Source organism: Agromyces mediolanus (genome assembly GCF_014648575.1).
In the GTDB taxonomy this organism is placed as follows: domain Bacteria; phylum Actinomycetota; class Actinomycetes; order Actinomycetales; family Microbacteriaceae; genus Agromyces; species Agromyces mediolanus.
In genome coordinates, this window is the sequence record NZ_BMRJ01000002.1 from 763,860 (window position 1) to 819,370 (window position 55,511).

The 55,511-nt window shown below is 74.1% G+C and carries 52 protein-coding genes and 1 pseudogene (1 of these 53 only partly in view); 27 read left to right on the forward strand and 26 right to left on the reverse strand.

The window, feature by feature from the left end; translation table 11 throughout:
• Positions 1-479 (forward strand): amidase family protein (locus IEY71_RS13430; RefSeq protein WP_268243565.1); only part of this gene is annotated, 479 nt, incomplete at its 5' end.
• A 45-nt stretch (positions 480-524) separates the two neighbouring features.
• A complete protein-coding gene (locus IEY71_RS13435; RefSeq protein ID WP_189085817.1) occupies positions 525-920 on the forward strand; it encodes a hypothetical protein in 396 nt (131 codons plus the stop codon).
• A 9-nt stretch (positions 921-929) separates the two neighbouring features.
• Here the strand turns inward: IEY71_RS13435 and IEY71_RS13440 are convergent, their stop codons facing one another.
• Complete coding sequence (locus IEY71_RS13440) at positions 930-1,379, reverse strand: DUF805 domain-containing protein (protein ID WP_229781737.1); 450 nt, start codon at positions 1,377-1,379, stop codon at positions 930-932.
• Positions 1,380-1,529: 150 nt separating this feature from the next.
• Here IEY71_RS13440 and IEY71_RS13445 point away from each other — a divergent pair, with 150 nt between their 5' ends.
• On the forward strand, positions 1,530-1,886 hold the full coding sequence (locus tag IEY71_RS13445) for a hypothetical protein (protein WP_189085819.1): 357 nt from the start codon (positions 1,530-1,532) through the stop codon (positions 1,884-1,886).
• Positions 1,887-1,898: 12 nt separating this feature from the next.
• Here the strand turns inward: IEY71_RS13445 and IEY71_RS13450 are convergent, their stop codons facing one another.
• A complete protein-coding gene (locus IEY71_RS13450; RefSeq protein ID WP_189085820.1) occupies positions 1,899-2,609 on the reverse strand; it encodes an endonuclease/exonuclease/phosphatase family protein in 711 nt (236 codons plus the stop codon).
• A gap of 92 nt (positions 2,610-2,701) precedes the next feature.
• Here IEY71_RS13450 and IEY71_RS13455 point away from each other — a divergent pair, with 92 nt between their 5' ends.
• Both IEY71_RS13455 and IEY71_RS13460 read left to right on the forward strand, forming a co-directional pair.
• Complete coding sequence (locus IEY71_RS13455; RefSeq protein ID WP_308426152.1) at positions 2,702-3,415, forward strand: NUDIX hydrolase; 714 nt, start codon at positions 2,702-2,704, stop codon at positions 3,413-3,415.
• 20 nt (positions 3,416-3,435) lie between these two features.
• Positions 3,436-3,894, forward strand: coding sequence for a pyridoxamine 5'-phosphate oxidase family protein (locus IEY71_RS13460; RefSeq protein ID WP_189085821.1), 459 nt, complete (start codon positions 3,436-3,438; stop codon positions 3,892-3,894).
• Here IEY71_RS13460 and IEY71_RS13465 read toward each other — a convergent pair.
• The 10 genes from IEY71_RS13465 to IEY71_RS13510 form a co-directional block, all read right to left on the reverse strand.
• Complete coding sequence (locus IEY71_RS13465; protein WP_189085822.1) at positions 3,854-4,288, reverse strand: VOC family protein; 435 nt, start codon at positions 4,286-4,288, stop codon at positions 3,854-3,856. The genes IEY71_RS13460 and IEY71_RS13465 overlap by 41 nt on opposite strands.
• 140 nt (positions 4,289-4,428) lie before the next feature.
• On the reverse strand, positions 4,429-5,346 hold the full coding sequence (locus IEY71_RS13470) for an ROK family protein (RefSeq protein WP_189085823.1): 918 nt from the start codon (positions 5,344-5,346) through the stop codon (positions 4,429-4,431).
• Entirely contained in the window at positions 5,343-6,128 is a 786-nt protein-coding gene (locus tag IEY71_RS13475) for a copper homeostasis protein CutC (RefSeq protein ID WP_189085824.1), read from the reverse strand. The genes IEY71_RS13470 and IEY71_RS13475 overlap by 4 nt, the downstream gene beginning before the upstream one ends.
• Positions 6,125-7,861 (reverse strand): ABC transporter ATP-binding protein, encoded by a 1,737-nt coding sequence (locus tag IEY71_RS13480; protein WP_308426153.1) that lies wholly within the window; start codon positions 7,859-7,861, stop codon positions 6,125-6,127. Before IEY71_RS13480 ends, IEY71_RS13475 begins: the two co-directional genes overlap by 4 nt.
• Entirely contained in the window at positions 7,858-8,751 is an 894-nt protein-coding gene (locus IEY71_RS13485; RefSeq protein ID WP_189085825.1) for an ABC transporter permease, read from the reverse strand. Before IEY71_RS13485 ends, IEY71_RS13480 begins: the two co-directional genes overlap by 4 nt.
• Positions 8,748-9,755, reverse strand: coding sequence for an ABC transporter permease (locus IEY71_RS13490; protein ID WP_189085826.1), 1,008 nt, complete (start codon positions 9,753-9,755; stop codon positions 8,748-8,750). Before IEY71_RS13490 ends, IEY71_RS13485 begins: the two co-directional genes overlap by 4 nt.
• A 47-nt stretch (positions 9,756-9,802) precedes the next feature.
• Positions 9,803-11,608: a peptide ABC transporter substrate-binding protein gene (locus IEY71_RS13495; protein WP_229781739.1), complete on the reverse strand. Its 1,806-nt coding sequence runs from the start codon at positions 11,606-11,608 to the stop codon at positions 9,803-9,805.
• Between the two features lie 232 nt (positions 11,609-11,840).
• Positions 11,841-13,316: a M81 family metallopeptidase gene (locus IEY71_RS13500; protein WP_189085827.1), complete on the reverse strand. Its 1,476-nt coding sequence runs from the start codon at positions 13,314-13,316 to the stop codon at positions 11,841-11,843.
• Between the two features lie 79 nt (positions 13,317-13,395).
• A complete protein-coding gene (locus IEY71_RS13505) occupies positions 13,396-14,571 on the reverse strand; it encodes an ROK family transcriptional regulator (protein WP_189085828.1) in 1,176 nt (391 codons plus the stop codon).
• A gap of 169 nt (positions 14,572-14,740) precedes the next feature.
• Entirely contained in the window at positions 14,741-15,775 is a 1,035-nt protein-coding gene (locus IEY71_RS13510) for a LacI family DNA-binding transcriptional regulator (protein WP_189085829.1), read from the reverse strand.
• Positions 15,776-15,926: 151 nt separating this feature from the next.
• Between IEY71_RS13510 and IEY71_RS13515 the strand changes: the two genes are divergently transcribed.
• Positions 15,927-16,796 (forward strand): PfkB family carbohydrate kinase, encoded by an 870-nt coding sequence (locus IEY71_RS13515; RefSeq protein ID WP_189085830.1) that lies wholly within the window; start codon positions 15,927-15,929, stop codon positions 16,794-16,796.
• Positions 16,797-16,810: 14 nt separating this feature from the next.
• On the opposite strand, the gene IEY71_RS13520 is transcribed toward IEY71_RS13515, so the two are convergent.
• The 4 genes from IEY71_RS13520 to IEY71_RS13535 form a co-directional block, all read right to left on the reverse strand.
• Positions 16,811-17,965: an FAD-dependent oxidoreductase gene (locus IEY71_RS13520; protein ID WP_189085831.1), complete on the reverse strand. Its 1,155-nt coding sequence runs from the start codon at positions 17,963-17,965 to the stop codon at positions 16,811-16,813.
• Complete coding sequence (locus tag IEY71_RS13525) at positions 17,950-18,687, reverse strand: DUF2306 domain-containing protein (RefSeq protein WP_189085832.1); 738 nt, start codon at positions 18,685-18,687, stop codon at positions 17,950-17,952. Before IEY71_RS13525 ends, IEY71_RS13520 begins: the two co-directional genes overlap by 16 nt.
• 101 nt (positions 18,688-18,788) lie before the next feature.
• Entirely contained in the window at positions 18,789-20,537 is a 1,749-nt protein-coding gene (locus IEY71_RS13530) for an ABC transporter ATP-binding protein (protein WP_189085833.1), read from the reverse strand.
• On the reverse strand, positions 20,534-22,162 hold the full coding sequence (locus IEY71_RS13535) for an ABC transporter transmembrane domain-containing protein (RefSeq protein WP_189085834.1): 1,629 nt from the start codon (positions 22,160-22,162) through the stop codon (positions 20,534-20,536). The genes IEY71_RS13530 and IEY71_RS13535 overlap by 4 nt, the downstream gene beginning before the upstream one ends.
• A gap of 55 nt (positions 22,163-22,217) precedes the next feature.
• Here IEY71_RS13535 and IEY71_RS13540 point away from each other — a divergent pair, with 55 nt between their 5' ends.
• The 6 genes from IEY71_RS13540 to IEY71_RS13560 all read left to right on the forward strand — a co-directional run bounded on the left by IEY71_RS13540 (position 22,218) and on the right by IEY71_RS13560 (position 27,903).
• Positions 22,218-23,045, forward strand: coding sequence for a helix-turn-helix domain-containing protein (locus tag IEY71_RS13540; RefSeq protein WP_189085835.1), 828 nt, complete (start codon positions 22,218-22,220; stop codon positions 23,043-23,045).
• 78 nt (positions 23,046-23,123) lie between these two features.
• Positions 23,124-24,089: an ABC transporter substrate-binding protein gene (locus IEY71_RS13545; RefSeq protein WP_189085836.1), complete on the forward strand. Its 966-nt coding sequence runs from the start codon at positions 23,124-23,126 to the stop codon at positions 24,087-24,089.
• Positions 24,086-24,985: a siderophore-interacting protein gene (locus IEY71_RS13550; protein ID WP_189085837.1), complete on the forward strand. Its 900-nt coding sequence runs from the start codon at positions 24,086-24,088 to the stop codon at positions 24,983-24,985. Before IEY71_RS13545 ends, IEY71_RS13550 begins: the two co-directional genes overlap by 4 nt.
• 7 nt (positions 24,986-24,992) lie before the next feature.
• The gene (locus IEY71_RS18410) at positions 24,993-26,024 is read left to right on the forward strand and encodes an iron chelate uptake ABC transporter family permease subunit (protein WP_229781740.1); all 1,032 of its coding nucleotides are present in this window, start codon (positions 24,993-24,995) and stop codon (positions 26,022-26,024) included.
• Entirely contained in the window at positions 26,021-27,070 is a 1,050-nt protein-coding gene (locus tag IEY71_RS13555; RefSeq protein WP_229781741.1) for a FecCD family ABC transporter permease, read from the forward strand. Before IEY71_RS18410 ends, IEY71_RS13555 begins: the two co-directional genes overlap by 4 nt.
• Entirely contained in the window at positions 27,067-27,903 is an 837-nt protein-coding gene (locus tag IEY71_RS13560; RefSeq protein ID WP_189085838.1) for an ABC transporter ATP-binding protein, read from the forward strand. The genes IEY71_RS13555 and IEY71_RS13560 overlap by 4 nt, the downstream gene beginning before the upstream one ends.
• Here the strand turns inward: IEY71_RS13560 and IEY71_RS13565 are convergent.
• Positions 27,900-28,883: an NAD(P)/FAD-dependent oxidoreductase gene (locus tag IEY71_RS13565; RefSeq protein WP_189085839.1), complete on the reverse strand. Its 984-nt coding sequence runs from the start codon at positions 28,881-28,883 to the stop codon at positions 27,900-27,902. The genes IEY71_RS13560 and IEY71_RS13565 overlap by 4 nt on opposite strands.
• 79 nt (positions 28,884-28,962) lie before the next feature.
• Between IEY71_RS13565 and IEY71_RS13570 the strand changes: the two genes are divergently transcribed.
• Genes IEY71_RS13570 through IEY71_RS13580 form a run of 3 tightly spaced genes read left to right on the forward strand, consistent with a single transcriptional unit; the run spans position 28,963 to position 30,614 of the window.
• Complete coding sequence (locus IEY71_RS13570) at positions 28,963-29,547, forward strand: helix-turn-helix domain-containing protein (protein WP_189085840.1); 585 nt, start codon at positions 28,963-28,965, stop codon at positions 29,545-29,547.
• 45 nt (positions 29,548-29,592) lie between these two features.
• Positions 29,593-29,970 (forward strand): hypothetical protein, encoded by a 378-nt coding sequence (locus tag IEY71_RS13575; RefSeq protein WP_189085841.1) that lies wholly within the window; start codon positions 29,593-29,595, stop codon positions 29,968-29,970.
• Complete coding sequence (locus IEY71_RS13580) at positions 29,970-30,614, forward strand: GyrI-like domain-containing protein (protein WP_189085842.1); 645 nt, start codon at positions 29,970-29,972, stop codon at positions 30,612-30,614. The genes IEY71_RS13575 and IEY71_RS13580 overlap by 1 nt, the downstream gene beginning before the upstream one ends.
• 21 nt (positions 30,615-30,635) lie before the next feature.
• Here the strand turns inward: IEY71_RS13580 and IEY71_RS13585 are convergent, their stop codons facing one another.
• A complete protein-coding gene (locus tag IEY71_RS13585) occupies positions 30,636-32,081 on the reverse strand; it encodes an HNH endonuclease signature motif containing protein (protein WP_189085843.1) in 1,446 nt (481 codons plus the stop codon).
• A gap of 118 nt (positions 32,082-32,199) precedes the next feature.
• A complete protein-coding gene (locus IEY71_RS13590; protein ID WP_189085844.1) occupies positions 32,200-32,913 on the reverse strand; it encodes a MerR family transcriptional regulator in 714 nt (237 codons plus the stop codon).
• A 40-nt stretch (positions 32,914-32,953) separates the two neighbouring features.
• Between IEY71_RS13590 and IEY71_RS13595 the strand changes: the two genes are divergently transcribed.
• A complete protein-coding gene (locus tag IEY71_RS13595; RefSeq protein ID WP_229781742.1) occupies positions 32,954-33,433 on the forward strand; it encodes a DUF6194 family protein in 480 nt (159 codons plus the stop codon).
• Here IEY71_RS13595 and IEY71_RS13600 read toward each other — a convergent pair.
• On the reverse strand, positions 33,430-34,017 hold the full coding sequence (locus IEY71_RS13600) for a helix-turn-helix domain-containing protein (RefSeq protein ID WP_189085845.1): 588 nt from the start codon (positions 34,015-34,017) through the stop codon (positions 33,430-33,432). The genes IEY71_RS13595 and IEY71_RS13600 overlap by 4 nt on opposite strands.
• Positions 34,018-34,230: 213 nt before the next feature.
• On the opposite strand from IEY71_RS13600, the gene speB reads away from it, so the two are divergent.
• The 4 genes from speB to IEY71_RS13620 are packed head-to-tail and all read left to right on the forward strand — an operon-like array spanning position 34,231 to position 37,837.
• Entirely contained in the window at positions 34,231-35,211 is a 981-nt protein-coding gene (gene speB, locus IEY71_RS13605) for an agmatinase (protein WP_189085846.1), read from the forward strand.
• A gap of 37 nt (positions 35,212-35,248) precedes the next feature.
• Positions 35,249-35,650, forward strand: coding sequence for a nuclear transport factor 2 family protein (locus IEY71_RS13610; RefSeq protein ID WP_189085847.1), 402 nt, complete (start codon positions 35,249-35,251; stop codon positions 35,648-35,650).
• 47 nt (positions 35,651-35,697) lie between these two features.
• Positions 35,698-37,203, forward strand: a complete 1,506-nt coding sequence (locus IEY71_RS13615; RefSeq protein WP_189085848.1) for a purine-cytosine permease family protein — start codon at positions 35,698-35,700, stop codon at positions 37,201-37,203.
• 25 nt (positions 37,204-37,228) lie between these two features.
• Positions 37,229-37,837, forward strand: a complete 609-nt coding sequence (locus IEY71_RS13620) for a cyclase family protein (RefSeq protein ID WP_229781743.1) — start codon at positions 37,229-37,231, stop codon at positions 37,835-37,837.
• 232 nt (positions 37,838-38,069) lie between these two features.
• On the opposite strand, the pseudogene IEY71_RS13625 reads toward IEY71_RS13620, so the two are convergent.
• Together IEY71_RS13625 and sigJ are read right to left on the reverse strand one after the other, a co-directional pair.
• Positions 38,070-39,728, reverse strand: a pseudogene (locus tag IEY71_RS13625) (ATP-binding cassette domain-containing protein); the annotation flags it as partial.
• Positions 39,729-39,990: 262 nt separating this feature from the next.
• Positions 39,991-40,914 carry an RNA polymerase sigma factor SigJ gene (sigJ, locus tag IEY71_RS13630; protein WP_189085850.1) on the reverse strand — a complete coding sequence of 308 codons (924 nt, stop codon included), beginning with the start codon at positions 40,912-40,914 and terminating at the stop codon, positions 39,991-39,993.
• A gap of 117 nt (positions 40,915-41,031) precedes the next feature.
• Here sigJ and IEY71_RS13635 point away from each other — a divergent pair, with 117 nt between their 5' ends.
• The 3 genes from IEY71_RS13635 to IEY71_RS13645 all read left to right on the forward strand — a co-directional run bounded on the left by IEY71_RS13635 (position 41,032) and on the right by IEY71_RS13645 (position 45,922).
• Positions 41,032-41,772, forward strand: a complete 741-nt coding sequence (locus tag IEY71_RS13635) for an SDR family oxidoreductase (protein ID WP_189085851.1) — start codon at positions 41,032-41,034, stop codon at positions 41,770-41,772.
• 190 nt (positions 41,773-41,962) lie between these two features.
• Complete coding sequence (locus IEY71_RS13640) at positions 41,963-44,605, forward strand: purple acid phosphatase family protein (RefSeq protein WP_189085852.1); 2,643 nt, start codon at positions 41,963-41,965, stop codon at positions 44,603-44,605.
• 105 nt (positions 44,606-44,710) lie between these two features.
• Positions 44,711-45,922 carry an amidohydrolase gene (locus IEY71_RS13645; RefSeq protein WP_189085853.1) on the forward strand — a complete coding sequence of 404 codons (1,212 nt, stop codon included), beginning with the start codon at positions 44,711-44,713 and terminating at the stop codon, positions 45,920-45,922.
• On the opposite strand, the gene IEY71_RS13650 is transcribed toward IEY71_RS13645, so the two are convergent.
• Entirely contained in the window at positions 45,894-46,784 is an 891-nt protein-coding gene (locus tag IEY71_RS13650; protein WP_189085854.1) for a 3-methyladenine DNA glycosylase, read from the reverse strand. The genes IEY71_RS13645 and IEY71_RS13650 overlap by 29 nt on opposite strands.
• Positions 46,781-47,788: a helix-turn-helix transcriptional regulator gene (locus tag IEY71_RS13655; protein ID WP_189085855.1), complete on the reverse strand. Its 1,008-nt coding sequence runs from the start codon at positions 47,786-47,788 to the stop codon at positions 46,781-46,783. Before IEY71_RS13655 ends, IEY71_RS13650 begins: the two co-directional genes overlap by 4 nt.
• Before the next feature lie 57 nt (positions 47,789-47,845).
• On the opposite strand from IEY71_RS13655, the gene IEY71_RS13660 reads away from it, so the two are divergent.
• From IEY71_RS13660 to IEY71_RS13670, 3 genes are all read left to right on the forward strand, one after another.
• Positions 47,846-48,991, forward strand: coding sequence for an epoxide hydrolase family protein (locus IEY71_RS13660; RefSeq protein ID WP_189085856.1), 1,146 nt, complete (start codon positions 47,846-47,848; stop codon positions 48,989-48,991).
• 74 nt (positions 48,992-49,065) lie between these two features.
• Positions 49,066-50,595, forward strand: a complete 1,530-nt coding sequence (locus tag IEY71_RS13665; protein ID WP_189085857.1) for an ATP-dependent DNA ligase — start codon at positions 49,066-49,068, stop codon at positions 50,593-50,595.
• An 83-nt stretch (positions 50,596-50,678) separates the two neighbouring features.
• Positions 50,679-53,873, forward strand: a complete 3,195-nt coding sequence (locus tag IEY71_RS13670) for an InlB B-repeat-containing protein (protein ID WP_189085858.1) — start codon at positions 50,679-50,681, stop codon at positions 53,871-53,873.
• A gap of 33 nt (positions 53,874-53,906) precedes the next feature.
• Here IEY71_RS13670 and IEY71_RS13675 read toward each other — a convergent pair whose 3' ends face one another.
• Complete coding sequence (locus tag IEY71_RS13675) at positions 53,907-54,518, reverse strand: dihydrofolate reductase family protein (RefSeq protein WP_189085859.1); 612 nt, start codon at positions 54,516-54,518, stop codon at positions 53,907-53,909.
• A gap of 136 nt (positions 54,519-54,654) precedes the next feature.
• On the opposite strand from IEY71_RS13675, the gene IEY71_RS13680 reads away from it, so the two are divergent.
• Complete coding sequence (locus IEY71_RS13680) at positions 54,655-55,446, forward strand: siderophore-interacting protein (RefSeq protein WP_189085860.1); 792 nt, start codon at positions 54,655-54,657, stop codon at positions 55,444-55,446.
• Here IEY71_RS13680 and IEY71_RS13685 read toward each other — a convergent pair.
• On the reverse strand, positions 55,428-55,511 hold the 3' portion of the coding sequence (locus IEY71_RS13685; protein WP_229781745.1) for an EI24 domain-containing protein. It continues 669 nt past the right edge of the window; the window shows 84 of its 753 coding nt (coding positions 670-753); the start codon falls outside the window, past its right edge — the gene reads right to left on this strand; it ends in the stop codon at positions 55,428-55,430. The two genes, IEY71_RS13680 and IEY71_RS13685, sit on opposite strands and share 19 nt — an antisense overlap.

Below are 55,511 nucleotides of genomic sequence, written 5' to 3' on the forward strand. Positions count from 1 at the left end.
CCGCCTGGCCGCACTTCGGCGCGGTGATGGGGCCGTTCATCGAGCAGATCGTCGAGGGCGACGCCGAGCGCGCCGCGCAGCTCATGCCGTACACGCGGGCGTTCGCCGCGCAGGCGGCGGCCGGTGGCGGCTACGTCGAGGGGCTCGTCGCGGAGTCCGCGTTCTACCGCCCCTTCGCCGAGCTCATGACGGACTTCGACGTGCTGCTCTGCCCGACCGTCGCCTCCACGGGCCTCGCCGCCGAGGAGCCGTGCACCGACAGCACCGCGATCTTCTCCCAGCTCATGACGCTGCCGTTCAACGTGATCGGCCGGGTGCCGGTGCTCGCACTGCCGTCGGGCATCGCGCCGAACGGCGTGCCGACGGGCGTGCAGCTCGTCGGGCGCACGTACGACGACGCAGCGGTGTTCCGGGTCGGCGCGGCGCTCGAGCAGGAGCTCGGGCTCTGGACGGATGCCTCGTGGTGGCCCGCGCTCTGAGCCGGGCCGAGGCGGGCTGAACCACGCCGGGTGCAGAATCGGAGTATGACCGTGCGCCTGATCGTCGACGTCGCGAACGTCATGGGCTCGCGCCCCGACGGCTGGTGGCGCGACCGGCGCGGCGCGGCGACCCGGCTACTCGCCGGGCTGCCCGCGCTCGCCGGGGCCGAGGTCGAGGGGCCGGACGAGTCGGGAGCACTGCTGCGCCTCGACGCGATCACCGCCGTCGTCGAGGGGGCGGCGCGCGGTGCGGCGGAGCCCGGAGGCATCCTCGTCGTGGCCGCGCCGGCCGACGGCGACTCGACCATCGTCGAGCTCGTCGCGGCCGAGGCATCCCTCCGCCCGCTCGTCGTCACCGCCGACCGGGGCCTGCGGGCGCGGCTCGACCCGGCCGCGCTCGTCGCGGGGCCGGGCTGGCTGAACCGCCTGCTCGGGCGCTGAGCGTCGCGCTCAGCGGTCGAAGCGGGCGCCGGCGGGGTCGCTCGGCAGCAGGAAGAACACGAGCAGGATGATCCCGCCGACGATCGGGATGAGGCCGATGAACCACCACGGACCCGGACGGTTCGAGTCGTGCAGCCGGCGCCAGCTGAGGGCGATCCACGGGATGAGCGTCGCGAGGCCCCAGAGCCCGAGCACCGAGGCGAAGAACACGTAGCCGCCGCTCGGCGGGGTCATCGTGTTCGTCGCCGCGTCGTACATCCAGCCGCCCGACAGCGACATGGCGAGCGAGAGCGCGCCGCTCACGATCGCACTGGCCAGGTACCACCACCAGAGCTCGCTGCGGCTCGCGCGGCCCGAGAACGTGGCGTACTTCTTGAAGAAGCGGGAGATCGCCTGCCCGAAGGTCGCCCCGTACAGCGGGCGGTCGAGGGCGGCGTCGGTCGTCGCAGTGGTCGTCATCATCGTGCTCCTCGTAGGGGTGGAACCGGATGCGCCGCGGCAGTGCTGCCCGCGAACGGCGTCAGCGTAGCGCCGCGCCGCCCGGGCGGCATGCCCCCGTGCGAGGGTCGCCCCAGGTGGTGCGCAGGCCCCGGCCGTAGGCTTCCGGGGATGAGCTCCCGACACGACGGCCCCCCGATGGACCCGCTGACGAACGTGCTGCTCACGGTGTTCGTGCTCATCCTCATGTTCGTCGTCGCCGGTGCGGCGCTCATCGCGGGCGCCCACATCGGCGTGGACGGGATGAACTGCACGGGCGAGGCCTGCGCCGTCGTCAAGCGCTCCGGCAGCTGGTTCGCGATGCTCACCACCGCCATCGCCCTCATCGTCGGCATGGTCGTCTCGATCGTGCGGCTCGCGCGCCGCGGCCGGAGCCGACGGCCGCTCGTGACGGCGATGGGCGTCATGGTCGGGGCGGTGCTGCTCGGCGCGCTCGCGGGTGCCGTGGGCAGTGCGATCGACGGGTGATCGGGCCCCGACTCAGATGACGACGTCGATGTCGGCCGGCACCTCGGCGGCCGTGCCCGTGTAGTGTGCGTCGACGAGGATCGGCAGGTGATCCGACTCGCCGCGCGGCAGCGTCTCGATGCTGCGCAGCACGAGCCCCGCCGAGGTCGCGAAGTCGAAGTGCCCGCGGAAATAGCGGTAGCGCGTGTACGTGTGCCGGTCGCTGAGGGTCAGCTCGTAGCCCGCCTCGCGGACCTTCTCGGCCAGGTTGTCCTTGAACACCGGGTAGTTGTAGTCGCCGACCATGAGCGCGGGGAGGTTCGGCCCGAGCAGCTGCAGCTCGCCGAGCGCGGCGTTGATCTGCGCTCGCCGCAGCGAGTTCAGCGCGGTGAGCGGGGCCGCGTGGAACGAGGCGATCGTGAGCTCGCGGTCGTGCTCGAGGTCGTCGAAGCGCACGGCGAGCAGGCGCTCGTGCGCGGGCCGCAGCACCCGGTCGTGCAACGACTTCTTCAGCGCGAAGGCGCGCACGTCGCGGGGGAGCAGCCGGTCGGGCCGGTAGTACATCGCGAGCCCGAGACGGTTGCCGGTGGTCGAGTGGGCGAGCTGCATCCGCCCGATGTCCTCGGCGAGGCCCGCGGTGTCCACCTCTTGCAGGCAGATGGCGTCGGGCGAGTAGCGCTCATCGAGCGCCGCGAGCTCGGAGATCGCGCGGTGCTTCCGCAGGTTGTAGCTGATGATCAGCATTCTCCACAGCGTACGCGCGGTTCCGTGGGTGGCGGCTGAGGGTTGCGCGGCGGTCGGGTGAACGGTATCCGTCGCTTCGCTACGCTGGGGCCGTGGATGCCCGTGCCGAACTGCTCGCGCTCTGCGAGCGCGGGCTCGACTGGTTCCCGGGCCCGGATGCGCCGACCACCCGCATCCCCGGCCTCGCGATGCCCGACCCCTCGGAGCTGCGTCCCGCCGCCGTGCTCGTGCTCTTCGGCGTGCTCGACCGGGTGCCGGCCAGGCCCGCGGATGCCGCCGCCACCGTCGTGCCGCGGGACCTCGACGTGCTGCTACTGCGCCGGGCGGCGACGCTCGGCACGCACGCCGGGCAGATCGCCTTCCCGGGCGGGCGGCTCGAGGCATCCGACGGCGGAGCGGTGGATGCCGCGCTCCGCGAAGCCCGAGAGGAGACCGGAGTCGAGACGGGCGGTGTCGAGCCGCTCGGCGAGCTGCCGCCCATGCCGGTGCCGCTCAGCCGGCACCTCGTGACGCCCGTGCCGGCCTGGTGGACGCACGAGTCGCGCGTCGCCGCGGTCGACCACGACGAGTCGGTCGACGTGTTCCGGGTGCCGGTCGCGGAGCTGCTCGCGCCCGCGAATCGCGCGATGACGGTGCTGCGCCGCGACGGCTTCGTGCACCGCGCCCCCGCGTTCACGGTGGGCGAGCGGCTGGTGTGGGGCGTGACGGCGCTCATCCTCTCGCGCATGTTCGACGAGCTCGGCTGGGCCGAGCCCTGGGACGCCGGCCGCGAGGTCGTGCCGCCTGCGCGCGAGCTGTCGCGCTGAGACGCCGATACGCTGGCGCGATGGAGCTGACCGAACTGATCGCGTACGTGCGGGCGCAGCGTGCGGGCGTCGTCTCGACGCTCGGAGCGGATGCCTCCCCGCAGGCCGCCTACCTCGCGATCACCGCGAGCGACCGCGGCGAGCTGCTCTTCGACGCGAAGCCGGACTCGCGGAAGATCGCGAACCTGCGCCGCGACGGGCGCGTCGCCGTCGTCATCGGCGGCGCCGACGGCACCACCCTGCAGGCCGAGGGGCGCGCCGACTTCCCCGCTGGCGTGGAGCTCGAGCGCTGCACCGCGGAGTACCTCGAAGCCTTCCCCGAATTCGCGGGCTCATTCGAGGCGGGCGCCGTCGTGCTCGTGCGCATCGTGCTGGACTGGGCCAGGCACGGCGACTTCCGCGGGGAGACGCCCGTCATGCGCGAGGTCGCGCTCGCCGCTACGCCTCGTCGGGCCCGTCCAGCTCCTGGAACAGCGTGAGCTGCAGCCCGGCCGGGCCGTTCAGCCGCGAGTTCATCGAGCGCCACGGCGTCTCGCGCGCCTCCGCCACGAGCTCGGCGCCACCGGCGACCGCCTCGTCGGTCGCGGCGACCGAGTCGTCGACCTCGAGGGCGACCCGCAGGGCGGCGCTCGGCTTGCCCTCGGCCTCGACCCGGTCGATGAAGCGCACCTGGGCGGCGTTCGACAGCTCGAGCGTGGCCCGACCGGCATCCAGGATCACGACCCTGGCGTCGCCCTCGGCCTCGTACGACTCCTGCACCGGCATCCCGAGCACATCGCGGTAGAACGCGAGCGTCGCCTCGAAGTCCTCGCCCTCCGGCACGGATGCCACGAGCCGAAGCTGCCTGACCCGACCCTCGCCCTGCGCTGCCATGTGCTGCCTCCCCGTCGATGCCGTCGCGCCCTCGCGGCGCCCCGTGCCTGGTGGCAACGCCGACGTGGCGCAAACCATTCCGGCGGAAGGGCGAAGACGACGCCGGGCGTGTGTGGGCATCCGGCGCCGCCTCCGCCGGCTCAGGCGGCGACGACGCGCGCGGCGAGCGCGCGGGCCTCGGCCGCGGTCCCGACGGCGCCGGCCCAGCGGCCGAGCTCGGCGGGAACGATCGGGGGCACCCGGTGGAACGTCGCCTGCTCAGCGACGTAGCCCGCCGCGAGCTCGACCAGCCGGTGCGGCGCGCTCGCGAGCCCGCCGCCGACTACGACGACGCCGGGGTCGACGAGGGCGAGCAGGGTGAGCACGGCGTCGGCGAGGTGCTGCGCGGCGGTCCGCACGATCGGCACGGCCCGGGGGTCGTCCTCGTCGTACGCGGCCAGCAGCTCGCGGGCCGAGCCCTCGCCGCCGGCGGCGTTCCATGCGCGGCGGAGCGCCGGGGCGCCCAGCAGCGTCTCGAGGCATCCACGCTGCCCGCAGGAGCAGAGCCGCCCGCCGGGCTCGACGACGACGTGCCCGAGCTCGCCGGCCGAGCCGTGCGCGCCGTCGGCGATCACGCCGTCGACCAGGTGCGAGCCCGCGATGCCGGTGCCGAGGGCGAGGGTGAACACGTCGCGCTCGCCGGCGCCCGCGCCCCAGCGGGCCTCGGCGACGGCGGCCGCACGGCCGTCGTTCAGGATCGACACGGGCACGCCGAGGAGCGCCGAGAGCTCGGGGCCGAGGGCACGGCCGTCGAGCGCGGGCACGTTCGAGGAGCGGATGACGGTGCCCGATGCCTCGTCGACGAGGCCGGGGATCGCGACCGCGACGGCCGCGAGCCGGTGCCCGGCGGAGACGGTGCGGGCGAGCTCGGCGAGCGTCGCCGGCAGCTCCTCGGCGAGGGCGGGGGCGACGCCCTCGGCGATGGCGTCGGGCATCCCGTCCGCCTGGCCCGCCGAGGCAAGCCGGTACTTCACACTCGAGCCGCCGACATCCAGCCCGAGCACGGTGGAGCCGATCATCGAGCGGCACCGCCAGGGGTCGAGGGTGAAGAAGCCGACGTCGCCGCCGCGCGCGCCGCCTCGGCGATCTCGTGGGCGATCTCGGCATCCGCGACCTCGTAGTCGCCGACCCCACTGCCCGCCGAGCCCATGCTCACGCCGCCGGCGTCGCCGGCGACCGTGCGCTTCGCCGAGAAGTGCAGATCGCGCACGCCGGAGGCGAGGATGCCGGGCGCATCCGCCGCGGTCACGCCGCCGCCCGCCATCACGACGATCCGGCCGTCGGCGCGCTCGACGAAGGCGCGCAGCGTCTCGCGCCCGGCGAGCGCGGTCGGCGCCGCGCCGGAGGTGAGCACCCGGTCGAGGCCGAGTTCGATCAGGGCGTCGAGCGCCTGGAGCGGATCGGCGGAGACGTCGATCGCGCGGTGCGCCGCGACGCCGGCCGGGCCCGCGGCATCCCGCAGCCGGCGCATGCCGTCGAGGTCGAAGCGGCCCGCCTCGTCGAGGCAGCCGATGACGACGCCCGCCGCGCCCGCCGCCACCGCGGCGCGCACATCGGACTCCATGACGGCGAACTCGTCGGCCGTGTAGTGGAAGCCGCCGCCCCGCGGGCGGATGAGCACGTGCACGCCGACGGCGTCGCCGGCAGCCTGCACGGCCGCCTCGATCGTGCCGAGGGACGGGGTCAGGCCGCCGAGCGCGAGCGCCTGGCAGAGCTCGACCCGCGCGGCGCCGATCGACGCCGCGACGCGGACCGCCGCGGCATCCTGGGCGATGAGCTCGAGCGTGACCGGGGCGCTCACGCGGCGCTCCTCGCGGCGAGCCGGGCGACGCGGCGCTCGCGCTGCGCCACCGGGTCGGGCACCGGCACCGAGGCCAGCAGGCGCTGCGAGTACGGGTGCTGCGGGCGCAGCAGCACGTCGTCGGTCGCGCCGAGCTCGACGATGCGGCCCTCGTGCATGACCGCGACGCGGTGCGAGAACTCGTGCACGACGGCGAGGTCGTGGCTGATGAAGAGGCAGGCGAAGTCCATGCGCTCCTGCAGCTCGCGCAGCACCCGCAGCACGGCGGCCTGCACCGAGACGTCGAGCGCCGAGGTCGGCTCGTCGGCGATGATGAGCTCCGGCTCGAGCGCGATCGCACGGGCCAGGCCGATGCGCTGACGCTGACCGCCCGACAGCTCGTGCGGGAAACGGCTCGCGTAGGAGGCGGGCAGCTCGACCGCCTCGAGCAGCTCGCGCACGCGCGCCGCCCGGTCGCGCCCCGACATGGGCCGCACGGCGCGGTGCACGACGAGCGGCTCGGCGATGGCCTCGCCGACCGTGGTGCGCGGGTCGAGGCTCGAGCCCGGGTCCTGGAAGATCGCGCCGACGCGGCCGCGGAGCCGTCGCTCGGCGCGTCCCCGCAGGCCGCCGCGTCCCAGCTTCTCGCCGAACAGGCGCAGCTCGCCACCCGAGGTCGGTGCGAGGCCGAGGGCGACCTTGCCGAGCGTCGACTTGCCCGAACCGGACTCGCCGACGAGGCCGAGGATCTCGCCCGCCGCGATGTCGATCGACACCTGGTCGAGGGCGGTGAAGCTCTTGCCCGCCTTGCGGTAGGTGACGCTCGACTCGCGGAGCGAGAGCACCGGCACCGGCAGCGCGACGCCGCCGGGACCCGTGCTGTCGGGCTCGCCGGCGGGCGGCACCGTCTCGCCGCCCTCCGGCAGCCGCGGCACGGCGTCGAGGAGGCGCTTCGTGTAGTCGGCGTTCGGCTCGCGCAGCACCTGCATCGCGGTGCCGTGCTCGACCATCTCGCCGCGGTACATCACGGCGACCCGGTCGGCGATGTCGGCGACGACGCCCATGTTGTGGGTGACGAGCAGGAACGAGGTGCCGCTCGAGTGCGCGAGCTCGCGGATGAGGTCGAGGATCTCGGCCTGCACCGTGACGTCGAGCGCCGTCGTCGGCTCGTCGGCGATGATGAGCTTCGGCTCGCAGGCGAGCGCGATCGCGATGACGACGCGCTGGCGCTGACCGCCGGACATCTCGTGCGCGTAGCCGGCGGCGCGGCGCTCGGGCTCGGGGATGCCGACCCGGGCGAGCAGCTCGACCGCGCGGCGGGCCGCCTCCTGCTTCGTGCCGACGCCGTGGTTCAGCAGCGCTTCGGCGATCTGGTCGCCGATGCGCATCGAGGGGTTCAGCGCCGTCATCGGCTCCTGGAAGACCATCGAGATCTCCTTGCCGCGCACGCCGTTCAGCTCGGCCTCGGTGAGCGAGGTGAGCTCGCGGCTGTCGAGCTCGATCGAGCCCGTGCGCTTCGCCGTCGCCGGCAGCAGGGAGAGCACCGCCATCGCGGTCACCGACTTGCCGGAGCCCGACTCGCCGACGAGGGCGAGCACCTCGCCGCGGCGCACGTCGAGGTCGATGCCGCGCACGGCCTCGACGGGCCCGTCGTCGGTGCGGAAGGTGACGGCGAGGTCGCGGATGCGGAGCATGGGCGTCTCGGCGTCATCCGTGCCCTGGACCGGGGTGGCCGTGCGGTCGGTGGCGCTCAACGGTCGCGTCCCTTCACGTCGAAGAAGTCGCGCAGGCCGTCGCCGATGCTGTTGAAGGCGCAGACGGTCAGCACGATGCAGAGGCCGGCGGGGAAGATCAGCCACCACGCGCCGGCGTAGGTGTACGTCATCCCGCCCGTGAGCATCGCGCCCCAGTCGGTCGCGGGCTTCTGCAGCCCCATGCCGAGGAACGAGACGTACGCGACGAGGAGGATGGCGTCGGCGACCTGGAAGGTCGCGTTCACGACGATCGTGCCGACCGTGTTCGGCACGATGTGCTTCACCACGGCGCGGCCGTGGGTGCCGCCCATCGCGCGGATCGCGAGCACGTACTCGCGGGACTTCAGCGAGATCGACTCGGCGCGGACGAGCCGGGCGGGCACGAGCCAGGACACCAGGCCGATCACGACGATCATGAGCGGCACGCTCGGCCGCATGATCGCCGAGAGGATGAGCAGCAGGAAGGTCGCCGGGATGGCGATGCCCGCGTCGACGATGCGCATCATCACGGCGTCGACGGTGCCGCCGACGTAGCCGGCGATGGCGCCCCAGAGGGTGCCGATCACGGTCGCGAGGATGCCGGCGGCGAGGCCGATCAGGATCGACACCTGCCCGCCGATCATGAGCCGGCCGAGCACGTCGTAGCCGACGTCGTCGGTGCCGAGCGGGTGGCCGGGCGTGCCGGGCGGCAGCATCGTGCTCTTCAGGTCGGTGTGCACCTGATCGGTCGGGTGCAGGATCGGCCCGAGGAAGCAGAACAGCAGGAACAGCACGATCGTGACGACGCCGAAGAGGGCGAGCTTGTTCTGCAGGAAGCGGCGGAGCCCGCGGCGGAACGGCGAGCGGGCGGCCGGCTGCGTCGCCGGCTGGGCTGCGGTGGCGGTCGTCATGCGAGCTCTCCTCGGGTGCGCGGGTTGAGCAGGGCCTGCACGAGGTCGGCGAGGATCGAGCCGACGACGGTGGCGACCGCGATCACGAGCACGCAGCCGAGCAGCACCGGGTAGTCGCCGGTCTGCGCGCTGGTCCAGAAGAGCAGGCCCATGCCGGGGTAGTTGAAGAGCGACTCGACGACGATCATGCCGCCGAACATCACGGGCAGGTAGTAGCCGAGCATCGCGATCACGGGCGTCAGCGAGTTGCGCACGACGTGCCGGCGGATGACGACCGGCATCGGGGTGCCCTTCGCGCGGGCGGTGCGGACGTAGTCCTCGGAGAGGTTGTCGATCGTCGCCGAGCGCATGTAGCGGGAGATGGTCGCGATGATGCCGAGCGCGGCGGTCGCGACGGGGAGCACGAGGCCGGCGGGCTTCGCGAGCACCTGGGCGACGGTGTCGCCCTGCGGGGCGAGGGCCGGCACGAGGTGCAGCCACTGGGCGAAGACGATGACGAGCACGAGGCCGAGGAAGAACGACGGCGTCGAGTAGATGATGAAGTTCATCGTGGTGAAGACGTAGTCGCCGGTCTTGCCGCGACGGACCGCCTGGTAGATGCCCATCGGGATCGCCACGATGAGGGCGACGACCATCGAGATGAGGGCGAGCACCAGCGTCTTCGGCAGACGCTGGCCGATCGCGTCGGCGACCGGGCGGTTCAGTTTGAACGAATCGCCCAGGTCGCCGACGGCGATCTGCGAGAGGAACGTGAAGTACTGCTGCCAGAGCGGGCGGTCGAAGCCGTTCGCGCGGTTGAACGCGTCGATCTGCTCCTGCGTCGCCTGCATGCCGAGGATGCCCTGGGCGGGCCCCTGCGGCATGGCCAGGTGGAGCAGCGCGAACACGATCAGGGTGACGATCAGGATCACGATCACCCCCTGAACGAGTCGCCGGCCGAGGAACCGGAGGATCCCGGCCCCGCCCGACGCGGTTCGGACCGCGGTCCGCGCTGCTTCCACCATCACTGCTGCCTTACTTCACTTCGCCGTTCGTGCCGGGACGGGCCCGGTCACTCGCTCCAGGACCAGCGCTGCGGGAAGAACGACGCGCCCGGGTCCTGGTGCCCGACGTCGAGGCCGTCCTTGATGACCGAGACCTGGTAGACCGGGTTCGGCATCCACATGACCGGGAGGTCCTGCGCGAGCAGGGCCGAGTACTTCTGGGCGATCTCGCTGTCGGTCGAGGCGGTCATCTGGGTGATGAGCTCCTCGGCCTCCGGGTTGTCGTACTGGCCCGCGTTCCACTTGGTGTCCTTCGCGAAGACGCGCTCACCGGTCGGGTAGGCCGGGAAGTACCACGAGCCCGCCGTGCCGAAGAAGACGAGCTGCCACGAGCACGTGGTCGAGCCCTCGGTCTTGCAGGACTGCGCCTCGGTGAGCACCGAGTCGAGCGGCTTCGAGTCGATCGTCATGGCGACGCCGATCTTGCCGAGCGAGGACTGGATCTCGCTCATCATGTTGTCGGTCTCCTGCGAGCCGTTCTGCGTGGTGACGACGATCTCGAGCTTCTTGCCCGCCTCGATGCCCTCGCCGCACTGATCGGCGCCGGTGCCCGGGTTGGTGCACTCGAGGGTGCCGCCGGAGCCGGCGGTCCAGCCGTGGTCGGCGAGGAGCTTCGCCGCCGCGTCGAGGTCGAAGGGGTAGGGGTTGTCCTTCTGCTCGCTCGAGAGGTAGGCGCTGTCCTGCGTCTGCGGGACGGGGCCGTAGTCGGGCGTCGCCGCGCCGTGCCAGATGACGTCGGAGATGGTCTCCTGGTCGACCGCGTGCTGCAGCGCCTGGCGGATGTAGAGCTGGTCGAAGATCGGACCCATCTCGGGGTTCGCGAAGTTGTACGGCATGTACGTGATCGACCAGCCGGCCCACGGCTCGACGCGGTAGCCGAGGTCGGTGAACTGCGACTCGCTCGTGAGCTGGGCGCTCGTGATGTAGCCGTAGTCGACCTCGCCCGAGCGGACGACGTTCATCTCGGCATCCGCCGAGGTGAAGGGCAGGAAGGTGACGTTCGGGATGGACGGCGTGTCCTCACCCGTGTACTTCGTGTTCGCGGTCAGCTCGACCTGGCCGGAGTCCGACCAGCTCTTCACGACGTACGGGCCCGAGACGGTCTGCCAGAGCTCGTTCGTGGCGTACGTCTTCATATCCTTCGCCTCGGAGAAGAGGTAGTCGAAGACCTGGACGGCGGATGCCTCGTCGCGGTCGAAGTCGCCGATCTCGCCGTCGGCGCTCGTCTTGTCCCAGGCGTGCTGCGGCATGGGGTAGACGAGGCTCAGCTGGTTGGCGAGCAGGAACTCCTCGTTGTAGACCTGGCTGAAGGTCAGCGTGAAGGTCTTCTCGTCGACGATCTCGAAGTTCGTGATGTTGTCGGGGATCAGGCCGGCCGAGTAGCCGCCGGTCTTCTCGGCGTTGAAGCGCACGAGGTTGTACCAGAACTCGACGTCGCGCGAGGAGACGGGCTCGCCGTCGGACCAGTCGAGGTCGGCGAGGGTGATCGTCACCGAGAGGTGGTCGTCGGAGAACTCGTACGCCTTGGCGGCGGAGGCCTTCTGGTCCCACTCCATGGTGCCGCTGGTGCCGTTGTACTCGAACAGGCGCGGCCACATCGTCGCCTTGATGGCGCTGTTGTGGGTGGCCATCGTGTCGGGGCTCGAGATCGGCAGGATCCAGTTCGGGCCCGTGCCGGCCGGCAGCGCGTAGCTGACGGAGTCCTTGCCGCTCGACGCCTCGTCGCCCTGCGCGGTGCAGCCGGTGACCACGAGGACCGCGGCCGCGGCGAGCCCGAGGGGGGCGAGCAGGCGCCGCATCACAGTCGTACGCATCAAACCTCCTTGTTTATTCGTCGAGGGATGGAATTCGTGCAGAATCTCGACGCAGATTCATCCTGCACGAAGGAACAACGCCAACAATCACGAACTTGTTACGTTTACGTAACTAAGTTTTCATGAAATTGGAGAAAGTGGAGCGCAGGGGTCGGCGGGCTGCGAGGCGCGCCTTCGCGCGCTCGCGCCCTCGCGGCCCCGCGGCCTGGCGGACTGCCGGCCGCGCTCCCCGCTAGCCGAACAGCCGCGCGGTGAGCGCCGGTTCCGTCTCGAAGGAGTCGAAGGGGAACATCGGTCGCTGGATGCGGTGGTGCGCGAGGCGTTCGAGGTCCTGGTCGACGCCGCCCGGCGTGAGCGCGAGCGTCCAGCCGCGCTGCGCGTCGTAGAGCGTCGGCTCGAGGTAGCCGATCTTCGTCACGACGATCTGCGCCGCGAAGGGGTCGAGCCCGATCGAGGTGAAGTCGGCGATGTCGTGGTACGCCTTGCGGTACTCGGTGATGATCGCGTGCAGCCCGCCGACGCGGATCACGGCGACGCCGCCCGCGTCGGGGTCGCCCTCGTGCAGCGAGTGCAGCACGCCCGTGATCGTGACCGGGCCGTGCGGGCCGTGGTCGACGCGCGCGCCGGCCGTGACGGTGACGGTCTCGCCGACGGTCTTGCCCCGCAGCTCGGCGAGCGCCTCGTGGTCGAAGATCGAGCCGACGAGCACGGTGGGCGCGCCCTCGGCGGTGAGCCGCTCGTCCTGCAGCAGCTGCGCGAGCGTCCAGGTCACGTCGCCGGTGCCGCCGGCGCCCGGGTTGTCGCCCGAGTCGCTGATGAAGTAGGGGGTGTCGCTCGCGGCGAGGCCCGCGTCGACGCCCTCGGCGAGGGTTCCGGGCGGACCGACGAACTCGAACTCGTCGCGCACGTCCCAGAAGGCGCGGCCGAGCTCCTCGGCCGCCGCGGTGATCGCGGCGTCGTCGTCGCCGGTGACCACGACGACGCCGTGGCAGCGAGGCTCGTCGGCCCAGGCGTAGCCGATCCAGATGGCGGCGTCGATGACGCCGGGGCGCTGCTCGACCTCGTCGATTCGGGCATAGAGGCTCTTCGCGGGCTCGACGCGGGTCGAGGTCTTCTCGCCGGGCAGCAGGATCGGCACGGTGACGTGCGCGCGCCGCGGGGTGCGGCCGTCGCGCAGGGTCTCGACGAGGTTGCGGATGGCCCGGTCGCGGGTCTCCCAGGTGTCCTCGTGCGGGGCGAGCCGGTAGCACGTGATGAGGTCGACCTGCGAGACGAGCGCGTCGGAGACGTTGCCGTGCAGGTCCATCGAGGCGGAGACCATGACGTCGGCGCCGATGACCTCGCGGATCGCGGTGATCAGGTCGCCCTCGGCGTCGTCGAGGCCGTCGACGCTCATCGCGCCGTGGATGTCGAAGAACAGCCCGTCGAGGCCGCCGTCGGCCATGAGCGCGCGGAGCCCGTCGAGGATGCGGCCCTTGATGTCGTCGTACACCTCGCGGAGCACCGCGCCGCCCGGGATCGAGCGGGCGTAGTAGACGGGCAGCCACTCCGCGGCATCCGTCAGCGTGCCGTCGCGGAGCGAGGTGTAGCGCTGCACCAGCTCCTCGCCCTCGGCGCGCTGGAAGTCGCGCGCCCCGGCGCGGTGGGGGGAGAAGGTGCTGGACTCGATCGCCATGCCGGCGATCGCGATGCGAGGACGCTGGGTCATGCGGCCAGCTTAGAACACCGGTCGAGTGAACCCGGATTCAGTCTCACAAAAGTTAGGTTACTTCCTTCGATTCGTGGATTTACTGGCGGGATGCCCCGGCGATCGCACCGTCGATCCGCCCCGGCTCCAGCAGGCGGGCGAGCAGCGAGCTGCCCACCCCGCGCGCGCCGGCGAGCGGGCCGGCCGCGCTGACGCCGATCTCGAGCAGATCGGTCGACATCGGCAGGCAGAGCGTGTAGATCGCCTGACGGACGCCCGCGACGAAGGCGTCGGCCGTCGAGAGCTGCCCGCCGAGGGCGAGCAGCTGCGGGTTGTAGAAGTTGATGATCGTGGCGAGCACCTCGCCGGTGCGCTGCCCCGCCTCGCGGAGGAGCGCGGTCGCGCGGGGGTGCGCGTCCTGGGCGAGCCGGAGCACCGCGTCGAGGTCCTCGACCGCTTCGCCGGTGCCGCGCAGGGCGTCGACGATCGCCGTGCCGCTCGCGACGACGTCGAGGCAGCCGACGCGTCCGCACGAGCAGACGACGGGCGGGGCCCCCGCGAGCGCGACGTGGCTGATGTCGCCCGCGACACCGCGGTAGCCGCGGTACAGCTCGCCGCCCGCGATGATGCCGCAGCCGATGCCGCTGCCCGCCTTTACGAAGACGAGCTCGTTCACGGTCTGGCCGCGCTCGACGAACTCGCCGACGGCCATGGCGTTCGCGTCGTTGTCGACGTGCGTGGGGAGTCCGGTGATGCGGCCGAGCATCTCGCCGACGACGAGGCCGTTCCAGCCCGGCATCCGCATCGGGGCGAGCAGGCGCCCGTCGCGCGAGTCGACCGGTCCGGGGAGGCTCATCGCGATGCCCTCGATCGCGGGCGTGGGCGAGAGCCCGGCGGCGAGTGTCTGCGCCGCGGCCCAGACCGCCTCGATCACGGTCGCCGGTTCGTCGCGCAGCGTGATGGGCTCGATCGCGTCGGCGACGATCTCGCCGCGGCGGTTCATCAGCACGAGGGTGACGTGCCGCTCGCCGAGGTCGGCGGCGGCGATGACGGAGCCGCCCTCGCGGATCGCGAGCAGCCGCGGGCGGCGGCCGCCGGTCGACTCGCCGCGGCCGGCCTCCTCGAGGTAGCCGTGCTCGATCAGCTCGTCGACGCGCATCGCGACGGTCGAGGCGCTGAGGCCGGTCAGGCGGGCGAGTTCGGCGCGCGAGTCCGCGCGGCCCGTGTGGATGAGCCGGAAGAGTTCCCCCGCCGTCGCGCTGCTCGTCGTGGCCACGCTGCACCTCTCTCCGAGACGATTGGTCCGAGAATCGATGCTGTTCCCCCGAAGTCGAACAGAAGTCTCGCCTCGGCGCTTACTCTAACCACCCGCCGGGCCGGCGCGGGCGATGGGACGGCGGATGACCCGCGCCGGGCGTGGCGCCGATCCGGCCGGCGAACCCGGCTCAGCCGGGGTGCGGCCCGCAGGACTCCCGCTCGACGAGCTCGTGCGGCACGAGCACGTGGCGGGGCGCTGCGCCGTCGAGCAGCAGTTCGAGCGCGGCGTCGGCGATCGTGCCGAGCGGCTGGCGGATGACGGACAGCGGCGGAGAGGTGAACTCGGCCTCGCTCGTGCCGTCGAAGGAGAGCACCGCGAGCTCGTCCGGGACTCGGACGCGGCGCTCGGCGAACGCCCGGAGCGCGCCGATCGCCTGCACGTCGGCGCTCACGAAGACCGCGGTGGGCGCGCCGCCGCGGTCGAGCAGCTCCAGTGCGGCCCGGTAGCCGCCCTCGCGGCGGTACTCGGCGGTCGCGACGAGCGAATCCAGCCCGGCCGCGCCGACCGCCGGCGCGACGAGGGCGGTCCACGCGCGCCGCCGGGCGCGCGCGGCGGGGGAGTCCTCGGGGCCGGCGATGAGCGCGATCCGCTCGTGGCCGTGCCGCTGCAGGTGCCGGATGCCGGCCCGCGCGGCGGCTTCGTCGTCGATGCCGACGCTCGGCGGCTCGCCGGCCGGACCGAGGGCGCCGGATGCCCCGCTGCGGTCGAGCGTCACGACCGGCACCCCGGCCGCCTGGAGCGGCGCGAGCGTGCCGGGGGTGCCGCCGATGACGAGCACGCCGTCGGGCTGGCGTTCGGCGAGGGCGGCGAGCTGCGCGCGCTCGCGCTCGGGGTCGTACTCGGTGTCGCCGTACGTGACGGCGTAGCCGCGGGCGAACGCCGCCGTCTGCACCGCCTTCGCGAGCTCGGCGAAGAAGGGATTGCCGATGTCGGGCACGAGCAGCGCGAGCGTGCGGGTGCTGCGCAGCCGCAGCGCCCTCGCCGTGGCGTTCGGCCGGTAGTCGAGCTCGGCGATCGCGGCGAGCACGCGGGCGCGGGTCGCCTCGGCGACGGGCCGCGGGCCGTCGTTCAGCACGTAGCTGACGACGGCGCTGCTGACGCCCGCGAGCCGCGCGACGTCGTTGCGCGTCGCGGCGCGAGGGGCGTCGCCGGGTGCGGGCATCGCGCCTCCTCGGCTCGGTTTCCGGGCCGCGGGCCGGGTGCCCGGCGGCTTGCGTCCCGGTCATGCTATCCCTACGATCGAGGCGGATCTACTCGTGTAGATCCGCCGCTTCCCACCCCAGCCCCACCGGGCCGCAGAGAAGGAGTGCCCCATGGACACGGACGTCCTCGTGGTCGGATCCGTCAACGAAGACCGCATGATCGCCGTGCGCCGGCACGTGCGTCCGGGCGAGACGATCCTCGCCGAGGGCGTGCAGGTCTCCGGCGGCGGCAAGGGCGCGAACCAGGCCGCCGCGGTCGCCCGCGCCGGCGCCCGGGTCGCGTTCGTCGGCGCGGTCGGCGACGACGAGTCGGGCCGCAGCCTGCGCGCCGAGCTCACCGCGCTCGGCATCGACGTGGCCGAGCTCCGCACCGTGCCCGGCGTCACCACGGGCACCGCCTTCATCCAGGTCTCGGAGGACGGCGAGAACGCGATCATCGTCGACGCCGGAGCGAACTCCCACGTGCGCGTCGAGCTCGCCGCCGACACCCGCGCCGCGGTCGTGCTCGCGCAGGCCGAGATCCCGCCCGCCGTCGTCGCCGCCGCGGCCGAGCTCGCCGGTGCGATCGGCGCGCGCTTCGCCTTCAACGCCGCGCCCGCGCCCGCCTCGCTCGACGAGGTGCCGCGCGGCGCCGACCCGCTCATCGTCAACGAGCACGAGGCCGCCGAGCTGCTCGGCGCCGCAGCGGCCACCGGGACCCCGGCCGAGGCGGCGCTGGCCCTGCGCGAGGCCGCCGGCGCGCGCTCGGTGGTCGTCACGCTCGGCGCGGAGGGATGCCTCGTCGCCGACGAGTCGGGCGTCGACGCCGTGCCCGCGGTGCGCGTCGAGCGCGTGGTCGACACGACCGGCGCCGGCGACGCCTTCGCGGGCGCCCTCGCCGCGGCGCTCGCGCTCGGGGCGTCCCTCCGTGACGCGGCCGCGGCCGCGGCCGCTGCGGGTGCCGCCGCCGTCGGCTGGGAGGGCGCGCGCCCGCCGGTGTGATCAGCGCGGGGTGATCAGGACGCCGTGCCGAGCGAGGTGGGGGACTCGAGGCCCGAGGCATCCGCCCCGCTGAAGCGGTCGAGCCGGAACGGCTCCAGATCGAGCTCGGGCGCCCGCCCCTCGGCGAGATCCGCGAGCACGAGGCCCATGAGCGCCGAGAACTTGAAGCCCTCGCCCGAGTCGCCGCAGGCCAGCACGACCCCGGTTCGCGGCGAGCCGATGACGAAACGCCCGTCGGGCGAATCCGTCCAGCTGCACACCTTCGCGTCGACGACCCGCGCGCCGCGCATGCCGAGCGCCTCGCGGGCGTAGCCGAGCAGGAACGCCGTGCGCGCGGCATCCGGCTCGCGGTCCTCGTCCTCGCCCCACACGACGTCGCGGAGCGGCGCGTCGAGGCCCAGCTTGTAGCCGGTGCCCGGGGTGGTCATCGCGTAGAGCGTCGGCCGATCCCCGGCGGCGATGTCGATGAGGTCGGGCAGCCCGTCGTCCGGCACCGCGGGGTCGACGACATGCACGACCTGCTCGAGGTGCGGGCGCAGGGGCACGTCGAGGCCGAGTTCCGCGACGAGCGCCGGAGCGCCCGGTCCGGGAGCGACGACGACGAGCTCCGCCTCGAGCGCGCGCCCGTCGGCGAGGCGCACCCGCTGCCCGCCGCCCGGCGTCTCGTCGAGGCCGACGACGTGGGCGAGCACGAGCTCGCCGCCCGCCCGCTCGAAGCGGCGGCGCTGCGCGCCGAGGGACGCCTCGGCGAGCACCGGCCCCGCCTCGGCGGTCCAGAGCGCGTCGCGGCCGTCCGGCACGAGTCCGGGGAAGCGCTCGCCGACCCGCGCCGACGGCAGCCGCTCGAAGGCGACGTGCTGCGCCGCGAGCGCGAGCTCGAAGGCGTCGAGCGCGGCCGCCTCGTCGCGCCAGAGCAGACCGCGACGGAGGAACACCGGCTCGCCCGCGATCGCGGAGAGGCGCTCCATGGCCGCGAGGCTCGCCGCCGTCATCCGGATCTTCGCGGGATCGGGGTCGGCGAGCCGCCAGATCCGCGTCGGGCCGTGCGAGGACGAGAACGGGTTGCCCGGCCCGTAGCGGTCGACGAGCGTCACCCGGTGGCCGCGCTCGGCGAGCTCAGCCGCGGCCGGCAGCCCCCAGGCGCCGGCGCCGATCACGATGAGATCCATGCCTCCATCTTCTCGAGGGGCGCGGCCGCCCGCGCGAAGCGCAGCCCGGGCAAGCCGCGGCGGGCGATGAGCCACTCCGCGACGACGAGGTTGGGCAGCCAGCACAAGAACGGCACCGCCGCGTAGGCGTTCTGGAACGCGGCGTCGAAGTCGAAGGCGCCGCTCGTGAACGGCAGCTGCGCGACGATCAACAGCGGCAGCCAGAGCCGCAGCGTCACGGCGGCGTAGCTCAGCGCGAAGCAGCGCATCATCCACGCCCGGTGGGTGGGGACGTCGCCGCGGCGGATGGCCCGGTAGCCGAGCACGGCCGTGGCCAGCCAGAGCACCGCGAGGGCGCCGAAGCCGAACAGCCCGACGAGCCCGGCCGAGTTCACGGGCGCGAGCAGCAGTCCGGCGACGCCGCCGACCGCGACGCCGCCGAGGGCGAGCCGGCCGATCCAGCCGTGCAGCTGCGGCATCCGCTCGCGAAGCCCGCGCCAGAACTGCAGCGGGCCGAGCGCGAGGGCGACACCGCCGCCCACGATGTGCGCGAAGAAGACGGCCTGCACGAGCGGCGGCTGCCCGGCGTAGTGCCCGGCGAGCCCGCCCGCCGGGGACTCGGCGAGCGAGGCGAGTGACGCCGTGAGGTACGGCGTCACGGCGAAGGCCACGATGCCGAGCGAGGAGAGCAGCACCCAGAGCCAGGCGATCCGGGTGGCGGGGCGGGCGGGTTCAGCGGTCATGGCTCGAACGCTAGGGGCGCGGGGAGACCGCCCGGCATCCGGAGAACCCCCGGAAGCGCCGCGGATTCCCCGCGCCGTACGTGGTTGCGCGGACGCAACAGCTAGTCGGAACGCCCGTCCGACCATGCCGCCCAGAGCCGGCCGTACGCGCCCCCGGCCGCGACGAGCTCCTCGTGCCGGCCCTGCTCCACGACGCCGCCCGCGTCGAGCACGATGACGCGGTCGGCGCGGGCCGCCTGGTCGAGGCGGTGCGCGATCGTCATCGTCGTGCGGCCGGCGGCGACGCGGGCGATCGCCCGATCGAGCACGTGGTCGCCGTCGCCGCCCGCGGCGGCCGTCGCCTCGTCGAGCACGAGCACCGCCGGGTCGTGCAGCAGCAGCCGGGCGAGGGCGAGCTGCTGCGACTCGACGATCGTCAGCCGGTGCCCACCGGAGCCGACGACGGTGCCGAGCCCCTCCGGCAGCCGGTCCACCCAGCCGAGCGCCCCCACCACGTCGAGCGCGGCGCGCAGCTCCTCGTCGCCCGCACCGGGGCGGGCGAGCCGGAGGTCGTCCGCGAGCGGACCGGCGAAGACGTGCGGCTCCTGGCCGGCGAGCCCGATGCGCGGCATCCGCGTCCCCGCCGTCGCCGCGCCCGCGTCGATCCCGCCGACGAGCACCCGGCCGCGCTCCGGCTCGAGGGAACCGAGCACGAGCGCGGCGACCGTGCTCTTGCCCGCGCCGCTCGCGCCCACCAGGGCGACCGTCTCGCCCGGGGCGACGTCGAAGCTCACCCCGTCGAGGGCGGTGACGCCGTCGTACGCGAAGCCCACGTGATCGAACTCGAGGCTCGCAGCACCCCCGCGTGCGGACGCCGGCCGGCGGCCGCGCTCCGGCAGCTCGAGCACGCCCACGAGGCGCGCGAGCCCCGCCGCCGCCTTCTGCAGCTCGTCGATGCTGCCGAGCACCTGCCCGACCGGGCCGAACAGGGCGTGGAAGTAGAGGGCCGCCGTCGTCGCGGCGCCCACCGTCGCGAGATCCGCGCCGACGAGCAGGAAGCCCGCCCCGAGCACCGCCGCGAGCCCGAGGAACTCGGCGAGGTTCAGCTGGTTCCAGAAACCGACGCTCACCCGCGCGGCCCGACGCTCGAGCTCGACCGAGTGCAGCGCCGCCTCGTCGACGACGCCCTCGCGCTCGGCGGAGACGCCGTAGGCGCGCACGGTCTCGGCCGCGTCGACCGATTCGAGGATGCGCTGCGCCCGCTCGCCCTCGGCGGCGCGCGCCGCGCGATACACGGGCCGGGCGCGCTTCAGGTAGGCGCGCAGCGCGAGGAGCTGCACGGGCACGGCCGCGAGGGCCGCGACGGCGAAGCGCCAGTCGAGGGCGCCGAGCCCCACCAGCGTCACGACCACGGTGAACCCCGCGGAGGCGAAGGCCGGGACGACGTTCGTCACGACGTCGCCCACGATGCGCGTGTCGGTCGAGGCGCGCGACACGAGGTCGCCGCGGCCGGCCCGCTCCACCACGGTCGCGGGCAGGCGGATGAGCCGGGTGACGACGAGCCCGCGCAGCTCGGCCAGCACGCGCTCGCCGAGGCGCGCGACGAGCGCCCGGCCGAGCCCCGTGAGGACGGCGTTCGCGAGGCCGACGCCGGCGATCACGAGCACGAGGGGGAGGAGCGTGCCCGGGTCGCCGCCGAGCACCGCGTCGACGATCCCGCCGAGCGCGGCGGGCAGGGCGAGGCCGGCGAGGGCGGCGAGCAGCAGCACGGCGGCGGCGAGGGTGAGGGCGCCGGCCCGGCCGCGAAGCAGCCGGCGCAGCTCGCGGCGGGTCTCGCGAGGGCCGGCGACGGGCAGCGGGGTCGTGCTCACGCGGTCACCAGCCGATCGGCGAGGCGCTCGAGCGCGGGGCTCGCGGACACGAGCACGGTGGTGCGCCCGGACCTCGCGGCGGGCAGCCGCTCGGCGATGCGGGCCTCGGTGACGGCGTCGACGGCGCTCGTCGGATCGTGCAGCACGAGCACCGCGGCGTCCCGGCCGAGCGCCCTGGCCAGCGCGACGCGCTGCCGCTGCCCGCCCGACAGGCTGTAGCCGCGCTCGCCGACCGGCCGCTCGAGTCCGCCCGCTCCCGAGACGACGTCGTCGAGCGCGGCGGCGCGTACGAGTTCGTCGAGGCGTGCGTCGTCGAGCGTCGAGTGCAGCTCCAGGTTGTCGCGCAGCGTGCCGGCGAACAGGGTCGCCTCGTGCGGCGGCGCGAGCACCGGCACGGCGGATGCCTCGAGCGGCACCCCGTCGACGAGCACCCGGCCGGAGCTGGGGGTGCGGGCGCCGGCGAGCACCTCGACGAGCTCGCGGGCCGCGAGGTGGTCGGCGACCCGGATCGCGGTGACCGAGCCCGCCGGGACGACCGCGGAGAGCGCGGGGAGGTGCGGCGTCGCGAGGCCGTCGAGCACGAGCTCGGCGCCGTGGGAGGTCGCCGGCGGGGTCGGGGCGGCGGTCGGTGTTGGCGAGGCATCCACCGCCGCCTCCGCGGCGAGCACACCGTCGACGCGCTTCGCCGACGCGCGGACCGTCGCGAGCTCGGCCGCGACGAAGGCGAGCCCGCCGATCGGCCAGGTGACGAACTGGGCGAGCCCGAGCACGGCGATGAGTTCGCCGATGCTGATGGTGCCCGCCAGCGCTTCCGCTCCCGCGGCCCAGGCGATCGCCGCGAGCAGCAGCGCGGAGCCGGTGAGGCTCGCCGCCGTGTACGCCGCCTTCGCCGAGACAGCGCGCGTCGCGGCGTCGAGCGAGCGCCGGTTCACGCGCTCGAAGCGATCCACCGCGGCCTGCTCGGCGCCCAGGCCGGCGATGGTGCGGAGGCCCGTGAGCAGGTCGCTGGCCGTCGCGCTCGCCGCGGCGACCGCGGCCTGCTCGCTCGCCATCCGGCGCTCGAGCGGCGCAGTGACGACGTGCATGACCGTGACGAGCACGGGGGCGGCCACGAGCACCAGGATGCCGAGCGGCACCGAGATCGCGAGGAGCGCGATCGCGGCGGTGAGCACGGCGGCGAGCTGCGCGCCGCCGCTGCCGAGCACCCAGACGATGCCGGCCGTGCGGTCGACGTCGGTGCCGGCGATGCTGAGCAGTTCGCCGGGGCTCCGCGGCGCGGCGAAGCCGCGGCGGGAGAGCAGGCGCGAGACGAGGCCGAGCCGCACGTCGCGGCCGGCGAACTCGCTCGCGCGCACGGAGGCGAGCTCGCCGAGCCGCCAGGACAGCAGCAGGCCGACGAAGACGACGCCGAGGGCGGTGAGCGTCCAGGCGAGGGCGACGGGGTCGTTCGGGGCGATGGCGCGGTCGATGACGAGGCCGATCACGACGGGCACGAGGGCCTCGGCGATCTGGTGGCCGACGAGCCCGGCGATGGAGCCGGCGACCAGGAGTCGGCGGCGGCGGAACACGGTGGCGATCGCCCGCTCGCTGCGTGGCGGCCGCCTGGCGGGGGTCGTCGCAGGCACGATCGACAGCTTAGGATAGCCTCACCTGATCAGTTCAGCGACAAGGAGCCGAAGAATGTCGCCTGCCCGCCAGGCTCTCCCCGCACAGGTGCTGGACGTGCCCGTCCGGGTCGACGGGATCATGACGAGTTCCTTCGTCGTGCGTCGCGACGAGGAGTGGGGCTGGCACCGGCACGACCGGCACGAGCTGCTGTGGGGCTCGCGCGGCTCGCTCGTCGTCGAGACGCCGAGCGGGGTGCACGCGGTGCCGTGGACGGTCGGGCTGTGGATCCCCGCCGGGCTGCCGCACCGGGTGACCGCGGGGTCCGGCACCGAGTTCGCGTGCAGCTACCTGCCGACGAGCCTGCCGGCGCCCCGCTCGGATGCGGGCGCCGTCGCCGTGCCCGTCGTCGTGCGCGCGCTCTTCGAGGAGCTCGAGACGAAGCCGCTCGACCCCGAGACGCGGGCGCTCGGCGAGCAGCTGCTCGTGCGCCTCCTCGAGCGCGCCGACCTCACCCGGCTCGACCTGCCGATGCCCGACGACGACCGCACGCGCCGGGTCGCCGACGCGGTGCTCGCGGATCCGGCCGACGGCCGCACGCTCGACGAGTGGGGCGCCTTCGTCGGCGCGAGCGAGCGCAACCTCTCCCGGCTGTTCCGTCAGGAGACGGGCTTCACCTTCGCCGACTGGCGCACCAAGGCGAGGATGCGCGTGGCGGTGGAGCTGCTCGCCGCCGACCAGCCGGTGGGCATCGTCGGGCGGCGGGTCGGCTATCGCACGGCGAGCGCGTTCGTGCAGGCGTTCCGGCGGGAGTTCGGCACGACGCCGGGGGCGTTCGCCGGGGCATCGGGTCAAGCTGTCGCGTTCGCCGCATCGGATGGCGGTCGCGCGACATCCGCGTGATGCAGGATCGAAGTCGGCGCTCTTAGGTAAGCCTAAGCTAAGCCGGACGCCGTCACCCCCGCATCCAGTGAAGGTCACATGAAGATCGCATCCACGCGCGCACTCCGCGCCGCCGCCGCCGTCGCGGCCACCCTGCTCCTCGCCTCCTGCGCCGCATCCTCCGCGGCCGACGACGCCGCCGGCGACACGATCACCGTCGACACCGAGTACGGCGAGGTCACGCTCCCCGCCGAGCCGAAGGCCGCCCTCGGCTTCTACACGACCGACGTGGACATGCTCATCACCCTCGGCATCCCGCTCGCGAAGGAGCAGCCGATCCGCGACGACTTCGACCGCTTCCCGACGTTCTTCCCGCAGGAGGAGCTCGAGGGCATCGGCACCTTCCACAACTACCCCGAGTTCAACCTCGAGAAGATCCTCGAGGTGGGCCCCGATCTGATCCTGAACGGCATCGGCTACGAGACCGATCTGCACGAGCAGCTCACCCCGATCGCGCCCACGTACACCTACAACGGCTTCGACGGCGGCGACTGGCGGGTGAAGTTCGCCCAGATCGCGAAGGACCTCGGCCGGGAGGCCGAGCACCAGGCCTGGGTCGACGCCTACGACGCCCGCGTCGCGGAGATCCGCGCAGAACTCGACGAGCGGGGCCTCGACCCCGTCGTCGCCGACGCCTCCTACTGGGACGAGCAGGTGCAGGTCGGCTGCTACAGCATCTCCTGCCTCGTCTTCGCGGACCTCGGCCTCTCGATCTCGACCGTCGCCGACAGCGACGGCGACGGGAAGCCCGACAGCGAGGGCCGCGCGCTCAGCCACGAGCAGCTCGGCGAGCTCGCCGACGTCGACGTGATCTTCACCGGCGTCGCGGAGGACGGCACGGGCCTCATCACCGACGAGACCGCGCTGAAGTCGAACGCGCTGTGGACCTCGCTGCCCGCCGTCGCGAACGGCCAGGTGTTCCCCTACAACTACGAGATGAGCTACGGCTCGCCGAGCGGGCAGACCGCCCTGCTCGAGGTCATCGCGAAGGCGCTGCTCGGATGAGCCGCCCGGAGGTCAACCTCGTGCACCGGGTCGAGGTCGCCGAAGTACGCCGCCTCACGCCCGGCATGATCCGGATCGTGTTCACCGGCCCCGGCCTCGAGGGCTTCGTCTCCTCGGGCGTCGGCGACGAGTACCTGCGCCTGTTCCTGCCGGCCGAGGGGCACGCCGAGCCCCAGCTGCCCGTCGCCACCGACGACGGCTACTGGGAGTTCCCCGAGGGCGTCGAGCCCTGCGAGGTGCGCACCTACACCGTGCGCGAGTGGGACGGGCCCGCCGGCCGGCTCGTCATCGACTTCGTCGTGCACGAGGGCGGCATCGCCGCCACCTGGGCGCTCGGCGCCGAGCCCGGCCACGTCGTCGGCGTGAACACGCCGCGCGGGCTGTACGCGCCCGCCGAGGGCATCGAGTGGCAGCTGCTCGTCGCGGACGCCACCGGCCTCCCTGCCGCCGTGCGGCTCGCGGAGCAGGCGCCCGCCGGCGTCCGCACGAGGCTCGTGCTCGAGGTCTCGGGCGAGCAGGACGAGCACCGCCCCGAGCTGCCCGCGAACGTCGAGCTCGCCTGGGTGCACGGCGGCAACGGGCACGCCCCGAGCCGGCTCGAGGAGATCGTGCGGGCGAGCGAACTGCCGAAGACGCCCGGCTACGTCTGGGTGGCGGGCGAGAGCGCCGTGACCCGCGCCGTGCGCAAGTACCTGCGCCACGAGCTCAAGCTGCCGCCGACCGCGTACAAGGTCGTCGGCTACTGGGTCGAGCGCGCCGAGCAGTGGCACGAGCGCTACGAGGCGCTGCCCGAGGACGTGCGGACGCGCCTCAGCGAAATGTGGGACGACGAGTCCCGCGACGAGGAGGAGCTGCAGGACGAGTACGTCGCAGTCCTCGAGTCGCACGGGCTCTGAGCCGCCGATGGTCGTGACCCAGGCGGTCCGGCGCACGCCGACCGGTTTCGCCGGGCGTCGGGCGCTCGGCTTCGCCGTCGCCTTCGGCGTGCTCGCAGGATGCGTCGCGCTCAGCCTCGCGATCGGATCGAAGGGACTGTCGATCGCCGAGGTGCTCGCCGCGATCGGGGGGTCGGCCGACGAGGCCGGGACGATCGTGCGCGAGCTGCGCCTGCCGCGCACCCTGCTCGGCATCCTCGTGGGGGCGGCACTCGGCGTCGCCGGCGCGGTGATGCAGGCGTTCACCCGCAACCCGCTCGCCGACCCCGGCCTCCTCGGCGTCAACGCCGGCGCCGCGTTCGCCGTGACGGCGGGGGCCGCGGCGTTCGGGCTCACCTCGCTCGGGGCGACGGTGTGGTTCGCCTTCGGCGGCGCGATCATCGCGACCGTCGGCGTGTACCTCATCGGCAGCGCCGGCCGGGGCGGGCCCGAGCCGTTGCGGATCACCCTCGGCGGCGTCGCGATCGGGGCGTTCCTCGCCGGGATCACGAGCGGCATCACCCTGCTCCTGCCCGAGGTCTTCGACCGCATGCGCGGCTGGAACGCCGGCAGCATCGTCGTCGCCCCACCTGAGCTGCTGGCGTGGGTGACGCCGTTCGTGCTCGCCGGACTCGTGCTCGCCGCCTGGGCCGCCGGGCCCCTCAACGCGGTCGCGCTGGGCGACGAGCTCGCCGTCGCACTCGGCTCGCGCATCGTGCGCACCAGGATCGTGTCGATCGTCGCCGTCACCCTGCTCTGCGGGGCGGCGACCGCCGCCGCCGGCCCGATCGGCTTCGTCGGGCTCATGGTGCCGCACGCGGTGCGCTGGTTCACCGGGCCCGACCAGCGCTGGATCTTCGCCGGCAGCGCCGTCGCGGCCCCCGTGCTGCTGCTCGCGAGCGACGTCGCCGGGCGCGTGGTGCTGCCGAGCGGCGAACTGCCCGTCGGCATCGTGACCGCCTTCGTGGGCGCGCCGGTGCTCATCGCGCTCGTGCGCCGTCGGCGGGTGAGCGGGCTGTGAGCGTCCAGACGCCCGCCCGCGCGGTGGTGCTCCGTTCGGCCGGCGGCGGCTTCGGCATCCGCATCGGCGTGCGCCACGCGCTCGTCGTCGCCGCGCTGCTCGCCGCGGCGCTCGCGGTCGGCGTGGTCAGCCTCGGCACCGGCGACTTCGTCGTGCCGCTCGGCGACGTCGTCGCCGCGCTGCTCGGGCAGGGCGACCGCCGCACCAACCTCGTCGTGCTCGACTGGCGGCTGCCGCGGGTGCTGCTCGCGCTCATGCTCGGCGCAGCGCTCGGCGCCGCGGGCGCGATCTTCCAGTCGATCACCCGCAACCCGCTCGGCAGCCCCGACGTCATCGGCTTCGACACCGGCGCCTACACCGGCGGCCTGCTCGTCATCATCACGAGCGGCACCGGCTACCTCGCGACCGCCTCCGGTGCGCTGCTCGGCGGCTTCGCGACGGCCGTCGTCGTGTACCTGCTCGCCTACCGGCGCGGCTTCCACGGCTTCCGCCTCATCATCGTCGGCATCGGCGTCGCGGCCATGCTCGCCTCGCTGAACACCTGGCTCATCCTCAGCGCGGAGCTGAACGTCGCGCTCGCCGCGGCCGCCTGGTCGAGCGGCTCGCTGAACGCGGTCGGCTGGGCGCAGGCGGTGCCCGCCGCCGCCGTGCTGCTCGTGCTGTGGGCCGTCGCCGCGGCGATGAGCCGCCGCCTGCACCTGCTGGAGCTCGGCGACGACGCCGCGACCGCGCTCGGCGTGCGCACCGGGCGCACCCGGCTCGTGCTCGTCGTGCTCGGCGTCGCCTTCACCGCGACCTCGGTCGCCGCCGCGGGGCCGATCGCCTTCGTCGCGCTCGCCGCCCCGCAGCTCGCGCGACGGCTCAGCCGCTCGGCGGGCGTGACGCTCGCGGGCGCCGCGGCGATGGGCGCACTGCTGCTCACCGCGAGCGACTACGCCGCGCAGCGACTGTTCGCGCCGACCCAGCTGCCCGTCGGCGTCGTCACGGTGAGCGTCGGCGGCGTCTACCTGATCTGGTTGCTCATCACGGAAGCGAGACGACGATGACCCGAACGACGACCGGGACGACGAAGGTCTCGGGTGCTGCGGATGCCTCGCCGGCCCGCCTCGCGGCCGAGGGCGTCACCCTCGCCTACGAGCGGCGGACGATCGCGGAGCGGCTCTCCCTCGACATCCCGACCGGCTCCTTCACCGTCGTCGTCGGACCGAACGCCTGCGGCAAGTCGACGCTGCTGCGGGCGCTCGCCCGGGTGCTCGCCCCCGCCGCGGGGCGCGTCGTGCTCGACGGCCGTGCCATCACCGAGTACCCGGCGAAGGAGGTCGCCCGGCGTCTGGGCCTGCTGCCGCAGAGCTCCATCGCGCCGGAGGGCATCACGGTGGCCGACCTCGTGGCGCGGGGGAGGCATCCGCATCAGGGGCTCTTCCGGCAGTGGAGCGTCGCCGACGAGGCTGCCGTCGCTGCCGCGCTCGCCGCGACCAACACCGCCGAGCTCGCGGGCCGGCCGGTCGACGAGCTGTCCGGCGGGCAGCGGCAGCGGGTCTGGGTGGCGATGGTGCTCGCGCAGGAGACGCCGCTGCTCCTGCTCGACGAGCCGACCACTTTCCTCGACATCGCGCACCAGTACGAGCTGCTCGAGCTGCTGCGCGGCCTGCACCGGGCGGGCGACCGCACGCTCGTCGCCGTGCTGCACGACCTGAATCAGGCCGCCCGCTACGCGGACCACCTCGTCGTCATGCGGGACGGCGAGGTCGTCGCGACGGGCGATCCGGGCGAGGTGCTGACGGCGGAACTCGTCGAGCGGGTGTTCGGTCTGCCGTGCACCATCGTGCCTGACCCGCACACCGGCACGCCGCTCGTGGTGCCGCGGCTGCCCGCCTAGGAGGCATCGGCGGCTGCGGCGATCGCCGCCGCGATCTCCTCCTCGACGAGCGTGGCGTTCATCGCCGCGCCCGTGAAGTTGCCGCCCGCCATCGCGAACGGCACCGAGGAGCGCGGATCGGTCACGTTGCCGGCGGCCCAGAGCCCGGGGACGTCCGTGCGCCCCATCGCGTCGACGACCACGAACGAGCCGCCCATCGGGTGCTCGGCGTGCGCGGCGCCGAGCGCGCGGAGGAGGCCGTCGAGCGGGGCGGGCACGGGCGCGACGAGGAGCGCGTCGACCGGGATCGTCTCGCCGTCGGCGAGCTCCAGCGCGGCGAGCTCGCCCTCTGCATCGGTCTCGACGCGGGCGAGCGGGCGCTCCTCGATGCGGATGCCGCGGGCGAGCAGGCCGGAACGGGTGGCGTCGTCGATCGGGCGGCCGCCGGTGAGGAAGACGACGTCGTCGGAGAGCTGGCGCATGAGCTGTGCCTGGTGCGGGTTGGGCTGCTCGCCGGCGAGCACGGCGATGCGACGGTCGCGCACCTCCCAGCCGTCGCAGTACGGGCAGACGAAGACGCCGCGGCCCCAGAGCTCGGCGAGGCCCGGGACCTCGGGGAGCTCGTCGCGCAGCCCGCTCGTGACGAGCAGACGGCGGGTGGTGACCGTCGTGCCGTCGTCGAGCTCAACGAGGAAGCCCGTCGCCTCGGCGTCGGCGTCGGCGTCCGCCTTGCGCGTCGCGCGGACGACCGCGCCGTCCCGCACCTCGACGCCGTCGTAGCGGCCGAGCTCCCGTCGCCCCTCGGCCAGCAGCTCGAGCGGGGAGGTGTGGTCGCGCCCGAGGACGCCGTGCATGTGCCCGGCGAAGCGGTTGCGGGGGCGGCCCTCGTCGACGACGAGCACTCGCCGACGGGACCGCCCGAGCATGAGGGCGGCGCTCAGGCCGGCGGGGCCGCCGCCGACGATGACGACGTCGTACTGAGGCTGGGTGCGGTTCTCCATGCATCCGATCCTGCGGCGGCTGGATGGATGCGGCAAGCTGGTTTGCCGAAGTGGCAAATGTGCGCGACGGGAGGCGACGATGACGCAGGAATGGGAGCTCGAGCGTTCGCTTGACGCCGTCGCACCGCGGCTGCGGGCGCTCCGCCAGCGCCGCGAGGCGACCCTCGCCGAGCTCTCCGAGCGCACCGGCATCTCGGTGAGCACCCTCTCGCGTCTCGAATCGGGTGGCCGCCGCCCGACCCTCGACCTGCTGATGCGGCTCGCCACCGCCTACCGGGTGAGTCTCGACGACCTCGTCGGCGCGCCGCAGATCGCGGACCCGCGGGTGCGGCCGAAACCCTTCTACCGGGACGGGAAGGCGATCATCCCGCTCACCCGCGACACCCCTGGGCTGCACGCGTACAAGATGGTGCTGCCGGGCCATCCGTCCGAGTCGCCGGTGCCGCAGCGCACGCACGGCGGATACGACTGGATCTACGTGCTCAGCGGCCGCGTGCGGCTCGCGCTCGGCGACGAGGAGCTCGTGCTCGAGCCGGGCGAGGCCGCCGAGTTCGACACCCGGGTGCCGCACGGCATGGTGAGCGCCTCGCTCGAGCCCGCCGAGGTGCTGAACCTGCTGAGCGCGCAGGGCGAGCGCGTGCACCTGCGGACGGTGGACGGGTAGCTCTGCCCCTCGACCGGGCACCCCGGATGCGGCATCATGAGGCCCATGAGCGCCAGAGAGCCGTCCGTGCAGCCGCAGTACCCGTCCCCGGCGCCGCCGCCCTCGGCGGCGCTCGCCGTCGTGTCGCTCGTCGCGGGGCTCGTGATCGTCGCGCTGCAGGTGGCCGTGCAGCTCGTGCTGCCCCTCATCTACTCGACCACCGGCGGATCGGCCGATCTCGTCACGCTGCTGAACGTCGTGCACCTCGTGCAGGGCGTGCTCGTCGCGATGTGCGCCATCGTCGCCGTGGCGACGGGCCTCATCGTGCTGGTTCGGCGCGGTCCGGGGCGGGCTCGCGCGGGCGCCGGAGTGGCGCTCGGCGGGGCGGCGCTCGCGACCCTCGTGGCGACGCTGCTGCAGAGCGCGCTGCTGTCGGCGTTCTGATGGCCGAGGCGAAGTACGACGCGAAGTACGACGTCAAGCGCGAGTTCCGATCCCTGTACGCACCGAGCGCGACCCGCTTCGAGTTCGTCGAGGTGCCGCCGATGCAGGTGCTCGCGATCGACGGGCACGGCGACCCGAACACGGCGCCCGAGTACGCGGCCGGCGTGCAGGCGCTGTACTCGACGGCGTACCCGCTCAAGTTCCTGAGCAAACGCGAACTCGGCCGTGACTTCGTGGTCGCGCCGCTCGAGGGGCTGTGGCGGGCTGACGACCCCGCGAGCTTCGTCACCCGGGACAAGTCGGCGTGGAGCTGGACGATGCTCCTCGTGCAGCCCGACTGGCTCGACGGGGCCCACCTCGAGGCCGCCCGCGCCCGGGCCCTCGAGAAGGCGCCGAGCGAGCTGCGCGACGCGATCGAATGTCTCGAGCTCCGGCGGCTGCACGAGGGGCGATGCGTGCAGATCCTGCACCTCGGTTCGTACGACGACGAAGCGCCGACGCTCGCCAGACTGCATGACGAGTTCATGCCCGAGCACGGGCTGACCTTCGCCGGCGACCACCACGAGATCTACCTGAGCGATGCCCGGCGCACGGCGCCTGAGAAGCTCCGCACGGTACTGCGTCAGCCGGTACGGCCGCGCTGACCCGCGAGCGGGCCGCGCACGCTACGCGGCGGCCATGGCTCGCGCCAGCAGGCCCATCCGCCGATCGGTCGAGGTGTTCGCGGCGATCGGCGTGCCGTGCGGGTCGACATGCGGGGGCGGGATGAACCACCGGCCGGCGTCGCGGACGACGATGCGCCACCCGTCGTCGTGCACCCGGTGGTGATGGTGGCTGCACAGCAGGATGCCGTTGTCGAGATCGGTGCGCCCGTCGTCGCGGTGCCACCACGCGATGTGGTGGGCCTCGGTGTGCGAAGGGGGCCGTGAGCAGCCCGGCCACGCGCAGCCGCCGTCGCGCTCGGCGAGGGCGAGTTTCTGCGCGGCGCTGAAGAGGCGGGCGGAGCGCCCGAGCTGCAGCGGCTCGCCGTGCTCGCCGACGAACAGCGGCGCGATGCCGGCCGAGGTGACGAGCGCGCGGACGCTCGCGATCGAGACGGGCTGATCGAGGCCGTCGATCGTGCCGTGGCCCCGCTCGGCGAGAAGCGCCGCGGCATCGGCGCGCACGACGACGGTCGTCTGTCTGAGCGTCGGGACCGCGGCGCAGCCGAGTGCGTGTCGCGCGAGGTCGGCGAGCGCGTCGGCGTTGAGCTGGGCGATGGTGCGGTGCTCGGCGGTTCGGGCGTCGTCGTCGTGCTGCCGTCGCCGGGCGTCGCGGGCACGGTGCAGTTCGGCGCCGACGAGCCCGTCGACGGCGGCCTTCAGCGTGGCACCGTTCACGGGGTCGAGCGCGCCGCGCACGTTGACCATGCCCGCCGTGTCTTCCCAGATGCGGAGCCCCCGCCGGCCGCGGAGCTCGTCTTCGCGCGGGCGCACGCCGTCGGGATCGAGTCGAGCCTCGAGGAGCGTGATGAGCTGCGCCAGCCGCTCGGGCCCGACCGAGGCTGCCTGTTCGACCAGGAACCGCTCGGCCTCGTCGAGCGTCGCCGACTCGACGCGAGGCGCCACCCGATCGAGGAAGCGGCGGATGCGCTCGGCGGCGTGGAGCCCGAGCTCGGCGCTCGCGAGGCCCACGGCGAGGTGGGGGAGTCGCGGGGCGAGGCGCTCGCCCGCGAAGGAGCTGCGCAGGGCGGTGGCCGCCCCCACGGCGATGAGCTCGTGCGCCTCGCCCGCGCGGCGGCGCGTCGTGTCGGCGACGAGCCGTGCGGGATTCGGGTAGCCGCGATCGCGTGCCGGATCTTCGCCCGGGATGCCGGTGCACCGGGCCGCGAGCTCAGCCGCGCAGGCGCTCGCCGCGGCTTCTGCGGCACGGGTGAGCCCCGCCAGCGCGTCGAGCACTCGGAGCAGTCCGTCGTCGCTGAGTGCCCGCGCATCGACGGCTGCCGGGGCGGCGGCATGGTCCCGAATGGCGCTCGCGTTCAGCCGGACGCCGCCCGTCCAGGCATCGTCGACCGCGGCAAGCCGCGCGGCGAGCACGGCGAGCCGCGGTGGCGAATCGCTCGGGACATCCATGCTTCGACGCTACGCCGGAATCGCCCGACCGTTCGAAATCATCTTCGAATGTGGAGAACGCCACGCCATGCGTGCCTGGGGGCGGAGGGGTGCCGGATCGATACCCGAAGCGGGGCGATCACCAAGCCTGGTCCGCCCCGTCCAGCAGCTCCGCGAGCGCGCCGCTCGCGCGCAGCAGCATGACGCTCCGCTCCGCGAGGGCGTCGAGTCGCGCGTCGAGCGAGCGCTCGGCCGCGGCGACGCCGGATTCCTCGCCGAGCGTCGCCACGACGGAGCGGATGGCCGGGATGCCGGCGCCGCCCTCGCGGAGTGCTGCGACGACGCGTGCGACGAGGATCTGGGCCGCCGAGTAGCTGCGGGCCGCCACGGAGCCGACGCGATCGGGGTGGAGCAGCCCTTCCGTCTCCCAGTACCGCAGCGTCGAGCTGCGCACGTCGAGGGCCGAGGCGAGCTCGGTGATCGACATCGCGCCGCCGGCGCCCGCCGCCGAGGCATCCGCCGACCCGATCGCCGCGAGCCCCCCGCGCGCCGCGAGCACCCGTTCGCGCTCCCGCGCGAGCCCGGCGTGCAGCTCGTCGACGAGCGCCGCCGCCTCGGCGATCGGCCGCGTGCGGAGCTCGGCGAGCGCACCGCGGGCCGCGACCGGCCCGATGGCCCGAGCCAGGGCGCGATACGCGCGGAGGGCGACGAGGTGGGCGCCGGTGTAGCTGCGGTACCCGTTCGCCGAGCGTGCGGCGGGCGGGATCACGCCGAGCCGTTCCAGGTCGCGCACCTGCTGGTCCGAATACCCGGCCGCGCGGGCGAGTTCGGCGGTGCGCAGTCCGTGCGGCATGCACAACCCCCAATACGCAGTTGAAGTTCACACTCAAAGTATGAGTATGCAGCAGATCCTCGACGCCGTCCGCTCCTTCGACGGCGTGCTCGTCGTCGAACCCGCCCCGGGCGGGCCCTTTCCCGAGCTCGCCTGGGGCGACGCCTTCTTCTATCACGCCCCCGACGGCCGAATGCCGGAGCGCACCCAGCCGTACGGCACGATCGTGACGAAGGACTCCCCCGACGACACCGCTTCGCGCCTCGACGAGCCCGGCCGGTACCGCGTCAACGTGCACGTCGATCGGGCGACGTTCCGGCGGGTGACGGGGGAGGACCCGCGCTCCCTCGCGGTGCCGCGCGACGCGGCGGCCGTCGACGTGCTCGGCCCGCACCCCGTGTACGGGGCGAACGGCTGGCTGGCCGTGGTGAACCCCGAGTCGACCGTCGAGGAGCTCGTGGCGCTGCTGCGCGCGGCGCACGAGGCGGCTCGCCGCCGCTCGACGCGGAGCGCCGCGCGCCGCGCGCGGCCCGGCGTCTAGCTCGTGCCGCTCCACGGCGCGGGCACGATGACCCACATGACCTCGGCGCCGAGCTCGGGGTCGGCCGTCCAACTGTGGGGTTCGCGCCCCGGGAAGGTGAGTGCGTCGCCGGCGACGAGCGCCACGGTGCGGTCGACGAAGCGCGCCGTGAGCGCACCGGACAGCACGTGCAGCACCTCCACGTCGCTCGAGATCGTGTAGAGCTCCTCGCCGCCCGACGCGCCCGGCGCCATGGTGGAGCGCACGAGCTGCACCCGCGACTCGCTTCGCGGCGACATGAGCCGCTCGGTGACCTGTGTGCCGCCGAAGTTCACCCGGGGTGCGTCGTCGTAGCCGACGATCTGGATCTCGGGTTCGGCGAAGAGCGAGCCGATCGGGAGCGAGAGCACCTGGCAGAGCTGCAGCAGGGTCGCGACGGACGGGGAGGTCTCGTCGCGCTCGAGGCGGCTGAGGAACCCCTTGGTGAGCCCGCTCGCCTCGGCCAGCTGAGCGAGGGTGAGCCCCTGGGCCGTGCGCGCGTTGCGCAGGTGGGCGCCGATCGCGAGCGGGGAGGAGCTGGGGTCGGGTGGGACGGCGCGGCGCATGGGGCTCCTTCGCTCGGTGCGGATCGCGGATCGCGGGTCGATGGATCGCAGGTCAGTGATCGCGGGTCGGTGATCGGGACTCGCGGGCCGCTCCGCCGGGCGGATGGCCGGTTCGACCGGCCGAGCGGATGCCGAACCGCATGCTTGCGTCGCCGCATCCGACGCCGTAGCATGGCCCGCGAGTTTTCTCCAGAATATCAAAGGTTTACCAATATGCAACCCACTGACGCGCCCGAGCCGAAGCCCCAGGAACACCCCCGGCCGATCGGCCCGGTCGACGCGAGCCGCGTGCCGCGCTTCGCGGGCATCGCCACCTTCGCGCGGCTGCCGCGCCTCGAGGACGTCGAGCACGCCGACATCGCCGTCGTGGGCGTGCCCTTCGACAGCGGGGTCAGCTACCGGCCGGGCGCGCGCTTCGGCCCGGCGCACGTGCGCGAGGCATCCCGCCTGCTCCGCCCCTTCAACCCCGCGCAGGGCGTCGAGCCCTTCGCGGTGCAGCAGGTCGCCGACGCCGGCGACCTCGCGGTCAACCCGTTCAGCATCGACGAGGCCGTCGCCGACGTCGAGGCCGGCGCCCGCGCGCTCGCCGAGCAGGCCGACCGCCTCGTCGTCATCGGCGGCGACCACACCATCGCGCTGCCGCTGCTGCGCGCCGTCACCGCGCAGCACGGCCCCGTCGCGGTGCTGCACTTCGACGCCCACCTCGACACCTGGGACACCTACTTCGGCGCCCCGATCACGCACGGCACTCCGTTCCGGCGGGCCTCCGAGGAAGGGCTCATCGACCTCACGGCGAGCATGCACGTCGGCACCCGCGGGCCGCTCTACGGCGTCGTGGACCTGAGCGACGACGCCCGCCTGGGCTTCGCGATCGTCACGAGCGAGGACATCGAGGAGCGCGGCGTCGAGGCCGCGATCGAGCGGATCCGCGCCCGGGTCGACGGCAAACCCCTCTACATCTCGATCGACATCGACGTGCTCGACCCGGCGCACGCGCCCGGCACCGGCACCCCCGAGGCCGGCGGGCTGACGAGCCGGGAGCTGCTCCGGATCATCCGCGCCCTCGCCGACCAGCGCATCGTCGGTGCCGACGTGGTCGAGGTCGCGCCCGCCTACGACCACGCCCAGCTCACCGCCGTCGCCGCCTCGCACGTGGCGTACGAGCTGATCAGCGCGATGGCCCCGCGCGGCTGAGCCCCACCCCCGCATCACCGGATCGAAGGAGACCCCGATGACCACCCGAACCCCCAGCACCGAGGAGGTGCTCGCCGCCGCCGACGCGATCATCGACGCCTTCGCGGCGACCGACGGCGAGCGCTACTTCGCCGGCTTCGCGCCCGAGGCGAGCTTCCTCTTCCACACCGAGTCGGCCAGGCTCGACGACCGCGCCGCCTACGAGGCGCTCTGGCAGGGCTGGGTCGAGGGCGGATGGCGCGTGCTCGACTGCCGCTCCACCGCCCGTCTCGTGCAGGCGTACCCCGGCGGCGCGGTCTTCAGCCACGACGTCGCCACCCGGGTCGACACGGGAGAGGGCGAGGACGCCTACCGCGAGCGGGAGACCATCGTCTTCCGCGTGCACGGCGAGCAGCTGCTCGCCGTGCACGAGCACCTCTCCCCGGCATCCGCCGACTGAGCCGCCCCGGCCGACCCCGACCCCCCCACATCCCCCAGGAGCACGCAATGTCGCTGTATCGCCGTCTCGACCGCCGCCTCGCGGCGCAGTCCGACACTTCGGGGCCGGTCCGCGGCACCCTCTCCACGCCGCGGATCGGCATGATCTGGCTCGCGGCCAACCTCGTCGTCACGACCCTGCTCACCGGCACCCTGTTCGTGCCGGGCGTCGAGTACGGCACGGCGATCACGATGATCGTCGCGGGCACCGTCGCGGGCGCCGTCGTGCTCACCCTGATCGGCAACATCGGCACCCGCACGGGCCTGCCGACGATGGCGCTCGCCCGCGGGGCCTTCGGCACGCGCGGCGGCTTCCTGCCGATGGCGGCGAACCTCGTCATCCTGATGGGCTGGAGCTGGGTGCAGGCGATGCTCGCCGGCGTCACGGTCGACGCCCTCGTGTCGAGCCTCACGGGCTTCTCGAACCCGATCCTCTTCTCCGTGCTGTGCCAGACGATCGTCGTGCTGCTCGCGATCTTCGGCCACGAGGGCATCGCGAAGGTCGAGCCCTGGCTCGCGGTGCTCATGCTCGCGATCATCGCCTGGATCTTCTTCATCGCCTTCACGAGCTTCGCGCCCGGCGACTACTTCGCCATCCCCGCCGACCCCTCGATCGGGCAGACCCCCGCGATCGTGCTCGACATCGTCGTCGCGACCGCGGTCAGCTGGACGGTGCTCTCGGCCGACTTCAACCGGCTCGCCGCGACGAGCCGGGCCGGGTTCCTCGGCGCGGGGCTCGGCTACACCCTCTCCACCGTCATCGCGATGACGCTCGGCGCGACGGCGATCGGCTACGTCATCCTGAGCGGCGGGGAGCCGCTCGCCTTCGATCCGAGCGTGCTCGTGGCGGCGTTCGGCGCCCCGATCGCGATCGTCATCTTCGTCTCGGTGATGGCGACGAACTCGATGGTCGTCTACGGCATGACCACGTCGATCGTGCACGCCGCCGCGGGGCGGGCGAAGCTGCGCTTCCTGCCGACGGCGCTCGTCGTCGGGGCGATCTCGATCCTCGGGGCGACGTGGCTCGCCTTGCTCGATCAGTTCACGAACTTCCTCATCGTGATCGGCGCGTTCTTCGTGCCGGTGTTCGCGATCATGATCGTCGACTACTACCTCGTGAAGCGCGCGAGCTACACCGTGGACCTCCTGCGCCGCCGCGGCGGCCGCTACTGGTACCTCGGCGGGGTGAACTGGATCGCGGTGGGCGCCTGGGCGGTCGGCGCCGCGGTCTCGTACCTCTGGGTGTACGTCTGGCCGAGCCCGGTCGGGGCGACGATCCCGGCCTTCGTCGTGACGTTCACGATCTACCTGCTCGCGATGCTGCCCGAGCGGGCGCGCACCGGCCGGGAGGCGAGCGTGCACCTCGCCGACGCGGTCGTGCAGGCCGACACCACCGGGATCCAGGCGATGGACGAGGCGGTCCTCGGCGACGTCGAGCGCGCCATCGAGGCGAGGCGTCGCGCGAAGGCCGCAGCCGACGCGGATGCCTCGGCGGGCACCGGTCGCGATGCGTGAGCTCAGCCGCCCGATCGGCTCGGGCATGCGCGTCTACCCCGGCGACCCCGAGGTCGTGATCGAGCCGGCGCTGCACCTCGACCGCGACGGGGTCGACGTCGCCCGGCTGCACCTCGGCTCGCACACCGGCACCCACCTCGACGCGCCCTCGCACACCGTCGCCGGTGGGCGGACGACGGGCGGCATCGGCCTCGACGAGCTCGTCGGCGAGGCGCTCGTCGTGCACCTCGACGGGCTCGTCGCCGGGCAGCGCTACGGGCTCGTCGAGCTCGAGCGGGCGCTCGGCGGCCCGCTGCCCGAGCGCGTGCCGCCGATCGTGGTCCTCGACACCGGCTGGGCCGAGCGCTTCGACACCGAGGAGGTGCTCGACCACCCCGCGCTCGACCCGGCCGCCGCGGCAGAGCTCGTGCGCCGCGGGATGCACGTGCTCGCCGTCGATACGCTGAGCCCCGACCCGAGCTCGGACGGCGGGGAGGCCGGCTTCCCCGTGCACGAGGTCGTGCTCGGCGGCGACCGGCTCATCGTCGAGAACCTGTGCGGCCTCGCCGGGCTGCCGGAGCGGATCCGGGTGGGCTTCTTCCCGCTCCGGGTCGACCTCGACGGAGCCCCGGTGCGGGCGGTCGCGTTCGGCTGAGCCGCGGCGACCGCGCCCGCCCCGCCCCGTCCCGCGCCCGTCCCGCCCCACCCACCCACCCGCTCCGCCCCGCCCCACCCACCCGCTCCGGCGTGTCGTCACTTTTTGCGGGTGCTGGCGCCGCGCGACCCGCAAATACTGACGTCTTGCCGGGTGGGGCGGGCGGAGAGGCGGGGCTGGGCGGAGGGGGATGAAGGGGGTGGGTCAGACGGGCGGGCAGGGCGCCCCGGCCGCCGAGTTCGAGCCGCGCGCCGCGGAAGCGCTCCCGCAGCCGCCGGTCGTGCGTGACGAGCACGACCGCCCCCGCGAAGCCCGCGACGGCCGCCTCGAGCTCGTCGACGAGGAGCGGCGCGAGGTGGTTCGTCGGCTCATCGAGGAGCAGCAGCTCGAAGTCCCGGCTCGCGAGCAGCGCGAGCTCCAGCCGGCGGCGCTGCCCGTACGACAGGCCGCCGAGCGGGCGCTCGAGCTCGGACTCGTGGAACAGGCCGAGCGCCAGCAGACGCTCGGCCGCGGCATCCCGCCCCTCGCGGAGCCCCGCCGCGTACGCCTCGACGAGCGGGCGCCGCGGATCGTCGATCCGGCCGGCCTGCTGGCGCAGCCAGCCCACGGCGCCGCGTCGGGCGACCCCGCCCGCGGCGGCCGGGAGCTCGCCCGCGAGGGTGCGCAGCAGCGTCGTCTTGCCTGCGCCGTTCGGGCCGGTGACGAGCAGCCGATCGCCCGGGCCCAGCTCGAAGTCGGGCACCGGCTCGCCGAGCACCGTCAGCCCCGCGACACGGAGGATCGGCGCGGCGGGCGGCGCGCTCGGCGCACCCTGCTCCGCCGAGGCATCCGCCCGCGCCCGCAGTGCGCCCGCCGTGAACCGCAGCGGCTCCGGCGGCGGGGCGACCGGCTCCGCCGCGAGCCGTGCGAGCCGTTCCTTCGCGTTGCGGATGCGGCCCATGGCGCCGTGATCGCGGCCGCGCGCACGGAACGCCCCGGCCCCCATGCCCGGCTTGTCGAGCTTGCGGGGGATGGCCGCGAGCCGTCCGGCATTGGCCTCCAGCAGCGCGAGGTGGCGCTCCCGCTCGGCGAGCCACGCCTCGTGCGCGAGCCGCCGGCGCTCCCGCTCCGCCGCTTTCGCCGCGAGATAGCCGGCGTAGCCGTCGCCGTAGCGGGTGACGCCGCGGTCGGCGAGCTCCCAGATCGCGCTCGTCCAACGCGCGAGGAAGGCGCGGTCGTGCGAGGCCGCGACGACGGTGCCCCGGTGCCTGGCGAGCGCGGCGACGAGCCAGTCCCAGGCGTCGTCGTCGAGGTCGTTCGTCGGCTCGTCGAGCAGCAGCAGCTCGGCGTTCGAGGCGAGCGCGGCGGCGAGCACGATCCGCGCCCGCTCCCCGCCGGAGAGCGTGCGCCACTCCCGGGAGCGGTCGACGTCGCCGACGCCGAGCGCGGCGAGCCCCGCGTCCAGCCGGGCCGGGGCGCCGTAGCCGTCGCGCGCCTCGTAGCGGTCGACGAGCGCGGCGTACCGGGCGAGGGCGGCGTCGAGCTGCGGGCCGTCGAGGCCCACGCCGCCGGGACCGGCGAGCTCGGCCCCGGCTTCGGCGATCTCGGCCTCGAGCTCGCGCAGCTCCCGCCAGCAGGCGTCGATCGCCTCGGCGACGGTCGCCCGGTCGGGCAGCTCGAGCGATTGCTCGAGCGCGCTGACCCCGCCGGGCGCGACGAGCGTCCGTTCGCCGGCGTCGGGCACGAGCTCGCCGGCGATGAGCCGGAGCAGCGTCGTCTTGCCCGCGCCGTTGTCGCCGACGAGCGCGATGCGCTCGCCCGCGCCGAGCTCGAGGTCGACCCGGTCGAGCACGAGGTGCTCCGCGAAGCGCAGGCTCGCGCCGCGGAGGGAGAGATGGATTCGGGCGGTCATGTGCGACTCGCAATCTCGATCCGTCGATCGGCGCACGGGCCGGCTTCGTCGTCGAAGCGCCGGTGGCGGGCGCGCGGAGCGGGCGCGGCGCGCGATCACGGATCGGGGTGAGGATGGCCGGCACCCGACGGTGCCTGGAACGGATGCCGCGGAGCGATGCTCGACGCGGCGGGGCCACCTCAGTGGCGGATCAGCGTACCCATAGGTGCACGACCGTAGCAGCGACCCTCGGGCGGGCGCAAGGGCGAGCCGTCGGGCGCCGCTACGCCGAGAGGCCCTGCCAGCGGGCGAGCTTCTCCGGGTTGCGCACGAGCCAGAGCTCCGAGAGCCGGCCCTCGCGCACCTCGACCGAGACCACCGTGTCGACGACGCCGTCCTGGGCGAAGACCGCGACGTAGCCCGAGGCCGCGTCCCGCAGCGAGATCGACAGCCCCTCGCCGCGCTTCGCGATGATGCCCAGCACGTAGCGCGCGACGTGCTCGGCGCCGAGGACGGGCCGGCGGGCGGCCGAGACGATGCCGCCGCCGTCGGAGACGAGCCGGGCGTCGGGGTCGAGCAGCTCCACGAGCGCCTCGATCCGGCCCGTCGCGGCCGCCGCGAGGAAGGCGTGCACGACCGCCGCGTGCTGCTCGGCCGACGCCGCCCCCGCGCGTCCCGCGCGCACCCGCGCCCTGGCACTGGAGGCGAGCTGCCGGCAGGCGCCGGGGGAGCGGCCGACGACCTCGGCGATCTCCGCGAAGGGCAGACCGAAGGCCTCGTGCAGCACGAAGGCGACGCGCTCGGCGGGGGTCAGCGTCTCCAGCACCACGAGCATCGCGGTCGACACGCCCTCGGCGAGCTCGGCGTGCTCGGCGGGGTCCGCCGGCGGTGCCGCGGCGAAGCGGCCGCCGAACACGCCGGGGGCGTCGGGCAGCGGCTCGGGCAGCCACTCGCCGACGTAGGCCTCGCGGCGGGCGCGGGCCGAGCCGAGCTCGTCCAGGCAGATCCGGCCGACCACCCTCGTGAGCCACGCGCCGGGGGAGCGGATCTCCGCCCGCTCCACCTCGGGCAGGCGCAGCCAGCGCTCGTAGCCGGACTGCACCGCGTCCTCCGCCTCGGCGAAGGAGCCGAGCAGGCGGTACGCGAGGCCGAGGAGGGCCGGGCGTTCCGCGGCGACCGCGTCGGACGAGGCATCCACCGTGCTCATGCGCCCAGCCTGCCACGCCCGGCGCGCCCGCCTGACATTCCACGGCGCTGCGTCGTCGGAGTCGTGAGGGCGGGCGCCGGGCCCGCCGAGGGCCGCGGGCCCGGAACGGAGGACACGGTGAGGATCGCCATCGCAGGAGGGACCGGCACGGTCGGCCGGCACATCGTCGAGGTCGCGCGCGAGCGCGGGCACGAGACGGTCGTGCTCGCCCGCTCCGCCGGCGTCGACCTCACGACGGGGGCTGGGCTCGCCGCCGCGCTCGCCGGGGTCGACGCCGTCGTCGACGCGGCGAACGTCAACGCCATCGACCGGGAGACCGCCGAACGCTTCTTCACGGGCACCTCGCGCACGCTCCTCGCCGCCGAACGCGAGGCGGGCGTCGGCCATCACGTGCTGCTCTCGATCGTCGGCATCGACCGGATCCCCTACGCCTACTACGAGGCGAAGCTCGCCCAGGAGGGCGTGGTCGAGGCCGGGGGCGTGCCCTACACGATCCTGCGGGCGACGCAGTTCCACGAGTTCGCCGGCCAGATGGCGGGGCGGCTCCGGGTCGCGGGCATCCAGCTCGCGGCGCGGATGCGCACGCAGCCGATCGCGGCCCGCGAGGTCGCCGAGCACCTCGTCGCGCTCGCCGAGGGCACGCCGCGGGGTCGCGCGCGCGACCTCGCCGGCCCGCGCGAGGAGCAGCTGGCCGAGCTCATCCGCCGGCTCGTCCGCGCCGAGGGCCGGCGCGGGCCCGTGCTGCCGGTGTCCCTGCCCATCCGGGGCATGGGCGAGATGCGCCGCGGTGCCGCGCTGCCCGGCCCGGACGCCGAGCTCGGGCGGCAGACGTTCGCGGAGTGGCTCGCGGACCGCTGACGCCGGCGGGATGCCGAGGCTCCCTCGTGCACCCCGGGTTCACCGCCCCGTCATCCGAGGGTCAGCCCCGGGTCATCCGCCGCCGATTCACTGGGCGAAAGCCCGCGCTCCGCACCCGCCCATTCCGGGCGGGTGCGGTCGCGCGCGCCCGGACGAGTGAACGCGCGAGACGAATGAGGATGACACGACGATGACGATGACGACGATGCGCCGGGCCCGGCGCGGCGCGGCGACCGCCGCGCTGCTGGGCCTCGCGGTCGCCGGGCTCGCGGTGCCGGCCACGGCCGCCGCCGCCGAGCCCGCGATCGAGGTGCCGACCGCTCCGGTGGTCGACGGCACCACCGCCTGGCACTACCTCGACGACGGCACCGACCCCGCCCGCGGCGACGCGAACCTGCGGGTCTGGACGACCACCGGCTACGACGACGCCGACTGGAAGCAGGCGCCGGGCAGCTTCGGCGCCAAGGGCGGCAAGCTCGCCGCCGTCGGCCCGCACCTGCCCGCGACGCTGCTGAACCACTACCTCGACGGCACGGCGGCGCCGACCGTTCCGACGTACTTCTTCCGCACCAGCTTCGAGCTCGAGCCGGGCGTCGCGGCCGAGGTCGGCCAGCTCGTCGGCGACCTCGTGTACGACGACGCCGTGCAGGTCTGGGTGAACGGAGAGAAGGTCGCCGGCTTCGTCGACGGCCGGGTGACCGGCACGACGAACCTCGAGTACGCGGGCGACAGCAACGGCGACCCGCTCGCCTCGACCTTCACCGCCGACGGCGACGTGCTCGTCGACGGCACGAACACGGTCGCGATCGCCCTGTTCCAGGACCGCGCCTCCAGTTCGGACATCTACCTCGACGTCCCGCAGATCTCCCTGCTGCCCGAGGCCGGAACCCCCGGCGAGCCCGTCGCGGTGCCGCCGACCCGGGTGATCCTCACGCCGACCGAGACGCCCGCGACCTCGCAGTCGTTCTCGTGGCTCGCGGGCGACGTCTCGCACACCAGCGGCCAGGTGCAGATCCGGCCCGCCGCGGGCGGCGAGACCCGTACCGTGGACGCGTACGCCGCGGGCACGGTCAACGGCAACCCGCTGCAGCACTTCTCGGCGACCGTCGACGGCCTCACCGCCGCGACCGCGTACGAGTACCGCGTCGGACTCGAGGGCGCGTGGAGCGGCTGGACCCGTTTCACCACGGCGAACCCGAAGGCGACCGACTTCCAGTTCGTCTACTACGGCGACGCGCAGATCGGGCTCGACTCGACCTGGCCGAACGTCGTCGCGCAGGCGGAGGCGAAGGCCCCGCGCTCGATCGGTTCGGTGCACGCCGGAGACCTCATCAACACCTCGTCGAACGAGACGGAGTGGCTGAACTGGTTCAAGGGCATGCAGACCTCCGCGGCGACGACGAACGTCATGGCCGCGCCCGGCAACCACGAGTACTCCGGCGACAAGCTGCTGAAGTCGTGGAAGGCGAACTTCGAGTACCCGCACAACAACCCGTCCACCGAGACGATCGGCGAGCTCGCCGAACTCGCCGTCGGTGAGAGCGACGTGGCGAAGCAGTACGCCGCCTACTTCGCGCACTGGACCGCCTTCGCGACCGAGACGGTGTACTTCACGGACTACCAGGGCGTGCGCTTCATCACGGTGAACGCGACCCGCGACACGACGTTCCTCACCCCGGACGTGCTGCCCTCGTGCACGGGCGTCGAGTGCCCGCAGACGAAGGTCGGCGAGCTGTGGACGCAGTTCCAGGCGGCCTGGCTCGACCACGTGCTCACCGAGAGCCCCTCGAAGTGGAACGTCGTCACCTTCCACCAGCCCGTCTACTCGACCTCCGCGGGCCGTGACGAGCCGATCCTCCGCAAGTACTGGGTGCCCGTGTTCCAGGAGCACGACATCGACCTCGTGATGATGGGCCACGACCACACCTATGCGCGCGGCTACCACAACGACGACGTCACCGAGACCGCCGGCATCACCGACGGCCCCGTCTACATCGTCTCGAACTCGGGCGCGAAGCACTACGAGCTCGAGACGCCCGAGAAGAACGTCTGGACGAACAACAACGCCACCCAGGTGCTCCGCGGCGCGGGCGTCACGACCTACCAGGTGGTCGACGTGACGAAGAACCAGCTCGTCTACCGCTCGTACCTCGCCGAGAAGACGGCGAACGCGACGACGACGCTGCCCGTCGGCGCCGTGTACGACGAGTTCACCGTCACGAAGCTCGACGACGGTCGCAAGTGGGTCACCGAGGCCGGCGTCGAGCCGCCCGTCGACCCGAACCCGCCGGTCGAGCCGACGCCCGTCGACGAATCCCTGCTCACCGAGGCGAACCGCGGCGGCGTCACCGCGCCGGCGAGCGCCGAGCCGGGCGAGGAGGTCGAGCTCGGCCTCGGCGCCGGTCGCGCCGAGCTCGCCGTCAACGTGTGGCTGCACTCCGAGCCGCAGCTCCTCGGCACCCCGACGGCGGATGCCGCGGGCGACGTGCGGGCGACGATCCCCGCCGACGCACCGGCGGGCGAGCACCGCCTCGTCGTGCAGTCGAGCGAGGGCGAGCTCATCGGCTGGGCGCCGATCCGGCTGGCGGCCGACCCGGGCACCGGTCCGGGCCCGGGCGAGCCGGGCACCGGCGGGCCCGGCACCGGGCAGCCGGGCACCGGCTCCGGCGCGGGGAACGGGTCCGGCGCGGCCGGCAACGGCCTCGCGCACACGGGCGCGGAGATCCAGACGGCGCTCTGGCTCGCCGGCGCGCTGCTCGCCGCGGGCGCGGTGATCGCGGTCATCGCCGTGCGACGCCGTCGCCGACAGGCGGGCGACGGGCCGGAGGCCTGATCGAGGCATCCGCCGCCTGAGCACCGTCCGGCGCCCGGTCCCCACGAGGGGCCGGGCGCCGGCCGTTCCCGCCGCGGGCGCGACCCGCCTGGCTAGGCTCGGCCCATGAGCCTCGACCTCGACGCGATCTACCGCGACCTGCACCGCCACCCCGAGCTGTCGTTCCAGGAGCACCGCACCGCCGGCATCGTCGCCGAGGCGCTGCGCGGGCTCGGCTACACCGTGACCGAGGGCATCGGCCGCACCGGCGTCACGGGCGTCATCGAGCGCGGCGAGGGGCCCACCGTGCTGCTCCGCGCCGACATGGACGGCCTGCCCGTCCGCGAGGCGACCGGGCTCGACTACGCGAGCACCGCGACGGGCGTCGATCCCGACGGCGCCGAGGTGCCCGTCATGCACGCCTGCGGCCACGACGTGCACGTCACCTGCCTGCTCGGCGCGGCCGAGGCGCTCGCCGCGGATGCCTCGTGGCAGGGCACCCTCGTGGTGCTGTTCCAGCCCGCCGAGGAGTGGGGCGGCGGCGCCGAGGCGATGCTCGCCGACGGGCTCTACGAGCGGGTGCCGCGCCCCGACGTCGTGCTCGGCCAGCACGTCGCGCCGCTGCCGGCCGGCCTCGTCGCGCTGCAGCCGGGGCCCGCGATGGCGGGGGCCGACTCGCTGACGATCACGATGCACGGCACCGGCGGTCACGGCTCGCGCCCGGAGACGACGGTCGACCCGGTCTACCTCGCCGCCTCGACGGCGGTGCGGCTGCAGGGCATCGTCTCGCGCGAGATCGCCGCGGGGGATGCCGCGGTCGTGACCGTCGGGCAGCTGCACGCCGGCACGAAGAACAACATCATCCCGCCCGAGGCGAAGCTCGGCCTGAGCGTGCGCACCTTCGACGAGCACGTGCGCGAGCGGGTGCTCGCCGCGATCGAGCGGATCGCCCGCGCCGAGGCCGCCGCCTCCGCGGCGCCGCGCGAGCCGGAGTTCGCCTACGAGGAGCGCTTCCCGGTGACGGTGAACGACCGCGCCGCGAGCGCGCGCACCGCCGCGGCGCTGCGCACGGCGTTCGGCGCGGAGCGGGTGCTCGAGCCCGGCGCGGTTTCCGGCAGCGAGGACGTCGGGGTGCTCGCGACGGCGGCCGACGCCCCGCTCGTCTACTGGTTCCTCGGCGGAGCCGACCCGGCGCTGTTCGGCGCAGGTCTCGCCGAGGGGCGGCTGCCCGAGCACCTGCCCTCGAACCACTCGCCCGAATTCGCGCCGCTGCCGCAACCGACCCTGACGGTCGGCGTCGCGGCCCTCGTCACCGCGGCGAAGGAGTGGCTCGACTGACGGCCGCGTCGCCGAACGCCGCCTCGCGCACGGCGCGGCGGAGCGCGTTCGCGCGCTCGGCGAAGCCCCGCTGGCGGCGCACGTACTCGGCCTTGCCCTCGGCGGTCTCGATGCGCACGGGCTCGCCGCTCCACGCGCGCATCTCGTAGGGCGAGGCCTGCATGTCGAGGAAGCGGATGTCTCGGGCCAGCTCGAAGGCGTCGAGCAGCAGCTCGCCGGGCACGAGCGGCCCGAGCTTCATCGCCCACTTGTAGACGTCCATGCCGGCGTGCAGACAGCCGGGCTGCTCGAGCTCCGGCTGCGTCTCGCGGCTCGGCGCGAAGCGGTTGCGGGGCACGGCCTCGGGGGTGAAGAAGCGGAAGGCGTCGATGTGCGTGCAGCGCAGCTCGTGCGCCTCGACGACGGCGTCGGTCGCCGCCTGGCCGAGGCGGAGCGGCACCGGGTGGCGGTGCTCGGCCTGCCGGTACACCATGGCCCACTCGTGCAGGCCGAAGCAGCCGAAGCTCCCCGGCCGGGCGGCGGTGAGCCGGAGCATCCGCTCGACCGCGGTGAGCAGCGGCGCCTTCTCGGCGCGCATCGCCGCATCGTCCACGCGGAGCGAGCCCGGGGCGGCGCCCGGCGCATACCAGCGCCAGCCGGCGCGCTCCTCGCCCGCCGCCTCGGCGAGCTCGACGCCGGGCCCGGGGTGCCAGCGCCGGAGCTGCGCGGGGGAGTACGAGTAGTAGGTGTAGAGGAAGTCCTCGACGGGGTGCCGCTCGCCGCGCGCGCTGCGCTCGCGGTGCCCGGCGGTGAGCGCGTCGGCCCGCTCGGCGTGCGCGCGTTCGCGGGCGCGCCAGTCGGCGGGGTCGAGCAGCCGGGTCATCCCCCCAGGGTACGCGCGTCGGGCGCGGCGTCCGCCGAGCCCGCGACGGCCCGCGCGTAGCGCGCGGAGAGGCTGGCGAGCAGCGGCACGAGCTCGGCGGGCGACTCGACGGTGAAGTCCAGCTGCAGCATGCCGATGTAGACGGCGACCGTGTCGAGGCTGTCGGCGCCGGTGACGAGCACGCAGTGCGTCTCGTCGACGGGTTCGACGACGCCGACGGCGGGGTTGATCCGCGCGAGCACCGCGTCGGCGGGGGCGTCGATGCGGAGCCGGGCGTGCACGGTCCAGCCGCTCGCGGCGATCGTGCGCATCGCGAAGGCCGTGTAGTCGGGGTGCTCGGGGTCGCCGCCGGGCAGCGGGCGCGGGGTGAAACGGCGGCGGGTCGGCATCCGCAGCTCGAGGAGATCGACCCGGAAGGTGGCCCACTCGTCGCGTTCGGGGTCGCGGGCCACGAGATGCCACCGGCGTTGCCAGCTGAGCAGCCGGTACGGCTCGACGAGGCGGAGCTCGCCCGCGTGCTCGAAGCGGAGCCACTCGACGTCGCGGATGGCGGCGGCGATGGCGCGGAGCGCGCCGGGGTCGACCTCCGGGTCGGGTGCGTCGGTGCCGGTGTTCTCCGGCGCGCGCTCGATCGTGCCGTGCAGGGCGTCGACGACGGGGCGGAGCCGCGGCGGCAGCACCTGCTCGAGCTTCGCGAGCGCGCGGCGGCCGGACTCCTCGACGCCCGTGATGCCGCTCGCTGCGCGGAGTCCGACGGCGACGGCGACGGCCTCTTCGTCGTCGAGGAGGAGGGGCGGCAGCCGGCCGCCGGCGCCGAGCCGGTAGCCGCCGGCGGAGCCGCGGTTGGCGTCGACGGGATAGTCGAGGGAGCGCAGGCGCTCGACGTCGTTGCGGATGGTGCGGGGCGAGACACCGAGGCGCGCGGCGAGCTCCCGCCCCGACCAGTCGGGCCGGGACTGCAGCAGGGTGAGGAGCGCGAGGAGTCGCGCTGCGGGATCGGCCATGAGCGGATGCCTCCAATAGGAAGTGATCGTGCCTAATGACACCGTACCGTCGGAGACATGACGAACACCACCGCTCCGCTCGACCTCCGCCCATTCACCGTCGCCGTCTCCGACGCCGAGCTCGCCGATCTGCGTGAGCGCCTCGCCCGCACCCGCCTGCCCCAGCCCGCCCCGGTCGACGACTGGGACGCGGGCACGCCGAACCACTACCTGCGCGAGGCCGTCGACGCCTGGCTCGCCTTCGACTGGCGCGCCGCCGAGGCCCGACTGAACGCCGTGCCGAACTTCACCACCGAGATCGAGGGGCAGACGATCCACTTCCTGCACGTGCGCTCGCCGCACCCCGAGGCGACGCCGCTGCTGCTCGCCCACAGCTACCCGGGCTCCGCCGTCGACTACCTCGGCATGATCGACGCCCTCGTCGACCCGGTCGCGCACGGCGGCCGCGCCGAGGACGCCTTCCACCTCGTCATCCCCGACGCCCCCGGCTTCGGCTTCTCCCAGCCGCTCGCCTCCGCGGGGTGGACGAACGCCCGCGTCGCCCGCGCCTACGACGCGCTCATGCGCGGGCTCGGCTACGAGCGCTACGGCGTGCACGGCTCCGACCACGGCGCGATGGTCGCCCGCGAGCTCGGACTGCTCGCCCCCGAGGGCTTCCTCGGCCTGCACGTGCTGCAGCTCTTCTCCTTCCCCTCCGGCGACCCGGCCGAGTTCGAGCGCCTCGAGCCGGCGGACTACGCGGCCCTCGAGCACATGCAGTGGTTCCAATCCGTCGGCGGCTACAACGCCATGAACGCCTCCCGGCCGCAGACGGTCGCCGTCGGGCTCAGCGACTCGCCCGTCGGGCTCCTCGCCTACAGCGAACTGTTCAACTCGTTCGGCAACGGCACCTCGCTCGTGCCGCTCGAAACGATCCTCCTCGAGGTCAGCGTGAACTGGTTCCAGAACGCCGCCTCGGGCATGAGCCGCAGCTACCTCGAGAACGCCCGCGCCGAGGCGGAACCGGCCGTGAACCACTCGCCGACCGGGGTCGCCGTGTTCGCCGACGACTTCCAGACGGTCCGCGTCTTCGCCGAGCGCGACAACGCGCGGATCGTGCACTGGAGCCGCTTCGAGGAGGGCGGGCACTTCGCCGCCCTCGAGCGCCCCGAGGTGCTCGCGGGCGACCTCCGCGCCTTCTTCGCGGCACTCCGCGAGGGCTGAGCCGCAGCCCGAACGCCCGCCTCCTCCCCGAGGCGGGCGTTCCGGGTGTCGGGGGCGGATGGCACACTGGGCGCATGCTGCTCGCGGAGCTCGTCGAGACCACCGAGGCGGTGGGCGCCACCCGCTCCCGGCTCCAGAAGCGCGCCGCGCTCGCCGCACTGCTCCGGCGACTGCCCGAAGACGAGGTCGTGCCCGCCGTCGGCATCCTGCTCGGGCGGCTCCGGCAGGGGCGAATCGGCGTCGGCTGGCGCGGCTGGCAGACGGCGAGCGCGCCGCCCGCCGCCGAGTCCACGCTGAGTCTCGCCGAGCTCGACGACGCGTTCGACCGGCTCGCCGCCCTCGGCGGACCGGGGTCGGCGGCCGAGCGCACCGCGCTGCTGCGCGAGCTCACCGGCCGCGCCACCGAGGCCGAGCAGCGCTTCCTCGGCGGCGTCCTGCTCGGCGAGGTCCGCACCGGCGCCCTCGAGGGGGTGCTGCTCGACGCCGTCGCCGAGGCCGCCGAGCTGCCGCTCGCCGAGGTGCGCCGCGCGGCGATGCTCTCCGGCGAGCTCGGCGAGACGGCGCGACTCGCCTTGCACGGCGCGCCGGGCGCGCTCGCCGAGGTGGGCCTCGTGGTCGGCCGTCCGGTACTGCCGATGCTCGCGGCCACCGCCGCCACCGCGGGCGAGGCGATCGCGGGCACCGGCGAGGCGTCCGTCGAGTTCAAGCTCGACGGGGCGCGCATCCAGGTGCACCGCTCCGGCGACGAGGTGCGGGTGTTCACCCGCAGCCTCGCCGAGATCACCGAACGGGTGCCGGAGGTCGTGCAGGCGGCGCTCGCGCTCCCCGTGCGCGACGTCATCCTCGACGGCGAGACCCTCGCGCTCGACGAGCACGACGCCCCGCGCCCCTTCCAGGAGACCATGTCGCGCTTCGGCGCCGAATCGGCCCGCGAGACCCTGCTGCGCCCCTGGTTCTTCGACGTCCTGCACGTCGACGGTCGCGACCTCATCGACGAGCCGCTCGCCGTGCGCCGCGCGGAGCTGCGCCGAGTCGCGGGCGAGCTGACCATCCCCGGCGAGGTCACCGCCGACCCCGAGGCCGCCGAGCGGGTGTCCCGAGCAGCGCTCGCCGCCGGCCACGAGGGCGTCGTCGTGAAGGCGATCGAATCGCCCTACGCGGCGGGCCGGCGCGGCGCGAGCTGGGTCAAGGTGAAGCCCGTCTACACCTACGACCTCGTCGTGCTCGGCGCCGAGTGGGGCTACGGCCGGCGCACCGGGCTGCTCTCGAACCTGCACCTCGGTGCGCTCGACCCCGAGGGCGAGTTCGGCGAGCCCGGCGGGCTCGTCATGGTCGGCAAGACCTTCAAGGGCCTCACCGACGCGCTGCTCGCCTGGCAGACCGAGCGGTTCCCCGAGCTCGAGCAGCACCGCACCGCGCAGGCGGTCTTCATCCGCCCGGAGCTCGTCGTCGAGATCGCGATCGACGGCGTGCAGCGCTCGAGCCGCTACCCCGGCGGGGTCGCACTCCGCTTCGCCCGGGTGAAGCGCTACCGCGACGACAAACGGCTCGAAGAGGCCGACACGATCCAGACCCTGCGGGCGCTGCTTCCCCCCGCCGGCTGAGCCGGGCGGCCGCCGTGACCCCTTGCGCGTGGGGTGGCGGTCGGTCAGGATGGCGAGCAGACCGCACTCCGGGGGGAGAGCAGATGACGCGCACGCCGACGGGGCGCGGAGTCGGCCGCAACGGCCGGCCCCGGCATCCCGTCCGCGCGTTCGCCGCGGCCCTCGTCGCGATCGCCGGTCTCCTCGCACCGCTCGCCGTCGGCCCGGCGGTCGAGACCGCGCTCGCGGCGCCGTCGGCGACGCCGGTGGGCGACGCCGAGACCCCGGGGATCTGGGGCACCCACACCGTCGACTTCGTCGTGGACGGCGCCACCGTCGCCGAGGTCGAGGTGGCCGATGGCAGGCACGTCGCGCGGCAGCCGGCGCCCGAGGCGGCCGGTCTCGTGTTCGTGGGCTGGTTCGTCGACGACGGCGACGTCGAGTTCAGCTTCGACGGCACGGCGGTGACGAGCGACCTCACCGTGGTCGCCCGCTTCAGCGATGCCCGCATCGTGCAGTTCCTCGCCCCGGAGACCGGCGCGCCCGGCGCCACGCCGCGCGTGCTCGAGACCGTGCAGCGGGCCGACGGCGACCCCCTCGGCGACGTGAGCCCCGATGTGCCCGAGCTGCCCGACGGCACCGTCTTCACGGGCGAGTGGTACCTCGCCGGCGACGCCTCGCAGACCCCGTACGACTTCAGCCTCCCGGTCACCGAGAACCTCGTGCTGGCGCCGCGCATCGTCGACGGCTTCGGGGTCTCCTTCGTGACGGGCGGCAGCAGCGTGGCCCCGGTCTTCGTCGTCGAGCCGGACACCGAGTTCACGCAGGCGATGCTCGACGCGGTCCCCGAGCCGAGCCGCACCGGCTACGACTTCACCGGCTGGTTCGCCGACGAGGCCGCCACCGTGCCCCCGACGCTGCCGATCACGGACACCGCGACGCTCTACGCGGGCTGGACCGGGCAGGACGTCGGCTACCAGGTCGCGTACTGGCTCGAGAAGCCGAACATCGTGCCGGACGGCTACCCCGCCGCGGCGTTCACGCCGGGAACCGGCGCGCCGCCCGCCTGGGACGACACCGTGGGGGCGCTCAGCCCGGCGCAGCTCGCCGACCGGGCCACCTATCGCTTCCTCGGCGAGACGCCGGGCACGGCGACCGCGGGCTCGACGGTCGGCGGGCCGACCGCGAAGAGCGGGATCCCCGCCGGCATCGCCCTGCTGGTGCGCGAGCAGCTCGACCCCGCCGTGGTCCAGCCCGATCCGCTGCTCTTCGCCGACCTCGCGATCAGCGAGCAGGACGTCGTCGTCTCCGGCGACGGCTCGACCGTGGTGAACGTCTACCTGACCCGCTCGCTGTGGCGGCTCGACTACCTGCTGCGGGCGCCGGGCGCGGCCGAGGGCGCCCGCTGCACGGGCCTCGGTCAGTACGACGTCACGATGACCGTCGGCGGCTCGACCGTGTATGCGAGCCCCACGCCGCCGGCCTCGGCCGCGCAGCTCGGCACCTATTCCATCCGGGTGAAGATCGGCCTCGACATCCACGCCCTCGACGTCGCCCCCATGGTGCTCTCCGACGACGGCAGCGAGCAGCTGATCACGGCCACGTACGTGCCCGACCCGGCGAATCCGGCGACCGCCTGCCTGATCCGAGGCTGGGGCGCGCAGCAGGCGAACCCGACCGTCTTCCAGGCCGCGCAGACCGGTGCGAACGCCGACGCGGGCAGCGTGAACCGCACGGCGAAGACGACGCGGATGACGAGCCGGTGGATCCAGTCGAGCACGCAGCACCTCACTGAGCAGCACCTCTACGTCGAGGCCCTCGACCAGTCGAAGCCCGCCACCGACGTCGTCTACGGCCCGGACGGCACGCCGAACTCCCCGCTACGGGTCGACACCCTGTACGCGAACAACCGCACGAGCGTGCTCGTCGCGATCCCGCCGGCGGCGCAGGTCATGGACGACTTCAGCCAGAAGTGGTACTGGGCGCAGGACTGCGACCGCCAGGTCACCGGCGTGATCGACGGCTTCGAATCGTACGTGGGCTACGGCGACGGGCCGGGCAACGTCGGCAACTGCTTCCAGTACGACACCGCGCGCAGCCTCTTCTACCAGCTGAACGACACGGGCAACTCGAACGAGCAGCACCGCTTCTTCTTCTACAGCCGCAAGTCCTACACGCTGAGCTTCGACACCGGCGGCGGCAGCCCGATCTCCCCGGCGACGGCCCGCTACCAGGCCCCGCTCGACGGGCTCGCCCCCGCCGACCCGGTGCGCGGCGACGACGTCTTCCAGGGCTGGTACACGGACTCCTCCTTCCTCGAGCCCTTCGACTTCGCGGGCGCGACGATGCCCGCGAGCAATCTCGTGCTGTTCGCGAAGTGGCTGAGGAACCCGCACACGGTCGAGTTCTACGCCGACGCGCAGGCCGCGGCGCCCATCGACGAGCTCACCCAGCTCGTCGCCGACCAGGGCCGCGCGAGCGACCCGGGCCCACTGCCGGACCGGCCCGACGGCACCACCTTCGCCGGCTGGTACGTGCGCACCGCCGAGGGCTACTTCCTGCCCTACGACTGGTCGTCCACGGTCGGCTCCGACCTCGCGCTCTACGCGCGCTGGCTGCAGCCGCCGGGCTCGCCCTTCGCCGTGACGTACGACGGGGCGGGCGCGACGGCCGGCACCGTGCCGGGCGATCCGTGGCGCTACGACGCCGGCACGAGCGCGATCGTCGCGGGAGGCGACGGGCTGCGCCGCGGCGACGCGGTGTTCGTCGGCTGGCAGCTGCAGGGCCCCGCCCCGGATGCCTCGGGCCTCGGGCCGAGCGACGGGCTGTACCAGCGCGGACAGACCGTGCCGATCTCGCGCGACATCACGCTCCTGGCCGTGTACGCCGCCCCCGACCCCGCCTACACCGTCACCTTCGAGGAGAACGGCGGCTTCGGCTTCGAGGTCGAGTGGGACGCGGTCGGCGGGGCGAAGATCACCTACCCGGACGCCGCGGACCTCGCCTTCGTCGGCCCGCCCGGTGCGAGCTTCCTCGGCTGGTCGACCGATCCGCGGGCGAGCGAGCCCGACCCCGCCTACGACCGGCTCGTCGTCGGCACGGTCACCGGCGACCTCGTGCTCTACGCCGTGTGGCGACTGCCGGTGCCGCCGACGCCCGAGCCGCCCGGCCCGGCGCCCGCGCCGGGCGGGAAGCTCCCCGGCACCGGCTGGGAGGGCTGGCTGCTGCTGCCGGCCGTGGGCCTGATGCTCGCCGGCGCGATCGCCAGGGCCGCGGTGATCCGCCGCCGCCGGGCCTGAGCCGGAACTGAGCCGGGCCTGAGCCGGGCCGGCTCAGCCGTCGAGCGCGCCGATGTCGATGCCGGTCACCGGCTCGCCCGCGCGCTCGTAGACGAGCGACACGGCGCCCTTCGGCAGCGTGCGCGCCGGCTCGCTCAGCCGGAAGGCGGCCGGCACGACGCCGTCGAAGAGCCGACGACCGCGGCCGAGCACGATCGGGTACACGTACAGGTGCAGCCGGTCGAGGAGGTCCGCGGCGATGAGCGCCCGGGTCAGCTCGCCGCTGCCGATGACATGGATCTCGTCGAAGCGCTCTTTCACCTCGGCGAGCTCGGCGGCCGGGTCGCGCACGACGGTCGTGCCGGCCCACTCGGGCTCGCCGATCGTGCGCGAGGCGACGAACTTCGGCACGGCGTTGAACTTCGCGCCGATCTCGTCCTCCTGCTGCGGCCAGTAGGCGGCGAAGATGTCGTAGGTGCGCCGGCCGAGCAGGAGCGCGTCGAGCCGGGCGAGCTCGGCGCCGACGACCTCGCCGCCCTCGTCGCTCCAGTAGGCGCCCTGCCAGCCGCCGAAGGGGAAGCCGCCGGAGGGGTCCTCGTCGGGACCGCCGGGCGCCTGGTAGACGCCGTCGAGGGTGAGGAACACGTCAGCCGAGATGATGCCCATGCCGCCATGCTCGCGGCCCACGACCGGGGCGACCAGTCGCAGCGGGACGGATGGCACGGCTGACCCGTGACACGATGCCGCTCATGCAGCTAAGGTAAGCATTACCTAACTCATCTCGTCCCCGGCAGGAGCACCCGTGGCATCCAGCAACATCGCCGTCACCCATTCCGAGCTCGGCGTCGTGCTGGCCGAGGTCACCGCGGCCAGCCGCATCTCGCCCCACTTCGTGCGCCTCACCGTCGCGGGCGAGGCGCTCGCCGAGTGGCGGCACCTCGGCTTCGACCAGTGGTTCCGGCTCGCGGTGCCGACGAACGGCGACACCCGCTTCGACAACCTCGCCGACACCTTCAACATGAGCGGCTACCTCAAGTACCTGACGCTGCCGAAGTCGACGAGGCCCGTCATCCGCAACTACACGGTGCGCGAGTACCGCCCGGAGCTCTGCGAGCTCGACATCGACTTCGTCGTGCACGGCGAGGACGGCGTGGCCGGGCCGTGGGCCGGCTCGCTGCCGCTCGGCGCGAGCGTCGGCCTCATCGACCAGGGCTGCGGCTACCGACACGGCGACGCAGACGAGGTCGTGCTCGTCGGCGACGAGAGCGCACTCCCGGCTGTGCTCGGCATCCTCCGCGACCTCCCGCGCGAGGCGCGCGGCCACGCCATCGTCGAGGTGCCCGAGCTCGGCGACCAGCAGGAGGCGCAGGCGCCCGCGGGCGTCGCGCTGCACTGGGTCGCCCGCCGCCCGGGCGAGGCCGTCGGGGCCGCCGCCCTCGCGGCGCTCCGGGAGTTGCCGCCCTTCGGCGCGGGCGTCTCGGCGTTCGCCGCGGGGGAGTCGAAGCTCGCGACGGGCGCCAGGCGGCACCTGGTCGGCGAGCGCGGCGTGCCGAAGGCGAACGTCGACTTCTGCGGCTACTGGCGCGCCCGCTGACGCTCGCCGCGCTCCAGCACGTCCCGGGCGAGCATCGTCGCGCCCGCGACCGCGGCCGGCATCGT

Excerpts from the sequence above, each read along its gene's own strand:
- IEY71_RS13495 (WP_229781739.1), bottom strand. The coding sequence starts at position 11,608 with ATGCGTACGACTGTGATGCGGCGCCTGCTCGCCCCCCTCGGGCTCGCC.
- IEY71_RS13435 (WP_189085817.1), top strand. The coding sequence starts at position 525 with ATGACCGTGCGCCTGATCGTCGACGTCGCGAACGTCATGGGCTCGCGC.
- IEY71_RS13620 (WP_229781743.1), top strand. The coding sequence starts at position 37,229 with ATGCGCGTCTACCCCGGCGACCCCGAGGTCGTGATCGAGCCGGCGCTG.
- IEY71_RS13675 (WP_189085859.1), bottom strand. The coding sequence starts at position 54,518 with ATGGGCATCATCTCGGCTGACGTGTTCCTCACCCTCGACGGCGTCTAC.
- IEY71_RS13570 (WP_189085840.1), top strand. The coding sequence starts at position 28,963 with ATGACGCAGGAATGGGAGCTCGAGCGTTCGCTTGACGCCGTCGCACCG.
- IEY71_RS13560 (WP_189085838.1), top strand. The coding sequence starts at position 27,067 with ATGACCCGAACGACGACCGGGACGACGAAGGTCTCGGGTGCTGCGGAT.
- IEY71_RS13515 (WP_189085830.1), top strand. The coding sequence starts at position 15,927 with ATGGACACGGACGTCCTCGTGGTCGGATCCGTCAACGAAGACCGCATG.
- IEY71_RS13540 (WP_189085835.1), top strand. The coding sequence starts at position 22,218 with ATGTCGCCTGCCCGCCAGGCTCTCCCCGCACAGGTGCTGGACGTGCCC.
- IEY71_RS13520 (WP_189085831.1), bottom strand. The coding sequence starts at position 17,965 with ATGGATCTCATCGTGATCGGCGCCGGCGCCTGGGGGCTGCCGGCCGCG.
- IEY71_RS13470 (WP_189085823.1), bottom strand. The coding sequence starts at position 5,346 with ATGATCGGCTCCACCGTGCTCGGGCTGGATGTCGGCGGCTCGAGTGTG.
- IEY71_RS13550 (WP_189085837.1), top strand. The coding sequence starts at position 24,086 with ATGAGCCGCCCGGAGGTCAACCTCGTGCACCGGGTCGAGGTCGCCGAA.
- IEY71_RS13665 (WP_189085857.1), top strand. The coding sequence starts at position 49,066 with ATGCTGCTCGCGGAGCTCGTCGAGACCACCGAGGCGGTGGGCGCCACC.
- speB (WP_189085846.1), top strand. The coding sequence starts at position 34,231 with ATGCAACCCACTGACGCGCCCGAGCCGAAGCCCCAGGAACACCCCCGG.
- IEY71_RS13670 (WP_189085858.1), top strand. The coding sequence starts at position 50,679 with ATGACGCGCACGCCGACGGGGCGCGGAGTCGGCCGCAACGGCCGGCCC.
- IEY71_RS13580 (WP_189085842.1), top strand. The coding sequence starts at position 29,970 with ATGGCCGAGGCGAAGTACGACGCGAAGTACGACGTCAAGCGCGAGTTC.
- IEY71_RS13485 (WP_189085825.1), bottom strand. The coding sequence starts at position 8,751 with ATGACGACCGCCACCGCAGCCCAGCCGGCGACGCAGCCGGCCGCCCGC.
- sigJ (WP_189085850.1), bottom strand. The coding sequence starts at position 40,914 with ATGAGCACGGTGGATGCCTCGTCCGACGCGGTCGCCGCGGAACGCCCG.
- IEY71_RS13440 (WP_229781737.1), bottom strand. The coding sequence starts at position 1,379 with ATGACGACCACTGCGACGACCGACGCCGCCCTCGACCGCCCGCTGTAC.
- IEY71_RS13450 (WP_189085820.1), bottom strand. The coding sequence starts at position 2,609 with ATGCTGATCATCAGCTACAACCTGCGGAAGCACCGCGCGATCTCCGAG.
- IEY71_RS13545 (WP_189085836.1), top strand. The coding sequence starts at position 23,124 with ATGAAGATCGCATCCACGCGCGCACTCCGCGCCGCCGCCGCCGTCGCG.
- IEY71_RS13460 (WP_189085821.1), top strand. The coding sequence starts at position 3,436 with ATGGAGCTGACCGAACTGATCGCGTACGTGCGGGCGCAGCGTGCGGGC.
- IEY71_RS13525 (WP_189085832.1), bottom strand. The coding sequence starts at position 18,687 with ATGACCGCTGAACCCGCCCGCCCCGCCACCCGGATCGCCTGGCTCTGG.
- IEY71_RS13640 (WP_189085852.1), top strand. The coding sequence starts at position 41,963 with ATGACGATGACGACGATGCGCCGGGCCCGGCGCGGCGCGGCGACCGCC.
- IEY71_RS13575 (WP_189085841.1), top strand. The coding sequence starts at position 29,593 with ATGAGCGCCAGAGAGCCGTCCGTGCAGCCGCAGTACCCGTCCCCGGCG.
- IEY71_RS13600 (WP_189085845.1), bottom strand. The coding sequence starts at position 34,017 with ATGCGCCGCGCCGTCCCACCCGACCCCAGCTCCTCCCCGCTCGCGATC.
- IEY71_RS13615 (WP_189085848.1), top strand. The coding sequence starts at position 35,698 with ATGTCGCTGTATCGCCGTCTCGACCGCCGCCTCGCGGCGCAGTCCGAC.
- IEY71_RS13590 (WP_189085844.1), bottom strand. The coding sequence starts at position 32,913 with ATGCCGCACGGACTGCGCACCGCCGAACTCGCCCGCGCGGCCGGGTAT.
- IEY71_RS13610 (WP_189085847.1), top strand. The coding sequence starts at position 35,249 with ATGACCACCCGAACCCCCAGCACCGAGGAGGTGCTCGCCGCCGCCGAC.
- IEY71_RS13445 (WP_189085819.1), top strand. The coding sequence starts at position 1,530 with ATGAGCTCCCGACACGACGGCCCCCCGATGGACCCGCTGACGAACGTG.
- IEY71_RS13645 (WP_189085853.1), top strand. The coding sequence starts at position 44,711 with ATGAGCCTCGACCTCGACGCGATCTACCGCGACCTGCACCGCCACCCC.
- IEY71_RS13655 (WP_189085855.1), bottom strand. The coding sequence starts at position 47,788 with ATGGCCGATCCCGCAGCGCGACTCCTCGCGCTCCTCACCCTGCTGCAG.
- IEY71_RS13490 (WP_189085826.1), bottom strand. The coding sequence starts at position 9,755 with ATGGTGGAAGCAGCGCGGACCGCGGTCCGAACCGCGTCGGGCGGGGCC.
- IEY71_RS13660 (WP_189085856.1), top strand. The coding sequence starts at position 47,846 with ATGACGAACACCACCGCTCCGCTCGACCTCCGCCCATTCACCGTCGCC.
- IEY71_RS13650 (WP_189085854.1), bottom strand. The coding sequence starts at position 46,784 with ATGACCCGGCTGCTCGACCCCGCCGACTGGCGCGCCCGCGAACGCGCG.
- IEY71_RS13500 (WP_189085827.1), bottom strand. The coding sequence starts at position 13,316 with ATGACCCAGCGTCCTCGCATCGCGATCGCCGGCATGGCGATCGAGTCC.
- IEY71_RS13510 (WP_189085829.1), bottom strand. The coding sequence starts at position 15,775 with ATGCCCGCACCCGGCGACGCCCCTCGCGCCGCGACGCGCAACGACGTC.
- IEY71_RS18410 (WP_229781740.1), top strand. The coding sequence starts at position 24,993 with ATGGTCGTGACCCAGGCGGTCCGGCGCACGCCGACCGGTTTCGCCGGG.
- IEY71_RS13585 (WP_189085843.1), bottom strand. The coding sequence starts at position 32,081 with ATGGATGTCCCGAGCGATTCGCCACCGCGGCTCGCCGTGCTCGCCGCG.
- IEY71_RS13565 (WP_189085839.1), bottom strand. The coding sequence starts at position 28,883 with ATGGAGAACCGCACCCAGCCTCAGTACGACGTCGTCATCGTCGGCGGC.
- IEY71_RS13595 (WP_229781742.1), top strand. The coding sequence starts at position 32,954 with ATGAGTATGCAGCAGATCCTCGACGCCGTCCGCTCCTTCGACGGCGTG.
- IEY71_RS13465 (WP_189085822.1), bottom strand. The coding sequence starts at position 4,288 with ATGGCAGCGCAGGGCGAGGGTCGGGTCAGGCAGCTTCGGCTCGTGGCA.